Annotated in this window: 56 protein-coding genes and 1 pseudogene; 19 read left to right on the top strand and 38 right to left on the bottom strand. The window is 69.5% G+C overall.

Annotated elements, in window-relative coordinates; all coding sequences use genetic code 11:
• Positions 1–218 precede the first annotated feature (218 nt).
• From NX1_RS28670 to NX1_RS28660, 3 genes are all read left to right on the top strand, one after another.
• Positions 219–1,202, top strand: a complete 984-nt coding sequence (locus NX1_RS28670; protein ID WP_068066019.1) for a hypothetical protein — start codon at positions 219–221, stop codon at positions 1,200–1,202.
• Positions 1,203–1,295: 93 nt separating this feature from the next.
• Positions 1,296–1,646 (top strand): ArsR/SmtB family transcription factor, encoded by a 351-nt coding sequence (locus tag NX1_RS28665; RefSeq protein ID WP_068066016.1) that lies wholly within the window; start codon positions 1,296–1,298, stop codon positions 1,644–1,646.
• A 3-nt stretch (positions 1,647–1,649) separates the two neighbouring features.
• Positions 1,650–2,078, top strand: a complete 429-nt coding sequence (locus NX1_RS28660) for a Fur family transcriptional regulator (RefSeq protein WP_068066013.1) — start codon at positions 1,650–1,652, stop codon at positions 2,076–2,078.
• Between the two features lie 67 nt (positions 2,079–2,145).
• Here NX1_RS28660 and NX1_RS28655 read toward each other — a convergent pair whose 3' ends face one another.
• Positions 2,146–3,126 (bottom strand): hypothetical protein, encoded by a 981-nt coding sequence (locus NX1_RS28655; protein WP_068066009.1) that lies wholly within the window; start codon positions 3,124–3,126, stop codon positions 2,146–2,148.
• A 103-nt stretch (positions 3,127–3,229) separates the two neighbouring features.
• On the opposite strand from NX1_RS28655, the gene NX1_RS28650 reads away from it, so the two are divergent.
• Positions 3,230–3,838, top strand: a complete 609-nt coding sequence (locus NX1_RS28650) for a TetR/AcrR family transcriptional regulator (RefSeq protein WP_068066007.1) — start codon at positions 3,230–3,232, stop codon at positions 3,836–3,838.
• A gap of 28 nt (positions 3,839–3,866) precedes the next feature.
• Here NX1_RS28650 and NX1_RS28645 read toward each other — a convergent pair whose 3' ends face one another.
• The 5 genes from NX1_RS28645 to NX1_RS28625 form a co-directional block, all read right to left on the bottom strand.
• Positions 3,867–4,277 carry a hypothetical protein gene (locus NX1_RS28645; protein WP_068066056.1) on the bottom strand — a complete coding sequence of 137 codons (411 nt, stop codon included), beginning with the start codon at positions 4,275–4,277 and terminating at the stop codon, positions 3,867–3,869.
• A 14-nt stretch (positions 4,278–4,291) separates the two neighbouring features.
• Complete coding sequence (locus NX1_RS28640; RefSeq protein WP_174555536.1) at positions 4,292–5,113, bottom strand: isoprenyl transferase; 822 nt, start codon at positions 5,111–5,113, stop codon at positions 4,292–4,294.
• Between the two features lie 109 nt (positions 5,114–5,222).
• The gene (recO, locus tag NX1_RS28635; protein ID WP_068066004.1) at positions 5,223–5,984 is read right to left on the bottom strand and encodes a DNA repair protein RecO; all 762 of its coding nucleotides are present in this window, start codon (positions 5,982–5,984) and stop codon (positions 5,223–5,225) included.
• 112 nt (positions 5,985–6,096) lie between these two features.
• On the bottom strand, positions 6,097–6,696 hold the full coding sequence (locus tag NX1_RS28630; RefSeq protein ID WP_068065996.1) for a TetR/AcrR family transcriptional regulator: 600 nt from the start codon (positions 6,694–6,696) through the stop codon (positions 6,097–6,099).
• Complete coding sequence (locus NX1_RS28625) at positions 6,683–7,549, bottom strand: alpha/beta fold hydrolase (protein ID WP_068065992.1); 867 nt, start codon at positions 7,547–7,549, stop codon at positions 6,683–6,685. The genes NX1_RS28630 and NX1_RS28625 overlap by 14 nt, the downstream gene beginning before the upstream one ends.
• 216 nt (positions 7,550–7,765) lie before the next feature.
• On the opposite strand from NX1_RS28625, the gene NX1_RS28620 reads away from it, so the two are divergent.
• Positions 7,766–9,226, top strand: coding sequence for an amidase (locus tag NX1_RS28620; RefSeq protein ID WP_084501825.1), 1,461 nt, complete (start codon positions 7,766–7,768; stop codon positions 9,224–9,226).
• 1 nt (position 9,227) lies between these two features.
• Here the strand turns inward: NX1_RS28620 and NX1_RS28615 are convergent, their stop codons facing one another.
• The 7 genes from NX1_RS28615 to NX1_RS28585 form a co-directional block, all read right to left on the bottom strand.
• Positions 9,228–12,086, bottom strand: coding sequence for a type 1 periplasmic-binding domain-containing protein (locus NX1_RS28615; RefSeq protein ID WP_068065989.1), 2,859 nt, complete (start codon positions 12,084–12,086; stop codon positions 9,228–9,230).
• Between the two features lie 129 nt (positions 12,087–12,215).
• The gene (gene era / locus NX1_RS28610) at positions 12,216–13,133 is read right to left on the bottom strand and encodes a GTPase Era (RefSeq protein ID WP_068065987.1); all 918 of its coding nucleotides are present in this window, start codon (positions 13,131–13,133) and stop codon (positions 12,216–12,218) included.
• Positions 13,126–13,485 (bottom strand): cytidine deaminase-like protein, encoded by a 360-nt coding sequence (locus NX1_RS28605; RefSeq protein ID WP_068065985.1) that lies wholly within the window; start codon positions 13,483–13,485, stop codon positions 13,126–13,128. The genes era and NX1_RS28605 overlap by 8 nt, the downstream gene beginning before the upstream one ends.
• Positions 13,478–14,830 (bottom strand): hemolysin family protein, encoded by a 1,353-nt coding sequence (locus NX1_RS28600; protein ID WP_068065982.1) that lies wholly within the window; start codon positions 14,828–14,830, stop codon positions 13,478–13,480. Before NX1_RS28600 ends, NX1_RS28605 begins: the two co-directional genes overlap by 8 nt.
• The gene (gene ybeY, locus NX1_RS28595) at positions 14,827–15,381 is read right to left on the bottom strand and encodes an rRNA maturation RNase YbeY (RefSeq protein WP_068065979.1); all 555 of its coding nucleotides are present in this window, start codon (positions 15,379–15,381) and stop codon (positions 14,827–14,829) included. The genes NX1_RS28600 and ybeY overlap by 4 nt, the downstream gene beginning before the upstream one ends.
• Positions 15,382–15,542: 161 nt before the next feature.
• Complete coding sequence (locus NX1_RS28590) at positions 15,543–16,601, bottom strand: PhoH family protein (protein WP_068066041.1); 1,059 nt, start codon at positions 16,599–16,601, stop codon at positions 15,543–15,545.
• Between the two features lie 139 nt (positions 16,602–16,740).
• Positions 16,741–17,673: a LysR family transcriptional regulator gene (locus NX1_RS28585; RefSeq protein ID WP_068065977.1), complete on the bottom strand. Its 933-nt coding sequence runs from the start codon at positions 17,671–17,673 to the stop codon at positions 16,741–16,743.
• A gap of 99 nt (positions 17,674–17,772) precedes the next feature.
• Between NX1_RS28585 and NX1_RS28580 the strand changes: the two genes are divergently transcribed.
• Positions 17,773–19,056, top strand: a complete 1,284-nt coding sequence (locus NX1_RS28580) for an MFS transporter (protein ID WP_068065970.1) — start codon at positions 17,773–17,775, stop codon at positions 19,054–19,056.
• On the opposite strand, the gene NX1_RS28575 is transcribed toward NX1_RS28580, so the two are convergent.
• From NX1_RS28575 to NX1_RS28550, 6 genes are all read right to left on the bottom strand, one after another.
• Positions 18,999–19,487, bottom strand: a complete 489-nt coding sequence (locus NX1_RS28575) for a DUF6098 family protein (protein WP_245668718.1) — start codon at positions 19,485–19,487, stop codon at positions 18,999–19,001. The two genes, NX1_RS28580 and NX1_RS28575, sit on opposite strands and share 58 nt — an antisense overlap.
• Positions 19,488–19,527: 40 nt before the next feature.
• The gene (locus NX1_RS28570) at positions 19,528–19,908 is read right to left on the bottom strand and encodes a low affinity iron permease family protein (RefSeq protein WP_068065966.1); all 381 of its coding nucleotides are present in this window, start codon (positions 19,906–19,908) and stop codon (positions 19,528–19,530) included.
• A 144-nt stretch (positions 19,909–20,052) separates the two neighbouring features.
• Entirely contained in the window at positions 20,053–20,793 is a 741-nt protein-coding gene (locus NX1_RS28565) for a 16S rRNA (uracil(1498)-N(3))-methyltransferase (protein ID WP_068065965.1), read from the bottom strand.
• 4 nt (positions 20,794–20,797) lie between these two features.
• Positions 20,798–21,952 carry a molecular chaperone DnaJ gene (gene dnaJ, locus NX1_RS28560; RefSeq protein ID WP_068065964.1) on the bottom strand — a complete coding sequence of 385 codons (1,155 nt, stop codon included), beginning with the start codon at positions 21,950–21,952 and terminating at the stop codon, positions 20,798–20,800.
• Positions 21,953–22,092: 140 nt separating this feature from the next.
• Positions 22,093–23,124 (bottom strand): heat-inducible transcriptional repressor HrcA, encoded by a 1,032-nt coding sequence (gene hrcA / locus NX1_RS28555; protein ID WP_068065957.1) that lies wholly within the window; start codon positions 23,122–23,124, stop codon positions 22,093–22,095.
• Positions 23,125–23,464: 340 nt separating this feature from the next.
• The gene (locus tag NX1_RS28550; protein ID WP_068065954.1) at positions 23,465–23,680 is read right to left on the bottom strand and encodes a hypothetical protein; all 216 of its coding nucleotides are present in this window, start codon (positions 23,678–23,680) and stop codon (positions 23,465–23,467) included.
• 145 nt (positions 23,681–23,825) lie between these two features.
• On the opposite strand from NX1_RS28550, the gene NX1_RS28545 reads away from it, so the two are divergent.
• Positions 23,826–24,581, top strand: a complete 756-nt coding sequence (locus NX1_RS28545; RefSeq protein WP_068065951.1) for an SDR family oxidoreductase — start codon at positions 23,826–23,828, stop codon at positions 24,579–24,581.
• A gap of 116 nt (positions 24,582–24,697) precedes the next feature.
• On the opposite strand, the gene hemW is transcribed toward NX1_RS28545, so the two are convergent.
• Both hemW and NX1_RS28535 read right to left on the bottom strand, forming a co-directional pair.
• Positions 24,698–25,903 carry a radical SAM family heme chaperone HemW gene (hemW, locus tag NX1_RS28540; RefSeq protein ID WP_084501824.1) on the bottom strand — a complete coding sequence of 402 codons (1,206 nt, stop codon included), beginning with the start codon at positions 25,901–25,903 and terminating at the stop codon, positions 24,698–24,700.
• 201 nt (positions 25,904–26,104) lie between these two features.
• Entirely contained in the window at positions 26,105–26,512 is a 408-nt protein-coding gene (locus tag NX1_RS28535; protein WP_068065948.1) for an SgcJ/EcaC family oxidoreductase, read from the bottom strand.
• 214 nt (positions 26,513–26,726) lie between these two features.
• On the opposite strand from NX1_RS28535, the gene NX1_RS38750 reads away from it, so the two are divergent.
• From NX1_RS38750 to NX1_RS28510, 6 genes are all read left to right on the top strand, one after another.
• Positions 26,727–26,819, top strand: coding sequence for an Ms4527A family Cys-rich leader peptide (locus NX1_RS38750; RefSeq protein ID WP_355000761.1), 93 nt, complete (start codon positions 26,727–26,729; stop codon positions 26,817–26,819).
• A gap of 168 nt (positions 26,820–26,987) precedes the next feature.
• The gene (locus NX1_RS28530) at positions 26,988–28,784 is read left to right on the top strand and encodes a nitrite/sulfite reductase (protein ID WP_245668717.1); all 1,797 of its coding nucleotides are present in this window, start codon (positions 26,988–26,990) and stop codon (positions 28,782–28,784) included.
• 42 nt (positions 28,785–28,826) lie between these two features.
• A complete protein-coding gene (locus NX1_RS28525) occupies positions 28,827–29,546 on the top strand; it encodes a phosphoadenylyl-sulfate reductase (RefSeq protein ID WP_068065945.1) in 720 nt (239 codons plus the stop codon).
• A complete protein-coding gene (gene cysD / locus NX1_RS28520) occupies positions 29,543–30,475 on the top strand; it encodes a sulfate adenylyltransferase subunit CysD (RefSeq protein WP_068065943.1) in 933 nt (310 codons plus the stop codon). Before NX1_RS28525 ends, cysD begins: the two co-directional genes overlap by 4 nt.
• 1 nt (position 30,476) lies before the next feature.
• Positions 30,477–31,772 (top strand): sulfate adenylyltransferase subunit 1, encoded by a 1,296-nt coding sequence (locus NX1_RS28515; RefSeq protein WP_068065940.1) that lies wholly within the window; start codon positions 30,477–30,479, stop codon positions 31,770–31,772.
• A gap of 1 nt (position 31,773) precedes the next feature.
• On the top strand, positions 31,774–32,580 hold the full coding sequence (locus NX1_RS28510) for a sirohydrochlorin chelatase (RefSeq protein ID WP_084501823.1): 807 nt from the start codon (positions 31,774–31,776) through the stop codon (positions 32,578–32,580).
• Between the two features lie 211 nt (positions 32,581–32,791).
• Here the strand turns inward: NX1_RS28510 and NX1_RS28505 are convergent, their stop codons facing one another.
• The gene (locus tag NX1_RS28505; RefSeq protein WP_068065936.1) at positions 32,792–33,391 is read right to left on the bottom strand and encodes a TetR/AcrR family transcriptional regulator; all 600 of its coding nucleotides are present in this window, start codon (positions 33,389–33,391) and stop codon (positions 32,792–32,794) included.
• Positions 33,392–33,492: 101 nt separating this feature from the next.
• Between NX1_RS28505 and NX1_RS28500 the strand changes: the two genes are divergently transcribed.
• Both NX1_RS28500 and NX1_RS28495 read left to right on the top strand, forming a co-directional pair.
• Positions 33,493–34,914 (top strand): MFS transporter, encoded by a 1,422-nt coding sequence (locus tag NX1_RS28500; protein ID WP_068065934.1) that lies wholly within the window; start codon positions 33,493–33,495, stop codon positions 34,912–34,914.
• Between the two features lie 8 nt (positions 34,915–34,922).
• Entirely contained in the window at positions 34,923–35,615 is a 693-nt protein-coding gene (locus NX1_RS28495; RefSeq protein ID WP_068065932.1) for an SGNH/GDSL hydrolase family protein, read from the top strand.
• Between the two features lie 113 nt (positions 35,616–35,728).
• Here NX1_RS28495 and NX1_RS28490 read toward each other — a convergent pair whose 3' ends face one another.
• The 3 genes from NX1_RS28490 to NX1_RS28480 form a co-directional block, all read right to left on the bottom strand.
• A complete protein-coding gene (locus tag NX1_RS28490) occupies positions 35,729–36,163 on the bottom strand; it encodes a hypothetical protein (protein ID WP_068065928.1) in 435 nt (144 codons plus the stop codon).
• Positions 36,164–36,285: 122 nt separating this feature from the next.
• Positions 36,286–37,014 carry an MspA family porin gene (locus NX1_RS28485; RefSeq protein WP_068065925.1) on the bottom strand — a complete coding sequence of 243 codons (729 nt, stop codon included), beginning with the start codon at positions 37,012–37,014 and terminating at the stop codon, positions 36,286–36,288.
• Positions 37,015–37,283: 269 nt separating this feature from the next.
• Positions 37,284–38,231: a helix-turn-helix transcriptional regulator gene (locus NX1_RS28480; RefSeq protein WP_068065922.1), complete on the bottom strand. Its 948-nt coding sequence runs from the start codon at positions 38,229–38,231 to the stop codon at positions 37,284–37,286.
• 95 nt (positions 38,232–38,326) lie between these two features.
• On the opposite strand from NX1_RS28480, the gene NX1_RS28475 reads away from it, so the two are divergent.
• A complete protein-coding gene (locus NX1_RS28475; protein WP_068065919.1) occupies positions 38,327–38,740 on the top strand; it encodes a VOC family protein in 414 nt (137 codons plus the stop codon).
• Between the two features lies 1 nt (position 38,741).
• Here NX1_RS28475 and NX1_RS28470 read toward each other — a convergent pair whose 3' ends face one another.
• Positions 38,742–39,542 (bottom strand): HAD family hydrolase, encoded by an 801-nt coding sequence (locus tag NX1_RS28470; protein ID WP_068066032.1) that lies wholly within the window; start codon positions 39,540–39,542, stop codon positions 38,742–38,744.
• A gap of 40 nt (positions 39,543–39,582) precedes the next feature.
• Complete coding sequence (locus NX1_RS38470) at positions 39,583–41,700, bottom strand: Hsp70 family protein (protein WP_169812304.1); 2,118 nt, start codon at positions 41,698–41,700, stop codon at positions 39,583–39,585.
• A 543-nt stretch (positions 41,701–42,243) separates the two neighbouring features.
• Here NX1_RS38470 and NX1_RS28460 point away from each other — a divergent pair.
• Positions 42,244–43,005 (top strand): SDR family NAD(P)-dependent oxidoreductase, encoded by a 762-nt coding sequence (locus tag NX1_RS28460; protein ID WP_068065913.1) that lies wholly within the window; start codon positions 42,244–42,246, stop codon positions 43,003–43,005.
• Between the two features lie 101 nt (positions 43,006–43,106).
• Here the strand turns inward: NX1_RS28460 and NX1_RS28455 are convergent, their stop codons facing one another.
• From NX1_RS28455 to NX1_RS38745, 8 genes are all read right to left on the bottom strand, one after another.
• Positions 43,107–44,696 carry an FAD-dependent oxidoreductase gene (locus NX1_RS28455; protein ID WP_068065909.1) on the bottom strand — a complete coding sequence of 530 codons (1,590 nt, stop codon included), beginning with the start codon at positions 44,694–44,696 and terminating at the stop codon, positions 43,107–43,109.
• Positions 44,697–44,709: 13 nt separating this feature from the next.
• A complete protein-coding gene (locus tag NX1_RS28450; protein ID WP_373864925.1) occupies positions 44,710–45,723 on the bottom strand; it encodes an AurF N-oxygenase family protein in 1,014 nt (337 codons plus the stop codon).
• A 172-nt stretch (positions 45,724–45,895) separates the two neighbouring features.
• Entirely contained in the window at positions 45,896–46,027 is a 132-nt protein-coding gene (locus tag NX1_RS38465) for a hypothetical protein (RefSeq protein WP_281217240.1), read from the bottom strand.
• A 322-nt stretch (positions 46,028–46,349) separates the two neighbouring features.
• Positions 46,350–47,345 carry a sulfate/molybdate ABC transporter ATP-binding protein gene (locus tag NX1_RS28445; RefSeq protein ID WP_068065902.1) on the bottom strand — a complete coding sequence of 332 codons (996 nt, stop codon included), beginning with the start codon at positions 47,343–47,345 and terminating at the stop codon, positions 46,350–46,352.
• Positions 47,342–48,148, bottom strand: a complete 807-nt coding sequence (gene cysW / locus NX1_RS28440; protein ID WP_068065898.1) for a sulfate ABC transporter permease subunit CysW — start codon at positions 48,146–48,148, stop codon at positions 47,342–47,344. The genes NX1_RS28445 and cysW overlap by 4 nt, the downstream gene beginning before the upstream one ends.
• Positions 48,145–48,990 (bottom strand): sulfate ABC transporter permease subunit CysT, encoded by an 846-nt coding sequence (gene cysT / locus NX1_RS28435; protein ID WP_068066029.1) that lies wholly within the window; start codon positions 48,988–48,990, stop codon positions 48,145–48,147. Before cysT ends, cysW begins: the two co-directional genes overlap by 4 nt.
• Before the next feature lie 84 nt (positions 48,991–49,074).
• Complete coding sequence (locus tag NX1_RS28430; RefSeq protein WP_068065895.1) at positions 49,075–50,121, bottom strand: sulfate ABC transporter substrate-binding protein; 1,047 nt, start codon at positions 50,119–50,121, stop codon at positions 49,075–49,077.
• Positions 50,122–50,333: 212 nt separating this feature from the next.
• On the bottom strand, positions 50,334–50,423 hold the full coding sequence (locus tag NX1_RS38745; RefSeq protein WP_309546086.1) for an Ms4533A family Cys-rich leader peptide: 90 nt from the start codon (positions 50,421–50,423) through the stop codon (positions 50,334–50,336).
• Between the two features lie 71 nt (positions 50,424–50,494).
• Between NX1_RS38745 and NX1_RS28425 the strand changes: the two genes are divergently transcribed.
• The gene (locus tag NX1_RS28425; RefSeq protein ID WP_068065891.1) at positions 50,495–51,556 is read left to right on the top strand and encodes a M48 family metallopeptidase; all 1,062 of its coding nucleotides are present in this window, start codon (positions 50,495–50,497) and stop codon (positions 51,554–51,556) included.
• Between the two features lie 146 nt (positions 51,557–51,702).
• Here NX1_RS28425 and NX1_RS28420 read toward each other — a convergent pair whose 3' ends face one another.
• Positions 51,703–51,981 carry a hypothetical protein gene (locus NX1_RS28420; protein ID WP_084501826.1) on the bottom strand — a complete coding sequence of 93 codons (279 nt, stop codon included), beginning with the start codon at positions 51,979–51,981 and terminating at the stop codon, positions 51,703–51,705.
• Between the two features lie 83 nt (positions 51,982–52,064).
• Between NX1_RS28420 and NX1_RS28415 the strand changes: the two genes are divergently transcribed.
• A complete protein-coding gene (locus NX1_RS28415; protein WP_084501822.1) occupies positions 52,065–54,053 on the top strand; it encodes a glycoside hydrolase family 15 protein in 1,989 nt (662 codons plus the stop codon).
• 14 nt (positions 54,054–54,067) lie between these two features.
• On the opposite strand, the gene NX1_RS28410 is transcribed toward NX1_RS28415, so the two are convergent.
• Both NX1_RS28410 and NX1_RS37050 read right to left on the bottom strand, forming a co-directional pair.
• The gene (locus NX1_RS28410; protein ID WP_068065886.1) at positions 54,068–55,858 is read right to left on the bottom strand and encodes a dynamin family protein; all 1,791 of its coding nucleotides are present in this window, start codon (positions 55,856–55,858) and stop codon (positions 54,068–54,070) included.
• Between the two features lie 67 nt (positions 55,859–55,925).
• Positions 55,926–56,856: pseudogene (locus NX1_RS37050) on the bottom strand (hypothetical protein); the annotation flags it as partial.

Here is a 56,856-nt window from a genome sequence, read left to right as displayed (position 1 = left end):
CGCCAGCCACCTGTGTCGTATCGCGTGCGAGGCGCCCACTTGCCCCGGGCTTGCGCCACGGCGGCCACGGCCCCGGGACGCGCGCCCGTCGCGCGGGTGCGATCATGTTCCGACGGATTGCCGGGAATGCCCTGGCGCCAACGTTTTGCCGAGGACGGCCGGGGCGGGTCGGGCGCCGAGCCCCGAACGATTCGGCATGTAGCACTAGGGGTGGGCCCGTGGCCGATCTGCCACCGGATCTGTTCGATGCCGACTGGGCGCGCGAGGCCGAGCGCCGCGCGCTGCGCGATCATCGACGCGCGACCAGGGCGCGCAAGGCGCGCGAATCGACCCGGCCGAGCCGCGGCGCGCTGCTCTCGGCGCTCTCGTTCAGCGCCGCGGTGGCGCTGGTGCTGGCGGGCTTCACCCTCCTGGACGGGACCGCGCCGACCGTGAGCGCACCGGCGGCCAGTGCGACGAGTACCTCGACCGCGCCGCTGCGCACGCGCGCTGAGGTCGACCTGACCCGGCCGTTCGCCGACACGCCCGCCGCCATGTGGCGCGAGGGCGCGGGCGGCATCCAAGCGCCGCCCGCCCATCCCGTCGGCCCGTATTCCGCCGAACAGGTCGGGCAGTTCATGGAGCGCGTGCGCAGGCTGATCATCACCGCGCGATTGGATCGCACGGTGATCGAGACCCGCGATCCGCGCCCGGTGCTCGACCAGCTCGCGCCCGCGCTGGTCGCGAAACTCCGGCCGGATCTGGCGCCCGGCAAGGAGAAGGAGTCGTGGTACGTGGCCGAGCGGATCGCCGAGGGGGCTCGGCTGCTTCCGGTGCAACCGCGCGTCGCCGGGTGGATGACCCCGACCGTCGACGAGTACGGCGAGCTGGCGATCCGGACCAATTACCTGGTCGCCTACGCCTTCGACGTCCCCGATCCGAAGAAGATCGAGGGCCCGATGGACATCGTGGCGGTGGTGCGGCAGGAGATCGAGTACCGCTGGATCGATGATCCGAAGTACGCTGCCGACGCACGGGGCGTCTGGTTCGGCGAGGCGCGCGGTTTCAGCTACTCGGTCGACTGCGCGCAATCCGAACGGGGTTTCCTCGCGCCGGGCTACGACAACCCTCGGGAGACCGGCGCCACGGTCGCGCACACTCGCCGTAGCGAGGAGTACTTCGACCCGGCCATCCCGCTGCCGACCGAGGACGGTTGCCGGTGATCCACGTCCTGCCACGTGCCCGGCGCGCCGCGTTTGACATGCGCAACTATGCATATCAAAATGGGATCGCTTTCCATTAAGGAGTTGGTTCCGATGACCGCCGAGACGGCCGCCGCGCACTCGCATACCCCATATCACTCCCCCGGGCCCGCGCCGGTACCCCCGCGCACCGTCTTGGAGGACGCGGGTGAGCTGTTGCGCGCGCTCGCCGCACCCGTCCGCATCGCCATCGTGCTCCAGCTACGAGAATCGCCGCGCTGCGTGCACGAACTGGTGGACGCGCTCGGGGTGACCCAGCCGTTGGTGAGCCAGCATCTGCGCATCTTGAAGTCCGCGGGCGTCGTGCACGGCGAGCGGTCCGGCCGCGAGGTGCTCTACGAACTCGTCGACGACCACCTGGCGCACATCGTCGTCGACGCCGTCGCGCACGCCGAGGAAGGGTGATCCGTGCAGGAGAAGACGTTGGATCCACAGAAGCCGGTCGGAGTACGCAGCACGCGCCAGCGCAGTGCGATCGCCGCGCTGCTCGGTGATATCGACGAGTTCCGCTCCGCACAGGAACTGCACGACGAACTACGCAAGCGCGGTGAGGGCATCGGGCTCACCACGGTCTATCGCACCCTGCAGTCGCTGGCCGACGCGGGCTTCGTCGACGTGCTGCGCACCGACTCCGGCGAGTCGGTCTACCGGCAGTGCTCCACCGGCCACCATCACCATCTGGTCTGCAGGCGCTGCGGCAGCACCGTCGAGGTCGAAGGCCCGACGGTGGAGGCGTGGGCCGAGGCGATCGCGAGCGAACACGGCTTCACCGAGGTGAGCCACACCATCGAGGTCTTCGGCACCTGCCGGATTTGCGCCGAGACCCCCTGCGACTGACCGATTCACGACCGAAGGCCACCCGCCCCCGATCCCCGGGAAGCGGGTGGCCTTCGGTCGTGCCGGATCAGGCCGCAGGCACGGGTTCGGCCGTCGGCGCGGCCTCCCGCTCGGCGTCGGCGCCGCGCCCGCGCAGCGCGGCCACACCGAGCAGCGCGAGCGCCGCCGCGGCCCAGACCGCCAGTACCACAAGCGGTTTCGCGGCTCCGGCGCCGTCGAAGAAGGCAACCGAGCGGAGCAGCGATGCCGCCGCGCCTGGGGGCAGCAGCTGACCGATCGCGCCCCAAGGCTGCGGCAGCAGTTCCGGCGCGGAGGTGGCGGCCGAGAACGGATTGCCGACGAGCAGCATGGTCAGCGCCGCCACACCGATGCCTGCCGGACCGATGACCGCGGCCAGCCCGGCGACGGTGCCCGCGACCGTAAAGGACACCAGCCCGGCGACGGCGGCCAGGGTGAGGTAGCTGCCCGGCAGCACCGACAGCCAGCCTTGGACGATCGCCATGCTCAGCAGTCCGCCGAACAGACCGAAGCCGACGAGTCCGGCCACCTTCGCACCCGGCGTCGGAACCAGCAGGGAGAGCAGGACGCCCGCCGCGATGCCCGCCATCACCAGCGGCAGCACCATCGCGCCGAAGGCGGCCCCGCGCGGGTCGTCCGGATCGGCTGCGACCACGTCTTCGACCGCCGCAGCGGGCGCGCCGGACAGCTGCTGGGCGATGCCGGTGAGCTGCTGGGCCACCGCCGGGCTCGCGCCGGAGGCGACGAGCACGGTCGGCGCTCCCCCTCCGGTGACGATCGCGCCGTAGACCTCGCGGTTCTCGATGGCGGCACGCGCGGCCGCGGCGTCGGACGCGGTGGTGATCTCGAAGGCGTCGGGGTCGTGCCGGCCAAGCCGTTCGGCGACGACGGCGGCTTGCGGCCCGGCGACGGCGATGGGCAGGTCACGCGGGGCGATATTGGCCGCGGGCCATGCGAAGGCGATCAGCATCAACGCCTGGAGGAGAGCCGCGCCGAGGCCGAGGGCGACCGCTCGCTGCATGGGTTTCATGACGTTCTCCCAATAAATCGAATGCTCGTTCTCTTTCGATGTCACCACCGTCGCACGGGCGGATCAGGTTGTCAAGAACGGATATTCGTTTTACTTTGGGCTCATGCCACGAGTCAGCGAAGAACACCTGGAACGCCGCAGACAGCAGATCCTCGACGCCGCGCGGCTGTGCTTCGCTCGCAAGGGTTTCTTCGAGACTTCGATGCAGGACGTGTTCACCGAATCGGGGCTCTCGGCCGGTGCGGTCTACCGCTACTTCAAGAGCAAGAACGAGATCATCGCGGCGCTGGCCACCCAGACCACCGTCGACCTGCGCAGGGCGATGGCCGAGGCGGTGCGCTCCGACCCGCTGCCGACGCCCGCGGAGTTGGTGCGCGGCATCGCCGAAGAAGTCGTGCGCCGCAGCGGGCCCGACGGCCCGGTCCGTTTGGCGCCGCAGGCGTGGGCGCTGGCGCTGGTGCACGATGGAGCGGCCCAGCCGGTGCGGGAAACCATGTACGCGATGCGCGACCTCTGGCGCGACTATGCCGTGCGCATGCGCGAGAAGGGCTGGCTACCGCCCGACGCCGACACCGACGCCGTGGCCAAGGCGATCATCGGCTTCCTGCCCGGGTTCATCCTGCAGCACCTGATCCTGGGCGACCTCGACCCCGAGACCCTGGCCCGCGGCGTCGACCTGCTCATCCCGACGAGCAAGCCCGCCGCCCGCTGAGGCGAACGTCCGCGCTCGCCGGGACCGATCAGGGCAGCAAGCCCTGACGCGCCCGGCCCGCGCCGGAGAGGACGAGCAGCAGCATCGTGGTGAGCGCCTGGTCGTCAAGCCCCGCGGCCGGGAAGGTGTAGCGCATGATGACGTCGGCGAGCTTGCCGTGACCGATCACGGTGAGCAAGCCGAACTGTAAGTTGTTGTTGCGCTCCGCGACTCGCTTGTGCAGCTGCGGTTTCAGCGGGCGGTCCCATGCCAGCACGCAGGTCATGGACACCACGTCGAGGCCGGGCGCGAGATTCACCGCGCGCAACGAGCACAGCGCGCCCTCGTACTCGAAGCCGAGCGAACCATCCGAGTCGACGCGCACGTCGACGTCGTACTGGGAAAGGCAGGCACCCGCCCGCGCTTGGAGCTCCTGGTCGGGGGTGACCGCTGCGTCCATCTTCGTGCCGCCGTTCACTTCGTGCCGCCGAAGCGGCGGTCACGCGAAGCGTACTGGAGGCAGGCCTCCCACAGGTTGCGCCTGTCGAAATCGGGAAACAGGGTGTCCTGGTAGACGTATTCGGCGTAGGCCGACTGCCAGATGAGGAAGTTCGAGCTGCGGAATTCGCCCGACGGACGCAGGAACAGATCGACGTCGGGCATGTCCGGCTCGTCGAGGAACCGCGCGACGGTCGCCTCGGTGACCTTCTCGGGATCGATCTCGCCCGCCGCCACCCGCCGCGCGATTTCCCGTGCCGCGTCGGCGATTTCGGCGCGACCGCCGTAGTTGACGCACATGGTCAGCGTCATCACGGTGTTGTCCTCGGTCAGCTTCTCGGCGATCTCCAGTTCGTTGATCACGCTGCGCCACAGGCGCGGTCGCCGTCCGGCCCAGCGCACCCGCACACCCATCTCGTGCATCTCGTCACGGCGGCGGCGGATCACGTCGCGGTTGAAGCCCATCAGGAAGCGCACCTCGTCCGGGCTGCGCCGCCAGTTCTCGGTGGAGAACGCGTAGGCCGAGAGCCACTTCACGCCGATCTCGATGCAGCCTTCGACGGTGTCCATCAGCACCGCCTCGCCGCGCTCGTGCCCCGCGGTGCGCGGCAGCCCGCGCTCCTGGGCCCACCGGCCGTTGCCGTCCATGACCAGCGCCACGTGGTTGGGCACCAGTTCCGGCGGCAGCTGCGGCGGCCGCGCGCCCGAGGGATGCGGCGACGGCGGGCGGACGGTGCGGCCCGCGCCGCTCGACCTGGTCGCGGTGGAGGAGTCTCGACGGAGGATCACGGCCTCCATCCTGCCTGATCGGGCTCGCGGGGTGAGACGACCTCCGCGGATCGCCCCGGCGAACAGGCGGTCAGGCCGTCGGCGTGACCGCGATCAGGCCCCCGACCGGCGCGAAGTCTCAGCCGGCGTGGCCCGCGGGCGCCGGCGTCCTGGTGCGCTCGACCAGGGGCAACGTCCGCAGCTGACGTTCCAGATGCCATTGCAGGTGGGCGGCGACCAGTCCGCTGGCCTGGCGGCGGACCGAATCGGGCACCGTCTCGATGTAGTCCCACTCCCCCTTCAGCAGGGCGACGAGCAGATCCAGGACGCCCGGCGCCGGGGTGGCCGAGCCCGGCGGACGGCAGTGCACGCACACCGCGCCACCCGCCGCCACGTGGAAGGCGCGGTGCGGGCCGGGGGTCGCGCACTTGGCGCATTCGTCCAGCGCGGGCGCCCACCCCGCGAAACCCATGGCGCGCAACAGGAATGCGTCCAGGATCAGTTCGTGCGGGCGCTGCTTGGCCGCGATGGCTCGCAGCGCGCTCGCGGTCAGCGAGTGCAGCCGCGGCGCGGGCGCGCGCTCCTCGCCCGCGAGGCGTTCGGCGGTCTCCAGCACCGCGCATGCGGTGGTGTAGCGGCCGTAGTCGTCGATGATGTCGGCGGCGAAGGATTCGACGGTGTGCACCTGGGTGACGGTGTCCAGCGTGCGGCCGGGGTGCAGTTGCACGTCGATGTAGGAGAACGGCTCCAACCGGGCGCCGAACCGGGACTTCGTCCGCCGCACCCCCTTGGCCACCGCCCTGACCAGCCCGTTCCTGCGCGTCAGCAGCGTGACGATACGGTCCGCCTCACCCAGCTTGTGCTGGCGCACCACGACCGCCTCATCCCGATACAAACGCACACGGTCATCCTCCCACGAACCGGCGACAGGCCGCGGTCGCCTCGCGCGTGCGAGGTATCCGCCCTGGCTCCGGCAATGCGCCGTCTACCGGCGGACTCAACCGGCTGTGCGCCTACGTACGCAGCAGGCCCGCGACCATCAGCAGCAGCGATTGCTCCGCCTGCGCTCGCGCGGCGTCCCCGTCGGCGGCGTGCGCGACGATCAGCCCCGCCTCGGCCACGGCGCTGAGCAGCAGCCGGGCCAGGATCTCGACGGGCGCGTCGGCGATCAGCTCGGCGGCGCGTGCGCGTTCGAGTTCGGTGATGATCAAGCCGAGCCCGTGCCTGGCCTCGAAGGCGCGCCATTCCTCCCAGCCGAGCACGGCCGGCGCGTCGTAGAGCGCGATTCGGATCATCTCCGGGCGCTGGCAGATGTCGAGGAAGGCGTTCAGGCCGACAGCCATCGAGGCGAGGATGTCGCCGGGATCGACGGCGGCGATGGCCGTTCGGATCTCCGCGGTGATGTCCGACTCGAGCTGTTCCAGCACCGCGAGGAACAGCCCGCGCTTGTCGCCGTAGTGGTGGTGCAGAGCGCCGCGGGTGACGCCCGCCTCGGTCACCAGCTGCTCGGCGGAGGTGCCCGCGAAGCCGCGCTCGGCGAACAGGCGCCGCCCCGCGTCTTCCAGGGCGGCCCTTGTCGTACGGGAACGGTCCTCCTGGCTACGGCGTGGCATGCAGCCGAGTGAACTCCAGAATCCGCTGCGCGAGCAACTCGGGCTGGTCCTCGGGCAGGAAGGTGTAGGCGTCGTCGATCAGCTCCAGCGTCGCGTCGGGAAACTCGCGAGCGAGCCGCTCGGCGTAGGCGACGGGGAACAGCTTGTCCTCGCGCGCCCAGACCACGAGCACCGGGAGGCGGACCGTGCCGAACCGGGTCGCGGCGTCCAGCGTGTAGCGGCGGTGCGCGGATTTCAGGAAGCGCCGCAAGTCTTTTCGGATGGCGCCGGACCGGCGGCTCGGCAGCAGGTACGAGTCGACGTACTCGTCGGGCACCGGCCGCTTGCTCACCCAGCCGAACGCCAGCGGCAGCCGGTGCAACGCGCGCAGGCGCAGCGTCTCGGCGAGTGGGCGGATCGATCCCGGTACGCGAGCGAGCAACGGCAGCAGCGTGAACGGCTGCGGCAGGAATTTCTCGTGGCTGTCGACCGAGGCGAGCACAACGCGGCCGATGCGGTCGGTGTTGCGCGCCAGCAGAACCTGGGTGATCGCGCCGCCGGTGTCGTTGGCGACCAGGGTGACGTCGGTCAGGTCGAGTCGCTCCAGGAAGGCGGCGATCAGGTCCGCGACCCCGGTCGGCGTCAGGTCCGCGTCCGGCACCGGGATCGAGTGCGAGCCGAGCGGCCAGTCCGGCGTCAGGCAGCGGTACCCCGCGGCGGCGATGGCGGGCACCACCGCGCGCCAGAGATCGGCGTTGACGAGCAGGCCGTGCACGAAGACGACCGGGGCGCCGGTCCCCGTCTCGTGGTAGCGGATGCGGCCGCCGGGCAGGGCTATCTCGTGCGCGGGACCGAGTGCGGGGCTGATTCCCATGGCTTCCTCCAGATGTCGGGCGTCCTGGTCATCTTTACATACATACCGTATGTATGTCTAGAGTCCGGGGCGTAGTTCGGCCGCTCAGGCATAACGAACGGTCGTCGGAAAACCTGGTGTCGATGCACTTCGGCGCAGTTTGGCCATAACCCATGTGGACGGTCGTCCAGGACAGCGCTACCGTTCACACCGGACGATCCAAGAGAGGGAGATCACATGACCGTGCCGAACCCGGCGCTCAGGCCGGCGGCCGAACCGGACCCCGCGGACGGCGCGCTGCCCGCGGGCGATCACGGCCTCGCCGGGCTGGCCGACGCGCTCGCGGCGGGCACGATCAGCTCCACCGCGGCGGTCACGGCGGCGCTCGACCGGATCGAGGCGAGCCAGCCGACGCTCAACGCCTTCCGTGTGGTCCGCAGGGACCGGGCGCTGACCGAAGCCGCCGAGGCCGACCGGCGACTGGCCGCGGGCGAGCGCCTGCCGCTGCTCGGCGTGCCGATCGCCGTCAAGGACGACACCGACATCGCGGGCGAGCCGACGGCCTTCGGCTGCGGCGGCGACTTCGCGCCGAAAACCGAAGACGCCGAGTCGGTTCGGCGGCTCCGCGCGGCAGGCGCGGTGATCGTCGGCAAGACCAACACCTGCGAGCTCGGACAGCTGCCGTTCACCAGCGGCGCTGCCTTCGGTCACACCCGCAATCCGTGGCACCGTGAGCACACCCCTGGCGGCTCCTCCGGCGGCTCCTCGGCCGCCGTGGCCGCCGGATTGGTACCCGCCGCATTGGGTTCCGACGGTGCGGGCTCGGTCCGGATCCCGGCCGCGTGGACCAATCTCGTCGGCATCAAGCCGCAGCGCGGACGCATCTCCACCTGGCCGGAAGCCGAAGCGTTCCAAGGCCTCACGGTGAACGGGCCGCTGGCTCGCACCGTCGCGGACGCGGCGCTGCTGCTGGACGCGGCGGCCGGCCCGCACCCCGGCGACCGGCACACTCCCGAGCCGATCCGCGTCTCAGATGCCGTCGGGCGCGACCCGGGCCGCCTGAAGATCGCGCTCTCCCTGCGTATTCCGTTCACCGCGACCAAGACGACGCTGCACCCCGAGGTCAGGGCAGCGGTACGCGGGATCGCCTCGACGCTGCGCAAGCTCGGGCACTCGGTGACCGTCGCCGACCTGCACTACGGATTGCTCATGGGCGCCTCGTTCCTGCCGCGGTCCATGGCGGGCATCCGCGCCGTGCACGACCGGATGCCCGGCGCCGAGGTCGACCCGCGCACCCGCGCCAACGTTCGCTTCGGCCGGGTGCTCGGCGGACCCGCGCTCTTCGCCGCGCGCCAGGCGGAACCGTTGTTGCACAAGCGCATCGGCACCTTCTTCAACGATTACGACTTGGTGCTCGCGCCCACCACCGCCACTCCCCCGCCGCGCGCCGAGGAGATCGACGGCATCGGCGTGAACGCCACCAACAACCTCATCACCGCCGCCTGCCCGTACACCTGGCCGTGGAACGTGCTCGGCTGGCCGAGCGTGAACGTCCCCGCCGGTTTCACCGACGCGGGCCTGCCGGTCGGCGCCCAGCTTATGGGCGCCGCTTCGTCCGAATCGCTGCTGGTTTCCGTTGCGGCGCAACTGGAATCCGAGCTGCACTGGGAGCGGCACCGCCCGCGACCGTGGTGGTGAGTCAGCGCCGCGGCGGCGACCAGTCCTCCACCGCGCTCTTCGTGCCCGAGGGACAGCCGTCCCCGTCGCCGGCGCGCGGCGACATCACCAGGCACTGCTGCGGGCCCGGCTGACCGACGCCCGCGGTGACCAGCACCGCGATCGACGAGCCGTCGGCGACCCGGCTGGTCGAGAAGCCCAGTGTGCCGGTGACGCCCCGGTAGTTGGACTCGCGCAGCTGGATCGCGATGGCGGTGCGGTTCAGCGAGCCGTCGGTCTGCTGCGGCCTGGTTCGCACCGCGTCCAGGAACAGCCCGACCACGTCGTAGGCCAGTCCGGTCCGGTCGCCGGGCCAGGAGGGCTGGTAGTCGGCCATCTGCGGATAGGCGCGCAAGTCCCCGATCAGGGCCGCCAGTTCGGCGCACAGCTGCTGGTAGTCCAAGGAGACCTGCTCGTCGCCGAGTTCGCCGTTGCCGCGGACGCATTCGGCGCCGCCGAGCATCACCGGCGCCGCCTTGGCGACATAGCGCACCGACAGATTGGCTGGCAGCGCCGCCATCGCCTTCTGATCGGTGATCAGCCGGGTCACCGTGTCGTTGCCGAGGATGGCGGGCGCCTCCCCGGTCAGGCAGCCGCGGCTGACCGATTTGGCGAAGGTCGCGAAATCGTCGTTGCGGCCCGCGAAGAACAGCAACGTGCCGCGGTCGAAACCCGGTGTCTCGCACGGGGCGGGAAAGCGATTCAGCTCGTGCTGCGCGGCCCATTCCATGCGGCGGTACGGCACGCCGCGACCGTCGAGTTCGGCGCGCAGATCCGCGACCAGGGTCTCGACGTAGATGTCGTTGTCGGTCTTCGGGTGGTAGATGGTGACCTGGTTGTAGCGCGGCTGCCCCGCCCGCGGCGAGCCCGCTGGATAGCGAGCGCCCTGCACGTAGTCCGCGACCAGCTCGGCCTGCGTCCGGTTGCTCGGCGCCGCTTGGAAGTAGAGCGGCGACGCCTTCTCCAAGCCGTCGGCCGAGAGCGTCGTCGCGACGACCGGCACGCCGAGTTCGCCGAGTCGTCCTATGGCGCTGCGTGTTTCGGCGTTGCTGCGATCCATGCCGACCACGCCGAGAATGCTCGGCTCGTCGGCGAGCAGACCGCGCAGCTGGTGTTCCACCACCCAGGTCGCGTGCCGCATATCGGAGCCGCCGTTGGCGACGACGACGCGCAGCAGCGGTTCCGACTCGTCGGAGGCCAGCAGCGCGCGGCGCTGCTGCACCGCGAGTCCGGCGAGCTCTTCGACCTGCGCGTGCGGGTATCGCGTATTGGTGTCGACGTAGCTGAGCCCGGAGAAGTAGATCAGCGTGACGACCGGGCGGCGCGGGTTGCCGCGGCGCGCGTCGGCGGCGGCGACGTTGAGCCGGAATACTTCTCGCTGCATCGCCGACAGCTCGGGATCGTCGGTGAAGACCTGATCGGCGTTGTCGCTGTAACCGACGCACTCGCCGTCGCGCTGCTGCACCGAGATGCCCGCGGTCCACGGCCAGTGCGCGCACGCTGCGCCGCGCAGCGGCGGAATGTAGACCAGCGCGACGGCCACCAGCAGCGCGACCGGAATCAGCACGCATATCGCGACGAACCACTTGCGGGCGGCCAGCGGCGGCGCGGGCGGCACCGCGAGGTGCGCCAGGCTCGGGTCGCGGACGCGGCCGTTCAGCGGATCGGGCAGCCGCACCCGCAACGGCAGGACCCACGCGTCGCGCGCCCGATTGGTGCGCATGTTGTCGATATCGCGCAGCCAGCGTTGCAGCGGGTCCGGCTGCTGCCCCGAATACGGGCGGTCGACCAGGCTTTCGAGGGTGGCGAGATGCTGGAGGTCGCCGATCCCGGCCAGCTCGTCCGTCGAGGATTCGGCGGCTTCGCCGTTCAGGCCGGGGTCGTAGTCGAGGCAGGCGAGCACCACGAGGGGATCGAAATGTCCTGTCTCGTTGCGGATGTCGTTGATCCAGCCGATCAGGCGCTTCGCGGCGCCGTCGCGCTCGACAGCGCCGAGCAACGCCACGGGGTACGCGGTGCGCCGCCAGCTCGACGGCCGCCACAGTCGTTGGCGATAGGCGTCGCGCAGGTCCTCGAGGAAGGCGTGCACCAGCAGCTTGGCGACCTGCTCCTCGTTCTCGTCGCCGCGCCGCGACGCGGTCAGCCGGGTCGCGAAACCCAGGAAACTGTCGGAGTATTCGGGCGCCAGGTAGCGCTGGTGCATGAACCAGCGGGTGACCTTGGACATGCCGGGGATGCGTCCGCTGATCCACAGCCACAGCCGCAGCACCGGCCACAATGCGAGCACACCGAACACCAGCCGGGAGATGGTGTCGCCGCTGACGCCCTCCGCCGTGTCGGAGCGGTCGGCGGGGGAACCGCTGCGCAGCAGGCGCGGCAGCCGCGACCGCAGCTCCACCGTGGCCTCGGTCTCGTCGCTCGTGACGCGCTGACGCGTCAGCCAATCGGCGGTGCGGTAGCGCGGGAACTTGATCGGTCCCATCGCCGTGTCGTCGGTGGAGAAGCCCTCGACCAGCCGCTGCACGATGGGCAGGCAGTGGCCCTGGATCTCCTCGCCCGTCGCGTTCGGATCGGGCGTCAGCGCGTCGGGCGGCAGGTCGGCCGCCTGCAGATCAACCCGCGCCCGCGGCGTCGCCCGCCTGCCACCGGATTCGCCGAGCCAGCGGTAGATCTCGACGAGTAACGCACCGCCCGCGCCCGCGCCGACCAGACCGACGATCGGGCGCGGCAACGGACGCCTGCGCCGCAGCAGCGTGCGGAATACGCGCGGCTTCGCGTCGGGCACCTCCAGCGCGCGGAGCAGCTCCAGCAGTTTGGGGACATCGTTGGCGGTATCGGGCAATTCGACGGCCTCCCCCGTGCGAAGCGTGGCTGCGACGCACAGCCGGGCGTCATCGGGGACTGTACCGGTACAAATCCGGCTCAGACGCCTTGTTCGCTCGAGTTCGCGGCCCGCGAACGGGCCGATCGATCAAAAGCCCAGCTTGCCAAGCTGTTTCGGATCGCGCTGCCAATCCTTGGCGACCTTGACGTGCAAATGCAGATAGATCCGCACACCGAGAATGTGCTCGATCTGCTTGCGCGCGTTGGTGCCGACCTCCTTGAGGCGGCTGCCGGCCCTGCCGATGACGATGGCCTTCTGACTGGGGCGTTCGACGTAGAGCAGCGCGTGCACGTCGAGCATCTCCTCGTTCTCCTCGCGCGGGAGAACCTCCTCGATCACCACGGCCAGCGAGTGCGGCAGCTCGTCGCGCACGCCCTCCAGCGCGGCCTCGCGGATGAGCTCGGCCATGAGGGTTTCCTCTGGCTCGTCGGTGAGCTCGCCGTCGGGGTAGAAGGCCGGGCCCTCAGGCATTTTCGAGGCGATGACATCGACGAGCACCTCGACCTGCTCACCCTTGACCGCCGACACCGGCACCACCTCGGCCTCGGGGCCGAGCAGTTCGGAGACGGCGAGCAGCTGCGCGGCGATCTGCTCGCGGCTCACCTTGTCGATCTTGGTGACCACGCCGAGCACGGTGGTCTTCGGCGCCATCTGCTTGACCTGCTGCACGATCCAGCGATCGCCCGGGCCGATCTTCTCGTCGGCCGGAATGCAGATCGCGATGACGTCGACCTCCGAATACGTGTCGCGCACCAGATCGTTGAGGCGCTGTCCGAGCAGGGTCCGCGGGCGGTGCAGGCCCGGCGTGTCGACCAGGATCAGCTGCGCGTGGTCGCGGTGCACGATGCCGCGGATGGTGTGGCGGGTGGTCTGCGGCCGCGAGGAGGTGATGGCGATCTTCGCGCCGACCAGCGCGTTGGTCAGCGTCGACTTACCGGTGTTCGGCCTGCCGACGAAACAGACGAAACCGGAGCGGAATTCGGCGGAACCGGAGTTGTCAGCCACCCTGCACCTCGGTGCCCGCCGCGTCGTCGACGATGTCGAAAACCGCGCCCGCGCGGTCGGTGAAGATGATCCGCGCCGCGCCCGCCACCTCGCGCACCGCGGCGACCCCGGCGTCGGAGAACCGGCCGCCGACCACCACGGCTGCCTCGAAACCCTCCGCGCCGCTGGAGATCGCGGCCGCGACGGCGGCCTGCAACGCGGTGAGCCGCAGCGCCTGCAAGTCCACCTCACCCGCCGCGTAGGTGCGGCCGTCGGTGTCGCGGATCGCCGCGCCTGCCGCCCCGCCGGTGCGGCCCATCGCGCCGCGCGCCAGGGTCAGCAGCTTGGTGTCCTCGGCGTCCAGTTCAGTCATCGATTGCTCCGTCCTCGTCCTCGTTGTCTTTGCGCTTGCCGCCGTTGGATTTTGCGCCGTCGGCAAGCACGGCGCCCGCTTTCCCGGATTTCTCCGGCGCCTTGCGCACCAAGACCGTGTTGATCCGCATCCGGCCGCGCTGATCCGGACCGCCCTCGGCGCGCAGCACCAGCCCGTGCACCACGATCTTCGATCCGGGCAAAGGCACCCTGCCGAGCTCGTGGGCGAGCAGACCGCCGACCGTGTCCACGTCCTCGTCCTCGATGTCCATGCCGTACAGCTCGCCGAGATCCTCCACCGACAGCCGGGCCGATACCCGGAAGCGGCCCTCGCCGAGCTCCTCCACCGGCGGGGTCTCGCCGATGTCGTATTCGTCGGCGATCTCGCCGACGATTTCCTCGAGCACGTCCTCGATGGTCACCAGGCCCGCGATGCCGCCGTATTCGTCGACGAGCAGCGCCATGTGATTGCGGCGGCGCTGCATCTCGTCGAGCAGCTTGTCCAGCGGCTTGGAGTCGGGCATGAACACGGCAGGACGCATCACGTCGTGCACCCGCACCTTGCGGCTCCGATCGGCGTACGGGACCAGATCTTTCAGGTAGACGACGCCGAGAATGTCATCGACGTTCTCGCCGACCACCGGAATGCGCGAATGGCCGCTGCGCACCGCGAGCGACATGGCCTGCGCGGCCGACTTGTCCGCCTCGATCCACACCATCTCGGTGCGCGGCACCATCACCGCGCGTGCCGCGGTGTCGCCGAGCTCGAACACCGACTGGATCATGCGGCGCTCGTCATCGGCCACCACGCCGCGCTCGCCCGCCATCTCGACCACCTCGCGCAGCTCGATCTCCGAGGCGAAGGGACCGTTGCGGAACCCCCTACCCGGGGTGATGGCGTTACCGATGAGAATGAGCAGCCTGCTCACGGGGCCGAGCAGCGCGCCGATGAACTGCAACGGCAGCGCGGCGGCCAAGGCGAGCGAGTAGGCGTGCTGGCGGCCGAGGGTGCGCGGGCCGACACCGATCACCACGTAGTCGACGAGCACCATCACCGCGGCGGTGAGCAGCAGCGCCCAGTTGTCGTCCCAGATCTCGATGAGCGCCGCGGCAAGCAGCACCGTCGCGCCGATCTCGCACAGCACGCGCAGCAGCACCATCAGGTTCACGTAGCGTGCGCGGTCGGCGACGATGCGGCTCAATCGCGCCGCGCCGGGGCGATCGGCACGCACCATGTCGCCGAGACGCGCCGGGGAGATCGTGTTCAGCGCGGCGTCCACACCGGCGAACAGGCCACCCGCGGGCACGAGCAGGACGGCCAGCAGGATCAGGGTCAACGAGCTCACGCCGGGCCCAGCGCGTCACCGGGTCCGGTGAAGCCCGCTTTGCCGAGCAGGCGGGCGTCGCGCTCGGCGAGTTCGGCGCGTCGCCTGGCCTCGCGCAGGCTCTCGTACCACTCCTCGAGCAGCCGGGCCTGCAGGGCGAACATCTCCTTCTCCTCCTCCGGCTCCGCGTGGTCGTAGCCGAGCAGGTGCAGCACGCCGTGCACGGTGAGCAACGCGAGCTCGTGCTCCAGCGAATGCCCCGCCTTGCGCGCCTGCGCCGCCGCGAACTCCGGGCACAGCACGATGTCGCCGAGCATGGAGGGACCCGGCTCGGGGCTGTCCGGCCTGCCGCCCGGCTCGAGCTCGTCCATCGGGAAGGACATCACGTCGGTGGGGCCGGGCAGGTCCATCCAGCGCATGTGCAGGTCGGCCATGGTGTCGAGATCGACGAGCACCATCGACAGCTCGGCCGCCGGATGCACATCCATCCGGCCGATCACGAACCGCGCAACACTGACCAGGTCTTCTTCGGGTACGTCGATACCCGACTCGTTGGCGATCTCGATGCTCACTCTGAACAGCGTATTAGACGCAGTCGGACGCCGTCCGCCCGCAGCCCCGCGCCGGGCCGAGCGAAAGCGAGGCAACCGTATTCCGGACAGACCACCGGCCGCCGACGAGACGTCGGCGGCCGGTGGATTCGCCGCGGGTGGCGCGGTCCGAGCGGGTACGTCTAGCGCCGGTCGCGGCCTGCGGCGCGGCGCTGGGCGCGGTTGCCCGGGTAGTGCGGAGGACCGACCTGGGGCCGGGTTGCTTCCCAGCGGTCGTAGGCGTCGACGATGTCCGAGACCAGCCGGTGGCGGACGACGTCGCTACTGGTGAGCTCCGCGAAGTGGATGTCCTCGATCTCGGTGAGGATCTCCGCCGCGGCGCGCAGGCCGGAGCGAGCGCCGGTGGGCAGGTCGACCTGGGTGATGTCGCCGGTGACCACGATCTTGGAGCCGAAGCCGAGACGCGTCAGGAACATCTTCATCTGCTCGGCCGTGGTGTTCTGCGCCTCGTCGAGAATGATGAAGGAGTCGTTGAGCGTCCGGCCGCGCATGTACGCCAGCGGCGCGACCTCGATGACGCCCGCGGCCATCAGCTTCGGGATCGCCTCCGGGTCCATCATGTCGTGTAGCGCGTCGTACAGCGGACGCAGATACGGGTCGATCTTCTCGTTGAGCGTGCCGGGCAGGAAGCCGAGCCGCTCGCCCGCCTCGACGGCGGGACGGGTGAGGATGATCCGGTTGACCTGCTTGGTCTGCAGCGCCTGCACGGCCTTGGCCATGGCCAGGTAGGTCTTGCCGGTGCCCGCGGGTCCGATGCCGAACACGATGGTGTTGGCGTCGATCGCGTCGACGTAGCGCTTCTGGTTCAGCGTCTTGGGACGGATGGTCTTGCCGCGCCGGGACAGGATGTCCAGGCTCAACACTTCCGCCGGGGAGTCGGAGGAGCCTTCGGTCAGCATCGACACCGTGTGCCGCACCGCCTCCGGCGTCACCACCCTGTTGCGGCCGGTCAGCGCGATGAGCTGTTCGATGACCCGCTCGGCGAGGGCGACGTCGGCCGCCTTGCCGGTGAGGGTCACGGAATTGCCGCGGACGTGAATGTCCGCGTCGAGCAGTTGCTCGAGCTCACGCAGATTCTGGTCGGCCGAACCGAGGAAGGGGAACACGGATTCGGGAGCGAGTTCGATGCTGGAGCGCACGGTGCGTGCCGCGGGGCCCGAGCCGTTGTCGCGGGTGCCAATGCCTGCTGTGGGGTTGGTCGGGTCGCCGATCTCGCCTTGTGTTCGCAAAAGTGGTTACAGCCTGCTTTCCGGTCTCGACAGCCGTGGTGAATGACAAAAGTTTAACGCGCGCCACCGACACCGCACAGTGAATAAACGGCTACCGGTGCGGCGGCCATTCCCGCCGTGTGCTGGATATTCCCCTGTGCCGGTCGGACCAATCCTCGGCGAAGTCACGGAACCGTTTCACCGCGTCCGACGGCGCGGCGGCGGCCGACCAGATCAGTCCCACCTCCCGCGACGCGCCGTCGTCGGCCAGCGGCACCAGCACCGGCCCTGAGCGCGCGGCGGCCGGGGCCGGATCCTGCAGCGGGAGCACCGCGACCCCGAGTCCCGCGGCTACCAACCCGGTGCTGGTGACCAGGTCGGTGGCCTCGAAGGCGACGTGCGGGCGGATGTCGGCCGCCGCGCAGAGTTCGTCGAAGATCCGCCGCATGCCGAACCCAGGCGGCATGGAGACGAACTCGTCGCCGCTCAGCTCGGCCATGCGCACCTGCCTGCGCCCGGCCAGCCGGTGCTCCGCGGGCACGGCGAGCACCAGCGGCTGGCGCAGCAGGCCGCGCCACCCGACGCCGGGCGCGGTGGGGCGCGGGGAGACGACGGCGAGGTCGGACGCGCCGTCGAGCACGTGCCCGGTGATCTTCTCGGCGCCGCCCTGGCGCAACGTCACGGTGACCCGGCCCGCGTTGCGCCGGAAACCGGCGATCAGCTGCGGCACCAGCCAGCCGCCGAAAGAATGCAGGAACGACAGCCGCACCACTCCGCGCGCGGGATTGGCGAGATCGGCGACGGCTTGTCCCGCCGCGTCGAGTTCGGCCTGCGCGCGGCGCGCGTGTTCGTAATAGACGCGGCCGAATTCGTTGAGCGCGATGCGCTTTCCCTTCCGGTCGAACAATTCCGCGCCGAGCTTGCGTTCCAATCGCGCGAGCATCCGCGAGAGCGTCGGCTGCGCGATGTGCAGGCGTTCGGCGGCCGCGCTCATCCGCTCCAGTTCGGCGAGTGTCGTGAACCACTGGAGATCTTCACCCAGCATCTCGCCACCTCCCTATATGTCATAGAGGCATCAACTCGGTCATTATTATTCATTTCCTTTCGGAACGCGCGGCGACAATCCTGAAATCAGGAGGTAGCCATGACCAGCACAACGGCGCAACCGTCGACGAACGCCATCGCGCAGAGCCAGTCCGCCGATGTGGCGCACAACCGCAGGATCACCCTCGCGCTGTTCGCGGCGGGCCTCACCACCTTCGCGTCCATGTACAACGCGCAGGCGCTGCTACCGAGCCTGTCCGAGGCGTTCGGCGCGACGCCCGCCCGCGCGGCACTGGCGGTCTCGCTGACCACCGGCTGCCTCGCGCTGGCCATCGTGCCGGTGAGCGCGCTGTCCAGCCGGGTCGGCCGCACCAAGGTGATGATCGGATCGGCGGTGGCCGCCGCGGTCATCGGTCTGCTGCTGCCATTCAGTCCCTCGCTCGAAGTGCTGCTCGCGGGCCGGGCGGTGCAAGGCATCGCGCTGGCGGGCGTGCCCGCGGTGGCGATGGCGTATCTGGCGGAGGAGATCGGCACCGAGGGTCTCGGCGCGGCGATGGGCGTCTACGTCGCGGGCACCACGATCGGCGGGCTCGCGGGACGGCTGATTCCCTCGTTCACCCTCGATGTGGCGTCCTGGCGCTGGGCAGCGGCGGCGGTCGGCGTGGCCGTGGCGGCTTGCACGGTGTGGTTCGTCCGGCTGCTGCCGCCCTCGCGGGGGTTCGTGGCCAGGCCCGCCGGGTTGCGCACGGTCCTCGGCGATCTCGGTACGCAGCTGCGCCACCGTCAGCTGCTCGCGTTGTTCGGCCTGGCCTTCGTCTTGATGGGCGGTTTCGTCTCGGTCTACAACTTCCTCGGCTACCGGCTCACCCAGCGTCCCTTCGAGTTGCCCGCGGCGGTGGCGGGTTCGGTGTTCCTGCTGTATCTGGCGGGCACCGTGGCGTCGGCCTGGGGCGGCAGGCTCGCCGACCGCGTCGGCAGGCACCGGATGCTCACCGCGTCGATGGCGCTGATGGGCCTCGGGCTGGCGCTGAGCCTGCCGGATCGGCTGGGCTGCGTCGCCGTCGGCGTCCTGCTCTACACCGCGGGCTTCTTCGCCGCGCACACCGTCGCGAGCGCCTGGGTCGGCACGCTCGCCCGCGGCAATCGCGGGGCGGCCTCCTCGCTGTATCTGTTCTTCTACTACCTCGGCAGCGCGGTGGTCGGCGGTCTGTCCGGCCTGGCCTTCGCGCACGCCGGCTGGCTCGGGCTGACCGGCACCGTCGCCGCGCTGCTCGCCGTGGGAGCGATCCTGTTCGCCGTCGCGATGATCCGTTCCCGCAACGGCATTCAATCCTCCGCGGGTTCGCCGGTGGAGTCGCGGCCCATGGCGAAGCTCTCCCGGTAGACTCGAAGTCCTTCTTCGACAACGGATTTGGCGATCCTGGCGATGGGGACGAAGTCGGTGATCAGCGGTTCGTGATCGGGACCGCGCCCCACCACGAGCCCGGTGAGCAGCCACGGGAAGCGGCTGTCGTCCTGCGCGCCCAGGTCGGCGTACTTGCACAGGCGGCGCGCCACCCATTCCCGAGTCGGACGCGGCCACCACTCCTCCGGCGCGACGGTGGTGACCGACCATCCCGGCAGCGCGACGTCGGCCTCGAAATCCCGGCTCGGCCCCGAGCCGCGATCTCGCTCGGGGCCGTGGGAGTACCTCAGGTATATGGTGTCTCGACCCTGGACGAGCTCGGCGAGTTCGTCGAGACTGTAGATCGTCCGCATCTCCGCGGCATCGGGCGGCTCGATATCCGCAGGGGAAGAACTCTTTTCGCCTGCCACGGTGCGTCCTTCCGTCCGACCTCTCGTCGCGACCAGATCGTCAGGTCGACTCCCGATTCTCCAGCCCAACGGCATCGGCCAATTCGGCGCGATGGCGGCGCAATTCGGGGTGTTCGGCGCTGAGCTCGCCCATCACGTCGGCCAGCGCGTCGGCGATGGCGTTGAGTTTCTGTTGCAGTGCCTCGTCCGAACGCGACTCGGTGTTCTGCAACAGCGCCACCATCAGGAAGGTGATGATCGTGGTGGCGGTGTTGATCACCAGTTGCCAGGTGTCGATGGAGGGCAGCACCAGAAATGTCGGCGCCCACAGCACCACGAGCAGTACGCAGAACATGAAGAATCCGGCCCGCGACGCGACGCTGCTCGCGGCCGTCGCGAACTTGTCGAACACCGAAAGGCGGCCGACCACATCCGAGGGCATCTCGCCCCGCTCGCCCTTTGCCCGCACTTGCTCAACCACGCTGGCAACCACCTTCCCGCGGCCCGTCACCTTTGAGATAACCGCGACGAGCCCGGTCAAACGGCTGGAGCTAGGGGTGAGACCGCCGGGCAGGCGCGGTGGGCGTCACCAGCGCGGGGTCAACGCGCCCAACGCACCGAGCGCGACAGCGCCCGCCGTGGACGTGCGAAGCACGGTCGGCCCGAGCAGCACGACGTCCGCTCCGGCCGCGGCGAGGTCGATGAGCTCGGCCTCGTCCAGCCCGCCTTCGGGACCGACGATCAGCACCACCTCGGGCGCCTGCGCGAACGGCAGCTCGGTGAAACGGCCACGGCCGGATTCGTGCAACGCGGCCACGATCGCGCCCTCGGCCTTGGCCTTTCGGACCAGCTCGAGCAGATCGCGGGTGCGATGCAGGTCGGCGACCTCGGGGATGTAGGCGCGCCGGGATTGGCGGGCGGCCGAGCGCGCCGCGGCCCGCCACTTGTCCACGGCCTTGGCGGCCTTGCCCTCCCAGTTGGCGACGCAGCGCGCCGCCTGCCACGGCACGATCGTGTCGGCGCCCGCCTCGGTCATCAGCTCGACGGCCAGCTCCGAACGGTCCGATTTCGGCAACGCCTGCACCACCGTGACGCGCGGCGAAACCGGCTGCGCCACGGTCTTGTCGAGCACCTTCAGGTCGAGCCGGTCGCGCTGGGCTGCGACGACCTCCGATTCGGCGAGCACACCGCGTCCGTCGGACAGGGTGATCGGCTCGCCGACTCGGATGCGCCGCACGGTCGCGGCATGCCGCCCCTCGGGACCGTCGAGCACGGCGACCGCGCCGGGCTCGGGAATGTCGTCGAGATAGAAGACCGTGGCGGCCAACGGCTCAGCGTCCGCTGAACGAGGCGCGCAGCCGGGCGAACAGACCGCTGTTGTGCTCCGACTGCGCCGACATCACCTCGGCGCGGTCGCGCTCGCGCAGGCCCTTGTACTTGCGCAGCAGATCGGTCTGCTTGCTGTCCAGCTTGCTCGGCACCACGATGTCCAGGTGCGCGATCAGGTCGCCACGCGCGCCGGAGCGCAGCTTGGGCATGCCGTGACCGCGCAGCACCGACACCTCGTTGGGCTGGGTGCCCGGCGCGATGGTCAGTTCGGTCGGCCCGTCCAGGATCGTGTCGATGACGACGGTGGTGCCGAGCGCGGCGTCCACCATCGGGACCCGGATGGTGCAGTGCAGGTCGTCGCCGTCGCGGACGAACACGTCGTGCGGCTGCTCGACGATCTCCACGTACAGATCGCCCGCGTGGCCGCCGCCGTGACCGACCTCACCCTGGGCGGCCAGCCGGACGCGCATGCCGTTGGCGACGCCCGCCGGAATGGGCGCGGCGATCTCGCGACGGGCGCGGACGCGGCCGTCGCCGCCGCACTTGTGGCAGGGATCGGGGATGGTCTCGCCCGCGCCACGGCAGGTCGGGCACGGCCGCGAGGTGAGCACCTGGCCGAGGAAGGACCGCTGCACGGACTGGATTTCGCCTGCGCCGCCGCAGGTCTCGCAGCGCACGGGCTTGGAGTTGCCGTTGGTGCCCGCGCCGTGGCAGCTGTCGCAGAGGATGGCGGTGTCGACGGTCAGGTGCTTGGTGACGCCGACCGCGCATTCGGCGAGGCTGAGGCGGGTGCGCAGCAGCGAGTCGGCGCCCGGCTGCACCCGGCCGCGCGGCTTGCGCTGACCGCCGCCCGCGCCGCTCATGCCGCCGAAGAACGCCTCGAACACGTCGCCGAGACCGCCGAAGCCCGCGCCGGAGAAGCCTGCGCCGCCCGCGCCGGACTCGAGCGGGTCGCCGCCCATGTCGACGATCCGGCGCTTCTCCGGATCGGAGAGCACCTCGTAGGCCGCCGACACGTCCTTGAACTTGGCCTGGGCGGCCTCGTCGGGGTTGACGTCCGGGTGGAGTTCGCGGGCCAGCTTGCGGTAGGCGCGCTTGATCTCCTGGTCGGTCGCGTTCTTCGCGACGCCGAGCAGTCCGTAGTAGTCCCGTGCCACTTGAGTTCTCTAGTCCTTGGTCGCTGTGACTCGCCTGTGCAGCTCCAACCGAATGCCGACCTCCTCGGCATTAGTCGGATGCACTCAACTTTATCCGGCCAGAGGTTCGAGGGTAGCAGCGCCGTGGGCACGGTTCGGCGTCAGCGCTCGGCCAGCACCTCGCCGATATAGCGCGCGACGGCCGCGACCGAGGCGATAGTGCCCGGATAATCCATCCGGGTGGGGCCGAGCACGCCCATGCCGCCGAGCACCGCGCCCTCGACGCCGTAGCCCGTCGACACCACCGACGCGCTGCGCATCTGCTCGACCTGAGTCTCCTCGCCGATGCGCACCGTCACCGTGCCGGGATGCTGCGCGGCGGCGAGCAGCTTGAGCACGATCACCTGCTCCTCGAGCGCCTCCAGCACCTGACGCAGCGAACCCGGCAGGCCGAAATCGCCCGCGTTGCGGGTGAGGTTCGCGGTGCCGCCGAGCACCAGCCGCTCCTCCGGATGTTCGACCAGGGTCTCCACCAGCACCGTCGACACCCGGATCAGCACGTCGCGCAGCTGACGCGGGGCGCGCTCGGGGAGTTCGGCGACCGCGGCCGAGGCGGAGGCCAGGCGCTTGCCGTCCATCGCGCCGCCGAGCATGGCGCGCAGCGCGGCCAGATCCTCGTCGTCGATCACCGCGCCGAGTTCCACGAGACGCTGATCGACCCGGCCGGTGTCGGTGATCACCACGAGCAACAGGCGCGCCGGATTCAACGCGACCACCTCGATGTGGCGCACCGTCGACGCCGAGACGGTCGGGTACTGGACCACCGCGACCTGCCTGGTCAGCTGGGCCAGCAGCCGCACGCCGCGGCGCAGCACGTCATCGAGATCGACGCCGGATTCCAGGAACTCCATGATCGCGCGCCTTTCGGCGGGCGAGAGCGGCTTGACCTCGGAGATCCGGTCGACGAACTGCCGGTAGCCCTTGTCGGTGGGGATGCGGCCGGAGCTGGTGTGCGGCTGGGTGATGTAGCCCTCGGCCTCCAGCACCGCCATGTCGTTGCGGACCGTCGCGCTGGAAACACCCAGATTGTGCCGCTCCACCAGGGTTTTCGACCCGATGGGCTCCTTGGTGCTGACATAGTCCGCGACGATCGCGCGCAGGACCTCGAAGCGCCGATCCTCGGTGCTCGACATCGGCCCCACCTCCTCGCTTTCTCGATACGCCGCAGGCCCGCCGACGCATGCGGGGAGCGCGCGAAACACGGCGGCCTCCCGGTCGTCTGAGTATCCAGTTTAGTTGCCGACCTGCCAATCGCCCGGTCGCGCACAGCACGTGACCGGGCAACCGTGGCATTGTCGGCGACGAGATCGCGAACCGCAATGGGGGTTACCAAGCTTGCCGACCACCAACGGCGCGATCGGCGCGGAACCGCTGCGCGGCCCGGTCTGGTTCTCCGTCACTTGGGCGGTACTCGGAACCATGCTCGCCCGCGCGATGGTGACCAGGACCATGCCGCTGTTCGGGCGCCGGCTCTCAGCGGCTGTCGAAACCCTTGGCGTGCTTGCCCGCTTGGGCGTCGAGGCCGAGCATGGCGAGCAAGGATTGGCAGTCGGCGGCATCGTGGGCGTAGCCGGCGACCGTCCTGGCCGCGATCGCGCTCTTGCGCGCGTGTTCCGCCTTCTCGGCAGCCCTGGCCTCGGCGAATTCGCCGGTGCTCGGGAAGAGATCGATGGGTTGGTCCTGGGGCATGGGACTCCTCCGTGTCGAGCCGGAGCCTACGCGGGATCCCCCGCCTGCGATAGAGCTCACACCAGGACGTTCGCGGACACTTGTCACACCTCGGGCCGCCGCATCGTCCTCCCGGTGTAGGTATCGACTCTTGGAGGAGCATCGCATGCGAATCGCAGTGCTGGGCGCCAGCGGACGGATCGGCCGCGAAGTGATCGACGTGCTGAAGAACCAGGGCCACGACATCGTGGCGATCACCCGGGCCGCCGGCGTGGACGTCTACACTGGCGCGGGACTGGCGGGCGCGCTGGCCGGGGTGGAGGTCGTGGTGGACGCGGTCAACACGACGACCAGGGAAACCGCGGCGGTGAAGGACTATTTCGGCACCGTCGCGCGCACCGTCCAGCGGGAAGCCGCCGCGGCAGGCGTACGGCGCATCGCGGTCGTCTCGATCATCGGCATCGATCCGTTCACCACGGGGCACTACGCGGGCAAGCTCGCGCACGAGGCGGGCTACCGCGAGGGCCCGGTGCCGGTCCGGGTGCTGCGGGCGGCCCAATTCCACGAGTTCACCGAGATGATGCTCGAATGGACGACCCGCGACGACACGGCCTACGTGCCGACCTTCCCGACGCAACTTGTCGCCGCCCGCACCACCGCCGAAGAACTGGCCGCCCTCGCCCTCGCCGACAGCGCGCCCGACATGGTCGAGATCGCGGGTCCGGAGCAGCTCGACCTCGCCGCCGCCGTCACGAAACTCGCTGCGCGCCGCGGTGATCCGGCCCACGTCGAGTCGGTCGTCGACACCACCGACCCCGAGTACCCGCTGCGCGCCGCGGGCACGCTCCTGCCCGGACCGGACGCCATCCTCGCGGGGCCGACGTTCGACGAATGGCTGGACCGGAAGTACCCCGCGCGGTAGTCGCCGCGAAAGGCATTGAGCCATGCGGGTTCAGCCTTGCAGCGGACGACGCCGAGGAAGCACAGCCCATCGACGCCGATGTGAACGGCGCGCCAAACCGATGGGGCCGTATCGGATCAGGTCAGCAGAGTGCGGACGACGCCGTCGGCGAGTAGGCGGCCTCGGTCGGTGAGGACGAGGTGGGTGTCGGAGCGGGTTGCCAAGCCGTCGGCGATGATTCGGTTCACGGCTGGGGTGGCGGTGGGGGCCAGGGCGGTGAGGGGGAGGCCGGTGCGGAGGCGGACGGTCAGCATGACACGTTCGAGGTAGCGCTCGTCGTCGGTGAGCGATTCCCAGCCCGCGGCGGGCAGACCGCCGCGGGCGACGCGCTCGGCGTATCGGGCCGGATGCTTGACATTCCACCAGCGCACGCCGCCGAGGTGGCTGTGCGCGCCGGGGCCCGCGCCGAGCCAGTCGCCGCCGTCCCAGTAGCCGAGGTTGTGTCTGCACCGGGCGGAATCGTTTGCCGCCCAATTGGATACCTCGTACCAGGTGAGCCCGGCGGCGGCGAGGCGGGTGTCGATGCGTTCGTAGCGGGCGGCGAGCACGTCGTCGTCGGGGGCGGGCAGTTCGCCGCGACGCACCTTGCGCGCCAACGCGGTTCCGTCCTCGACGATGAGCGAATACGCGGAGACGTGGTCCACGCCCGCGTCGAGCACCGCGTCCAGACTGGCGTCGAGATCGGCGTCGCGTTCGCCCGGCGTGCCGTAGATCAGGTCCAGATTCACGTGCTCGAATCCCGCGGCCCGCGCTTCGCGGGCGGCGGCGACCGCGCGGCCCGGGGTGTGCGTGCGGTCGAGCACCGCGAGAACGTGCCGGGCAGCCGACTGCATGCCGAGCGAGACGCGGGTGTATCCCGCCGCCCTGATGCGGTCGAAGAACTCCGGTGAGGTGGATTCCGGATTCGACTCGGTGGTCACCTCGGCATCCGGCGCGAGGACGAACGCCGACCGGACGGCGTCGAGCACTTCGGCGAGACCGTCGCCGCCGAGCAGCGACGGCGTGCCACCGCCGACGAAGACGGTCGAGACCTCCGGCGTGGCCGACGGCAGGCCCGCGAACCGATCGGCGGCCGCGGCCAGTTCACCGCGCAGTGCGGCGAGCCACGACTGCGGCGACGCCGAACTGCCGAGCTCGCCCGCGGTGTAGGTGTTGAAGTCGCAGTACCCGCAGCGCGTCGCGCAGAAGGGCACGTGCACGTACACGCCGAACGGGCCGCCGCCGAAGTCGCGCAGCACGGGCGCGTCGGCGTCGATCTCCGAGAGGGGTACGGCGGAACTCACCTGTCCAGTGTGCCCGCCGAACCGCTACGCCTTCCGGCCGGGGACCGCCCCGCCACCGGTCGTGTGCCAACCGTCACCTCGCTCGCGAACCCCGCCTCGCCGCGAGCCGCTGTCGAGATCCTGGTCGCTATCGGCGCGGGCCAAGGCGAGCAGACCGATCCTCGCCCGGCCGAGCGCTGGCTGCCCGCCGACGCACCGAACTCAGTCCGCGACGACCGGCGTGTTCTGGTTCGCGGTGAGCAGCCAGCGGCCGTCCTCCTTGGCCAGCACGTACATCGGGGTGCCCTCGCCCTCCAGCACCCCTTCGTTGCTGAAGTACCGCTGGCGCACCTTCACCGCGGCCACGTCGGGGCGGATGAACAGCACGTGTTCGAGTTCGTAGGTCGCCTTGCCGTTGGCGGTGGCGCCAGGCAGCACGGCGGCGGTGAACTCGGCGATGGCGTCGCGGCCGAACAGGCGCTTGCCGTGGCCTGTGGTCCAGATGGCGTCGGCGCGGAACAGCGCGACGAATTCGTCGACGAGCTCGTGCTGCTGCGCGTGCTCGACGGCGGCGACGATCTGGCGGATGGCTTCGATTTCGACCTCGGTGTCGACGGGTGCGGTACTCATGGGATACACACTCGTACCTCGACATAACTCGAGGTCAATGCAGGGTGCCGCGGTTCACATCGGACACTTCGGGCGAATCACCGGCCGCATTCGCACCGGGAAATATGACGACCATCACAAATAGACCTCCCAGTCCAGGGAATTTCCCCCTATTTCGGGGGAAATACCGGCATGACGGTCGGAACGCCCAGCCTGACATGGCACAATAGGCCCCATGCGCGCATCGGGAGTACGACTTGTGGCACGTCGCCACGTCGACTACAAGCGCGTCTGTAGCGCCTGCTGTCTGCCCGGTTCTCACCGGTAGCTCAGCGGCGCCCTCTTCCGGGTTTCCCGGCGACTCCCGTCGCATCGGTCCGCTGACACCGCGGACGCGAGATCAGCCCAGCCCCTACCCGCCCCGCCAGCTTCGCCGGCTGCCATCCCCGATGCGCCCTCAGCGCGGATGTACCACCCACCCAGCAGGAGCGACCTCATGACGTCGAGCACCGACGCCGGTCCCAGCGATCAGCCGACCCCCCGGCAGGCGCGTCCCGAACGCCCGGCCTCCGAGCGCCGCGTGCGGCCGGACCGCCCCCGTCCCGAGGCGTCGACGGCGCCGCGCACCCGCACCGGCAAGCCCGTGCGCCGCAAGTCCGAGGGCCAGTGGGCGCTCGGCTACCGGGAACCGCTCAACCCGAACGAGCAGAGCAAGAAGGACGACAACCCGCTCAACGTCCGCGCCCGCATCGAGAACATCTACGCCAAGGGTGGGTTCGACAGCATCGACAAGGCCGATCTGCGCGGCCGGTTCCGCTGGTGGGGTCTCTACACCCAGCGCGAGCAGGGCTACGACGGCACCTGGACCGGTGACGAGAACATCGACATTCTCGAGGCCAAGTACTTCATGATGCGGGTGCGCTGCGACGGCGGCGCGCTGAACGTCGCGCAGCTGCGCACGCTCGGCCAGATCTCCACCGAGTTCGGCCGCGACACCGCGGACCTGTCCGACCGCGAGAACGTCCAGTACCACTGGATCGAGATCGAGAACGTGCCGGAGATCTGGCGGCGACTCGAGGAGGTCGGCCTGCAGACCACCGAGGCGTGCGGCGACTGCCCCCGCGTCGTGCTCGGCTCGCCGCTGGCCGGTGAATCCCTGGACGAGATCATCGACACCACCCCGGCGATCCAGGAGATCGTGCGCCGCTACATCGGCGACAAGAAGTACTCGAACCTGCCGCGCAAGTTCAAGACCGCGATCTCGGGTCAGCAGGACGTGGTGCACGAGATCAACGACGTCGCGTTCATCGGCGTGGAGCACCCCGAACACGGCCCCGGTCTGGACCTGTGGGTCGGCGGCGGCCTGTCCACCAACCCGATGCTCGCGCAGCGCGTCGGCGCCTGGGTCCCGCTGGACGAGGTGCCCGACGTGTGGGAGGCCGTGGTCTCCCTCTACCGCGACTACGGCTACCGCCGCCTGCGCACCAAGGCGCGGCTGAAGTTCCTGATCAAGGACTGGGGCGTCGAGAAGTTCCGCGAGGTGCTCGAGGAGAAGTACCTGAAGCGCAAGCTGATCGACGGCCCCGCGCCCGAGCAGCCCGCCAAGCCGATCGATCACGTCGGCGTGCAGCGACTGCGCAACGGACTCAACGCCGTCGGCTTCTCCCCCATCGCGGGCCGCGTCTCGGGCACCGTCCTCACCAAGGTGGCCGACGCGGTCGAGAAGATCGGCGCCGACCGGATCCGCTTCACCCCTTACCAGAAGCTGATCGTGCTCGACGTCGCCGACGACAAGATCGAGCAGCTCATCACCGAACTGGAACCGCTCGGGCTACAGGCCCGTCCGTCGATCTGGCGGCGTAATCTGCTGGCCTGCAGTGGAATCGAGTTCTGCAAACTGTCCTTCGTCGAGACCCGCAAGCGCTCCCAGGTGCTCGCGCCCGAGCTCGAGCAGCGCCTCGCCGACGTCAACGCCCAGCTCGACGTGCCGATCACGGTGAACATCAACGGCTGCCCGAATTCCTGCGGCCGGTCCCAGATCGCCGACATCGGCTTCAAGGGCCAGCTGGTGGACGACGGCGAAGGGAATCAAGTCGAGGGCTTCCAGGTTCACCTCGGTGGCAGCCTCGGACTCGACAGCGGCTTCGGCCGAAAGCTGCGCCAGCACAAGGTGACCAGCGCCGAGCTCGGCGACTACATCGAGCGCGTGGTGCGCAACTTCGTCAAGAACCGGAACGCGGACGAGCGGTTCGCCCAGTGGGCGGTCCGCGCCGACGAGGCCGACCTGCGATGAGCACGCTGCCCGAATCGTGACTCGGCTGACGGGAGATCAACTGTGACAACGAAATTCGCCGACAAGCTCGCCGAAGACGAGCTGCGGGCGATCGCCGAGCGCGGCGCGGCCGAACTCGGCCCCGACGCCTCGGCGCTCGACCTGCTGCGCTGGACCGAGGAGACGTTCGGTTCCGGCTACATCGTCGCCTCCAACATGCAGGACGGCGTGCTGGTGCATCTCGCGGCGCAGGTTCGCTCCGGTGTCGACGTGCTGTTCCTGGACACCGGCTATCACTTCGCCGAGACCATCGGCACCCGCGACGCGGTCGAGGCCGTGTACGGGGTCAACGTGATCAACGTGCGCCCGGAGCAGACCGTCGCCGAACAGGACGAACTGCTCGGCAAGGACCTGTTCGCGCGCGACGCGGGCGAGTGCTGCAGGCTGCGCAAGGTCGTGCCGCTGAAGAAGTCGCTCACCGGCTACAACGCCTGGGTCACCGGTATCCGCCGGGTGGAGGCCCCCACCCGCGCCAACGCGCCGCTGATCTCCTACGACGAAGCCTTCGGCCTGGTGAAGATCAATCCGATCGCACCGTGGTCCGACGACGAGATGCATGCCTACATCGAAAAGCACGGCATCCTCGTCAATCCCCTGGTGGAGGAGGGATATCCGTCCATCGGCTGCGCTCCGTGCACACGGAAGCCGGAGCCGGGATCCGATCCGCGAAGCGGCCGTTGGGCCGGCCTCGCCAAGACCGAATGCGGGTTGCATCAATCATGACCGAGACCATCAGAAGTGAACGCTCCCTTGGCATCACCGACTTCGACACCCTCGCGGCGTTGGAGTCGGAGGCCATCCACATCTTCCGCGAGGTGGCGGGCGAGTTCGAGCGGCCGGTGATCCTGTTCTCCGGCGGCAAGGACTCCACCGTGCTGCTGCACCTGGCGCTCAAGGCCTTCTGGCCCGCGCCGCTGCCCTTCGCGCTGCTGCACGTGGACACCGGCCACAACCTGCCCGAGGTGCTGGAGTTCCGCGACAAGGTGGTCGAGAAGTACGGGCTGCGACTGCATGTCGCCAGCGTCGAGGACTACCTGGCCGACGGCAGGCTCACCGAGCGCCCGGACGGCATCCGCAACCCGCTGCAGACCGTGCCGCTGCTCGACGCCATCTCCGAGAACCGCTTCGACGCGGTGTTCGGCGGCGGCCGTCGCGACGAGGAGCGCTCGCGCGCCAAGGAGCGCATCTTCTCGCTGCGCAACGCCTTCGGCCAGTGGGACCCGAAGCGGCAGCGCCCCGAGCTGTGGAACCTGTACAACGGGCGGCACGCGCCGGGCGAGCACGTGCGCGTGTTCCCGCTGAGCAACTGGACCGAGCTCGACATCTGGCGCTACATCGCCAGGGAGAACGTCGAACTCGCGACCATCTACTACGCGCACGAGCGCCCGGTGTACCAGCGCGACGGCATGTGGATGACGCCGGGCGTGTGGGGCGGACCGCGCGATGGCGAGGTGCTGGAGACCCGCTCGGTGCGGTACCGCACCGTCGGCGACGGATCCACCACCGGCGCCATCATTTCCGACGCGGCCGACAACGAGGCGATCCTCGCCGAGGTGGCCGCGTCCCGACTGACCGAACGTGGTGCGACTCGCGGCGACGACCGAGTCTCGGAAGCCGCGATGGAAGACCGCAAGCGAGAGGGTTATTTCTGACATGTCCGACCTATTGAGGCTGGCCACCGCCGGTTCTGTCGACGACGGTAAGTCCACCCTGGTCGGACGGCTGCTCTACGACACGAAATCCGTACTGGCCGACCAGATCGACGCCGTCACCCGCGCGTCGGTGGACAAGGGTCTGGCCACCCCGGATCTCTCGCTGCTCGTGGACGGGCTGCGCGCGGAGCGGGAACAGGGCATCACCATCGATGTCGCCTACCGCTACTTCGCAACGCCCAAGCGGTCTTTCGTGCTCGCGGACACTCCCGGGCACGTGCAGTACACCCGCAACACCGTTTCCGGCGCGTCCACCGCGCAGCTGGTGATCCTGCTGGTCGACGCGCGCAAGGGCGTGATCGAGCAGACCCGCAGGCACGCGGCGGTGCTCGCGCTGCTCGGCGTGCCGAAGCTGGTGCTCGCCGTGAACAAGATCGACCTCGTCGACGACGCCGCCACGGTGTTCGCCGAGATCTCGGCCGAGTTCACCAAGCTCACCGGCACCCTCGGCTGGGCGCCGGAGGACGTGCTGGAGATCCCGGTCTCGGCGCTGCACGGCGACAACATCGCCAGCCGGTCCGCGAACACTCCGTACTACGACGGCCCGTCGCTCATCGAGCACCTGGAGTCGGTGCCGGTCGACGCCGACAACACCGGCGCGCACTCGCTGGGTCTGCGCTTCCCCGTCCAGTACGTGATCCGCCCGCGCACCGCCGAATACCCGGACTACCGCGGCTACGCGGGTCAGATCGCGGCCGGTTCGGTGGCGCCCGGCGACGAGATCGTGGTGCTGCCCTCCGGCGTGCGCACGACCGTGGAGCGGATCGACACACCGGACGGCGAGCTCGCCGTCGCGCAGGCCGGGCGCAGCGTGACGCTGATCCTGACCGACGAGGTCGACATCTCGCGCGGCGACATCATCGCCGCGGTGTCCGACGCGCCGGAACCGATCGACAGCTTCGACGCGACGGTCTGCTGGCTGGGCGACAAGCCGCTGCGCCCCGGCGCACGGCTGCTGCTCAAGCACGGCACCCGCACCACCCAGGCGATCGTCGGCGCGCTCATCGAGCGCTTCGACGAGCAGCGGCTCGCCGCGCAGCCGAACCCGGACGCGCTGGAGCTCAACGACATCGGGCGTATCTCGGTGCGCGTCGCCGAGCCGATCGCGGCCGACGACTATCGGGCCAACCGGCACACCGGCAGCTTCCTGCTGATCGACCCCGCGGGCGGCAACACGCTCGGCGCGGGCCTGGTCGGCGATGTGCTGACCGCGGTCGAGGTCGGCACCGAGGCCTGAGATGACCGACGTGTTCGCCCCGCGCGGCATCGGCAGGCCGGTGCCGCGGCGCGGCGACCGTCGATTCGCCGCGCCCGCGCTGATCGCGGTCGCGCACGGCAGCCGCGATCCGCGGTCGGCGGCCACCATGTCGGCGGTGGTCGCCGAGATCGCCGCCGCCCGGCCCGATCTCGACGTCCGCCTCGCCTTCCTCGACCTGAGCGCGCCCTCGGTCGAGCAAGTCGTGGAAGCCGTTGCGGACCAAGGTCATACGCATGCCATCGTGGCGCCCCTTTTGCTGGGCAGCGCCTTTCACGCCCGCGTCGACCTGCCGGGGCTGCTGGACGCATGCCGCGCCCGGCACCCGCGTCTGCGGCTCACCCAAGCGGACGTGCTCGGTCCCGACCCGCGCCTGATCGACGCGCTACGGGACCGCGTGCTCGACGCCATCGGGACTTCGACGACAGTCTCCGCGGACCGCGTCGGCGTCGCGGTGGCCGCCGTCGGCTCGTCGTCTTCCACGGCGAACGCCCGCACCGCCGCGGTGGCTCGCCGCTTGGCCACGATCACCGGCTGGCACACCGAGATCTGCTTCGCCACCACGGAACCCACGGTGCACGAGGCGGTTGCCCGCCTGCGCGCACGCGGCGCCGACCACATCCTCGTCGCCCCCTGGTTCCTCGCCCCCGGCCTGCTCACCGACCGCTTGGCGACCGCCGCCCCTGACCTCACCCACGCCGATGTCCTCGGCGTGCACCGTGCCATGGCCGAAATCGTCTGGGATCGCTACGACGCCGCGCGGGCGGCCGTGCTACCGCTGTCCGCCTGAGCCTCCGCACGGCACGCACAGCGCCACCGTGGTCTTCGACCGCCCGCTGATCACGGTGCCGTCCCCCTGAAGATCTTCACTCAACTGGTCGACTTCACTCCGGCGTTCTGGAGAAGCTTGCTGGATGCGGTCGAGCGGGCCGTGGCGGGCTTGCTCAGCAGCCGACGTCCGTTCGTTCGATTACGCCGAAGGCTCACGCTTCGAGGGCGTTTCACGTCAGCAGCCCGTCGACGATGCGCCGTGCGGTGTGCACCTTGGTCTCGTCGCCGAGTTGGCGCGCTGTGTTGACCGCGCTGAGGAGCGCGTCCAATTCGAAGGCGAGGGCGTCGGCGTCGTGGGCGACCAGGTCGCCCTGAGCCTGGGCTTCGCGAATCTCTTTGGTCAGGAAGCCGAGCCAGTTCTCGCGGTCGGCGACGATCGCGTCGTGTACCGGGCCCGGTCTGCTATCGAATTCGACGAGGGTGGCGGTGCGAAAGCAGCCGCCGGGAAAGACCGGTTCGGTTATGTGGGCGAACCACCGATCGATCAGCGCGCGCAGTCGCGGTAGACCGCGCGGCACACCCAGGGTCGGCTCGATCACCTGCCCCACGAACACTTCCCTCGCCGTCTCCACCGCCGCGAGCTGGAGGGATTCCTTCGAACCGAAGAGCGTGGCGATCCCGCTCTTGCTGATCCCGAGGTCGGCGGCCAATCGCCCGATGCTCACGCCGTTCAGCCCTTCGACCGACGCCACATCGGCGGCGTGCCGGGCGATCGATGCGCGGGAGCGGGCGCCCTTGACCAGGCGCTGATCGGTTGTCGTCTCGGCCATGGCCCCATTCTTCCACCGAGCGCTTGCGAATACGAACGATCGGTCGTATTTTATTGCACGAACGGTCGTACTTTTTGTTATCGCTTCCCGAAGGATCGCCCATGACCGAGGTGTCCGCGCGGACCACCGCCAGTCCTCCCGCGATGAGCGCCACCGCCACGCTTCTGATCGCGTGCGGCGCGGCGTTCATCGCCTTCCTCGACCTCTCCGTGGTCAACATCGCCTTCCCGGCGATCTCCCGCGACTACTCCGATACCGCCGTGACCACGTTGACCTGGCTGGTCAGCGGCTACGCCGTCGCGTTCGCCGCGCTGCTCACGCCCGGCGGCCGGTTCGCCGACGCGCTCGGGCGGCGCAGGTTGTTCCTCTCCGCGCTGGCCGGTTTCGCGCTCACGTCATTGCTGTGCGGGCTCGCGCCGACCGCGACCTGGCTCATCGCGGGCCGGATGCTCCAAGGCGCGACGGCCGCGCTCATGGTCCCCGCGGCGCTGGGCCTGGTGCTCAGCGTCACCCCGCGGGAAAAGATCGGCGCCGCCATCGGCGCCTGGTCGGCCTCCGGCGGATTCGCCGCGGTGGTCGGACCGGCGATCGGCGGCGGCTTGGTGGAGGCGTTCGGCTGGCGGGCGGTCTTCGTGATCAACGTGCCGGTGGCGCTCGGTCTCATCCTGCCCGCCTTGCGGATTCCGGTGTCCGACCCGCGGCCCGTCGGCAACACGCTGCCGGATCCGCTGGGCACGGCGGCCGTCGCGCTCGGCTTCGGCGGAGTGGTCGCCGGGGTCACCGAGGGGCAGCGATGGGGCTGGACCTCACCGGGCACCCTGGCCGCCCTCGGCGTCGGCGCCGCACTGTTGGTCACGGCGCTGGCGCGTTCGGCGCGGCACCACAATCCGGCCATCGCCGTGGAATTGTGGCGAAGCAGGCCGTACGCGCTGGCCAATGCCACCTCGTTCGTCTTCGGCGCTGCGATGTTCGCCTGGCTGCTGTCCGGACCGTTGTTCCTGGACGCGATCTGGGGCTATTCGGTACTCGGCTCGGCCGCCGCGCTCACCGTCGGCGCGGTGGTGTCGATGGTGACCGCCACCCTGGCGGGACGCGCGACCTCGCCGGTCGCCCGCCGCTGGATGGGGGTGCTCGGCGCGCTGATGTTCACCGCGAGCCTCGTCTGGATGAGCACCGACGCGTTGGGGCCGACGCAGGCGCTGTGGTCGGTCTGGATCCCCGCGGGCGTGCTCGGCGGCGGCGGTGTCGGCATCGTGGTGACGGTGCTCGGCACCGCGGCCGCGAGTTCGCTTCCACCACAACAGTTCGCGGCGGGCATCGGGATGAACCTCACGGCGCGGCAGGTCGGCGGTGCGCTCGGCGTCGCCGTGCTGGCCGCGGTGTTCGCCGCCCACCCCGGTGACGCGCTCGCCGGGTTCCACACCCTGTTCGCGGTGTGCGCGGGCATCGCCGTCGTGGCGGCCTGCCTGTGCGCCGTACCGACGCGGCAGCTCGCCCCGGCCGCGGCCACCGTCACCGAGTAGGAGTAACCATGACGCACAATGACATTCACACCGAAGCCGACGACCCGATGCTGCTGGCGCCCGACACGGCACGGGAGTTGCTGGCGGACGCGCCGTGGCGGCGTTTCGCCGTCCTCGGCGACTCCATCGCCCGTGGCGTCGGCGATCCGAGCCCCGGATACGAGACGACCGGATGGGCCGATCGCCTCGCCGCCCTGCTGACCTCGGTGCGGCCCGGTCTGGCCTATCTGAACACCGGACGCGTCGGTGCGACGACCGCGCAGGTCCGCGACGAACAACTCCAGCAGGTGCTGGAGTTCGAGCCCGACCTGGTGCACGTGAGTTGCGGCGGCAACGATCTGTTTCTGCCCGGCGCCGACGTCGACCGGGTACGCGCCAACCTCGACGGACTGTTCGCCGCGGTGAGCCGCGGTGGCGCACAGGTCATGACGTTCACGGTGGCCGATGTCTGGGAGGCCGAGCGCATGGCGCCGATGCGGCCGATGCGCGAACGCATGGCGGTGCTCAACGACATCGTCCGCGACCTGGCCCACCGCTACGACGCGGTGCTCGTCGATTTCTGGGACCACCCGCTGCGGCTGCGGCCGCAGGTCATGAGCGCCGATCTCCTTCACTTCACGACCAGCGGTCACGCGGTGGTGGCCACTGAGATGGTGCGGGCGCTGAGCGCGCGAATCCTCGCCGACACCGCCGCAGGCTGAATTCGGAGACCGTCGCAGACGAGATGGGCCGTGTCCCAGTACCTTTCGTCCGGGGCACGGCTCAGTGACGCATGGTTCCGCACCGCCCTCGCGAGACCGCGATCAGCCCTCGATCAGGGCAGCGTCTGCGGCACCAGATCGGGCGCGAAAGCGCCGACGAGCAGGCCTACGAGCGCACCGACCACCGCACCGTTGATCGCGCCGATGATGCCGCACGGCACCGCCAAGACGAGGAAGCCGGCCATGCACGACACCGCGCTCATCGCACCCGAACCCGTCGCGCCGACCACCGCCCCTGCGGCCGCGCCGTTGGCCAGCGGATCGGAGTTCGTCGCCGCCGGATCCGTCGCGATCCACTCGAGCGGAAGGCCAGAGCCGGCCGCGCCGATCTGCACCGGCTCGGCGACCTGCCGAACGATCGGCGCGGGCGCCTGCGCGGGAGCCGCCTGCGCGGGGGCGGCGATCCCGACGAACGCCGCGGCGACCGCCAACGGCAGCGCACCCGCGATCAGCTTGCGACATGCGCTCTCGAAGGTCCTACGAATCATGATGGTTCTCGCCTCTCACCGATTGTCGAATCTGCGTGCGGTACGTGCCCCTCCCCTGTTTTCACGCCGAAAGGTCGGCCAGTCATCGCCTTCGCGCCCGATTCACGATCGGGCGTCGCGGCTCAGAACACGAATTGCTGCCCATAACCCGTCGTCTGCGCGATGCCGTTGCGGGCGTCGGCGCGAACGGTGATGAACGGCATGGCCGATGCCGGGGTCAGGCATCCGTTGACGTTCAGCGCGGTGTTGGAGTGCCCGAAGGTGAAGGGGAACGACGAATCCTCGTCCAGCTCCGACTCGGCGATCACCGCCGCGGTCACGCTGCCAGGGTTGATGGATACGGTGATCTCGCCACCGATTTCGCCGTTGACGCCGAAGTTGACCTCTCCTCCGCCGATAGCGATGCCGAGATCCCCGCCGAAATTGACGTCGACCTGATCGCTGACATTGACGCCGAACGGAACACTCAGACTCAGCCCGAAAGTTCCGGGCGTGACATCGACATGGCCGCCGACGGCGGCCGCGACACTGATGTCGATGCCATCGGAGATGTCCACCGCGCAGCCGACCAGATATCCGGCGATGAGCTTCCCCCTGCGCAGCGTCGAGGCTCCATCGAGGGAGACCGAGAAGTTCCCGGATACTTTGGCCGAGTGCGAGAACGGGACTCCCAATGCGAGATCACCGGTGGACTTGACAAAGTTGGCATCTACCGATGCGACCAGGTGCATCCCGCCGGAGTCGACCTCTCCCGGCTCGGCGCGGGCCGCGCTCTGAACACCGACAGCGCCTGCGACGACCACCACCACTGCGATGATCGCGGCCAGGACAGGTGAATGCTTGCGGTTCATCACGCTCCAGTCGAATCTGATCGAAACGGAACTTTCACAAACGAACTCGCACGCCTACCGTCGTCGCAGATCCTCTTCGGCGGGTGCGGACGGGCATTCCATCGAGCGCTGTAGCCCAGCGTTGGTAACCGTACAGCAACGGCGAGTCACCGACGAAACCGGCACGCGGTCGCAGCAAGGAAATGGTGGAGGCGCCGAGCGCGCGGGCCTCGCCGACACAGTAGCGAACTCGAGCAAACCGGGAAACGCGGTCGCAGGATCGTTTTCGCCTATTCGGTGGTCCCGTACCGTCGCACCAGTTCCGCGCCCAGCCGCGCGAGGTGCTCGCACACCTCCGGCGGTCCGAGCACCTCGATCTCCGCGCCCCACCCGGCCAGCTGCTGGGCGATCATCCGCGGCGTCGGAGCGGTGATCCGGACCTGGACCCGGCCGTCGGCGACCGGGCCGTCCACCTCACAGTGCCTACCTTGCTGATCGCGCAGCACCGGAAGCAACGCGGGGGCGATCAGGGCGGTTGCCGACGTGGCCGCGCGGCGCCGCTCCATCGCGCCGACCACCTCGTCCCAGGCCGCCGACAGTGCGAAATCGTCTGGACGGCGGAAGGTTTCGTCGGTCAGCTGGGCATCGACGATCCGGTCCACCCGGAAGGTCCTGCTCCCCTTCTCGGTGCCCGCGATGAGATACCAGATGGCGTCCTTGTCGACCAGCCCCCACGGGTCGGCCACGCGCGTCGTCCGGTCGTCAGCCCGCTCGTACTCCAGCCGCACCCGTCGCCGCTGCACGACCGCCCGCTGCAACAGGTCGACGACGCCGGGCCGGTTCCGGTCGCGCTGACCCCAGCGCGCCGGATCGATGATCACCGCGTCGGCGGCCGCCTCGGCGTCGGCGCGGAAAGTCTGCGGCAGCGCCCGAACCAGTTTGCGCAGCGCGGATTTCACCTCCGGATTCGCGCTCGCCGACGCGCCGGCCAACAGGAACAGCGCCCTGGCTTCGGGTTCGGACAAACCGCTCAAATCCGTGCGCGCTCCGCCCACCAGCGTCCAGCCACCGCCGCGGCCCTGCTGCGGATACACCGGAATGCCCGCCGCGGAGAGCGCCTCCAAATCGCGCCGCGCCGTCGCCACGGAGACCTCCAGTTCCGCGGCGACCTCCGCGGCGGTCACCCTGCCTCGGGCCTGCATCAGCAACAACGTCGCTACCAGACGATCCGCTCGCATGCCGGAAATTCTGCCCCACAAAGTGCTCAATTGGTGAGCACTTTACGCGCGACGATGGTTCCACCAACGCGAACCGATCATCAAGGAGCACCGACATGCTGCGCGGAATGGCCACCGTCACCTACTACGCCGACGATCTCGAGGCCGCCAAGGACTGGTACGCCGAATTCCTCGGCGTCGCGCCCTACTACCAGGTGCCGAACGGGTACTACGAGTTCCGCATCGGTGACTACCAGCACGAGCTCGGCATCGTGAACCGCGCCTACGCGCCGCGCGGCGCGCGCAACGAGCCGGGCGGGGGCGGCGTCATGTTCTGGCACGTCGACGACCTCGCGGACACCTTTCAGCGGCTGCTCGATCTCGGCGCCACCGAGTACGAACCGATCACCCCGCGCGGCAACGGCGAAGGTTTCGTCACCGCCGCGGTGGTCGACCCGTTCGGCAATGTCCTCGGGATCATGTCCAACCCGCACTACCTGGAGGTCGTCGGCAAGACCGGCGGCGTGTAGGTCAGCGGCCGAACCAGCGCTCCAGCACCGTGGCGACACCGTCCGCGTAGACGTCGCCGGTCACCTCGTCGGCCAAACCGCGGACGTCGTCGGGCGCGTTGGCCATGGCCACCGAATAGCCTGCCCAGCGCAGCATTTCGCGGTCGTTGTAACCGTCGCCGATGGCCAGGGTCGCGGCGCGGGGAACGCCGAGCGACTGACGCAGACGCTCCAGCGCCCAGCCCTTGGTTACTCCGCGGCGCGACACCGTCAGCCACGGGCCGAATTCGCCGTGCACCCAGCTGGCGCCCGGCACGGCGAAGGTCCGCAACAGCGTGAGCATCTCGTTCAGCGAGCCGTCCGGCCACCAGCCGTTGAGGCGCGGCGTCGGCTCGCTGCTCAGCGCTCCGTGATCGACGAGAAGGTAGTCGCCGATGGAGAATTCGCCGGGGCTGTCGCCCGTCGCCCAGGTGCCGACGCCGACCTTCTCCACCGCGAAGATCATCTCCGGGAAGAGGGCGCGCAGCGCGGCGACCGCGGGCGCCGGGTCGAACGCCTGCACCGCCACGGGCACGCCCCTGGCCACGTCGATGTGCACAGCGCCGTTGGAACACAGCGCGTGTCCCTCGACGAGCCCGAGTTCCGCGAGCACCGGACGCGTCGTCAGCAGCGTTCGCCCGGTCGTCACCACTACGTGCGCCCCGGCCGCGACGGCCGCCGCCACCGCGGCGGCGACCCGCGCACTGATCGGCGATCCCGTCTCGAGCAGCGTGCCGTCCACATCCAAAGCGATCAGCCGCGGCCCTCCCCCAAGCGCTTTCACCAATTCATTGTGCCCCGCGGCTCGATGACTCGTCTTCGATTCAGCGCCGGGCGCCACCCATTCCGCCGCCACCCCCACCGACCTTGCCGGCACCGCCCATACCTCCACCGCCCATGCCGCCGGAGCCGCCCGCGCCACCGCCACCGCCGAACTTCGAGTCCGACCTGCCGCCGCCGGAAGTCGCACCGCCGGGGGAGGTTCCGCCGGATCGGCCGGGCGAGGATGCTCCGCCGCCGGTGGACGCGCCCCCACCTGAAGAGGCTCCACCGCCGGTGGACGCACCACCGGACGACGCACCGCCGCCGGAAGACGTTCCACCATCGGAGGATTCGCCACCGGACGAAGCACCCCCATGCGAGGATGTACCGCCGCCGGAGGAATCGCCACCGCCCGAGGACCCGCCACCACCGGAGGACGCACCACCGCCCGACGTGCCACCCGACGACGCACCACCACCGGAAGACGCACCACCCCCCGACGCGGCACCACCGCCTGTCGAACCACCGTCCGTGCCTGGCGCGGACGCGTCGGAGCCATGCCCGCCCGCCCCTCCGGAACTCGTTCCCCCCGAAGACGTCCCACCGGCGCCGCCCGCAGCGCCCCCGCCCGCCGGATCTTCGGTCGTACCGCCAGAAGCAGCGCCGCCGTTGGACGTGTCGGTAGTTCCTCCTGGCGTGGCCGCTCCCCCGGAGTTCGAACCATCGGGAGCCGGTGATCCAGGAGAAGTCGGACTGCCCGGATCGGGTTGGGTGGTGCCGGGAGCCGAGGGATCCGGGGCAGGTTGAGTCTTGGGCCATGCAGGCAAGCCGGCGCCCGGGATCGCCGGGCGCTCCCACCCAGGCAGAGTCACCCGCGGCGTACGCTGGCTGAAAGGCAGAGGATTGACGAAGTGGGCCGGATTGGCGTATTGCGGTCCCGCGTATCGGCCATTGCCGCAGCAGACTCGCGGATCACTGTGCGGCCCCGGGCGGGCCCCGCCGACCGATGGACCGAACGTGATGCTGCGCGCGGTGGACGAGACGACGCGGTTGTAGCCGTTCCCGTCGGAGAAGGCGTACTGCGCCGCCGTCGCGGGGATGCCCTGGCGGACGGCGCGGTCGAAGACGGTGTCGCCGTTGGGTTCGTACAGCAGCGTGTCGGCGGGGACCGGTGCGGCGGCGGCCGGGAATCGGTCGGGCACCGGGAGCGATCCCGATCCGTCGGAGCCGCCGAAGACCGTGGCGGCCGACATCGCCAGCGCCGAAGCGACTGCGGCACTGGAGAACACGGCGACGCGCGGGGCGTGCCGCTCCCCGGTGCTCGCGGGCGCGAAGGTCCTGGCCGCGAACCGCGCCGCGCCCACGGCCACGATGTGACCGGGATCGGCCGAAACCACCACCGGACGGCCGAGTTCGGCCAGCGCGCCCGACACTTCGGCGGGCCGGGAGGCGCCGCCGACGAGCAGGACACGACCGATGTCGCCGAAGCTGAGCCCGGTGGAGCGCAGGCAGCCGCGCACCACGTCGAAGGAGTCCCTGATGTGCTCGGCGCGCAGGCCGTCGACGTCGACGATGAAGGTCATCGACATGGTGGCCCCTGGCGCGCCGGGTCGCGCGTAGCGCGCGATCATGTCGCCGAGCGGACGACCGCCGAAATCGTAGGAGCGCTGCGGCTTTCCGACGATCGGATGGTCCTCCCAGTCCGGCCCGACGCGCACGACGGACACGTCGAGGCTGGCGGCGCCGAGGTCGTAGACGAGGACGAAGCCGGTTTCCAGCGGACCGTGTTCGTAGTCCAGCCATTCGGCGGCCGCTACCGGTTCTGGCACCAGCATGACGTGCCGCGCGCCGTTCAGGTCGAGCGCCTGGCGTAGTAGGGCGAGCTGTTTGTCGGTGTAAATCGCTGGATAGGTCGCCACCGCCCCCGCGCTCGGCTCGGCCGCCTCCAGCAAGCCGGTGACCATCGCGGCGACGAGGTTGGCCGGCGAGTACAACCGCCCACCTACCACCACCGATTCCGCGTCACGCGCCAGATCGGCGAAATCCGTGATGGCCGAGTTGAATTGGGGAATGCCGCCGATGCGGGCCACGCCCGCGGAGTCGAAGCTGAGAGCCGTGCGCTTGGTGCGCACCGTGGGTCGAATCAGACCATCGGTCACCGAAGCCGCTATGGAGTTCACTGAACCGATGCTGAAACCCAGACATGTAGTCATTCGCTATCCCGTCAACGCACCGTGACCACGTCCAGCACACAGTCGAGCCATGTGGCCGCGGTCGTCTTCCAAACAGCCCCCACAGGTTAGCTGTCCGCGAACTCCCCGGATGCCGAATTGATATGAAACGTTTGACTTCCGGCAATGATCTATCGAATGCCCAGGTAAACGATGCCGCACCAAAGGTTCAGCCCCCTCGACACACCGTAGAACAGCTGTCGCGGGCAGATTCCGCTATCACGCAGCGATCACACGTCGTAATCGCCTACGGCCGAAACGGATTGTCGTTCGCCCCCCGAAAAGCCGAACGGCACACACCGACCGGTCGGTAACCGATACTTAGCCGGTAATAGTCCTTCGACCACTCGGGCGTGTCGGCAGCCGATAGATGACACATCAAATGCCGAGTCCGATTACCGCCAGCGATGCCGTCCCGCGCTCGGTTGACTGATTACGGCGGCACCGACCGCCGCAACGAAAGAGCAAGCACGGGAAGGAAAGTGGACTCGAATGTCGACACGGTTCGCGGAACAGGTCGCGGTCATCACCGGCGCCACGTCGGGCATCGGCAAGGCGGTGGCGCTGCGACTGGCCGCCGAGGGCGCGGCGGTGGTGCTCGGCGCGCGCGGCAAGGACGCCGGTGATCAGGTCGCCGAGGAGATTCGCGCGGCGGGTGGCCGAGCGCTGTTCGTCCCGACAGATGTGACGGTGGAGGCCGATGTGGCCCGGCTGACCGAGACCGCGGTCAGCGAATTCGGCCGTCTGGACGTGGCGTTCAACAACGCGGGCGCGGTACGGGCGTTCGGACCGGTGGCCGAGATCGACGAGGCGGGCTGGCGCGCAGATCTCGAACTCAACCTCACGGCCGTGTTCTACGGCCTGCGTCACCAGGTGCCCGCGATGGTCGCGACGGGCGGCGGCGCGATCCTGAACAACGCGTCGAACCTGGGCGTGGTCGGCATGGGCTCGGTCGCACCGTATGTGGCCGCCAAGCATGGCGTCGTCGGGCTGACCAAGGCCGTCGCGCTGGAATCCGCCGATCAGGGCGTGCGGGTCAACGCGCTGGTGTCGGGCGCGGTGGACACGCCCGCGTTCCGCGACTCGATGGGCGCGACGCCCGAGGGCGAGGCGGCCATCGCGGCGCTGCATCCGCTCGGCCGGATCGCCGCGCCGGACGAGATCGCCTCGTTCTGCGCCTATCTGCTGAGCCGCGAGGCGAGCTTCGTCACCGGCGCGGCCCTCGCGATCGACGGCGGATTCACCGCGCGCTGACCGTCCAGCGCCGAACGCCACGAGGATCCGGATCGTCGTGGCGTTCGGCGGTCGGTGGCTCGGCAGACCTCATCGCGACCGAGCCCTCGGGTGCGCCCGCTTCAGACCCGGGCGAGCAGCCTGCGCAGCGGCTTCACCAACGGCGCCGCCGCCGCGCCGCCCGCGACGACCTCGGGCCTGCGGCCGTGCACCAGACGATCGAAATCGGCCGCGCCGCACGCGGGTTCGGGCAAACGGCCCGCGTTGTAGTCGTCGGCCAGCTGTCGCACTGTCTCCTGCGCGCAGGACTTGTTGGTGCCGATGAAGCCGGTCGGGCCCCGCTTGATCCAGCCGGTGACGTAGACGCCGGGCAGCACGGCGCCGCCCGCTTCACCGAGCACCCTGCCATCCGCGTTCGGGATGACGCCCGCCTGCTCGTCGAAGGGCAGACCCCGCAGCGGCACACCGCGATAGCCGACCGAGGTGAGCACGAGCCCGGCCTCGATCCGCTCGGTCTCGCCGGTGGCGACGGCCTTGGTGCGTCCGTCGGACTCGGAGACGAGCTCGTTGCGGGCGATCTCGAGGCCGGTCACGCGGTCGTCGCCGAGCACGGCGGTCGGCGCGGCCAGGTAGCGGAAGACGATCCGCTTGCGCTCGCCGGACGGGCGCTCGGCGACCCGGTGCAGCAGGCGCAGCTTCTGCTCGATCCGGTACGGCAGGTCGGCGGTGATCTCGGGCAGCTCGCCCTCGACCGCGATGTCCACGTCGGAGCCGAGCAGACCCACGAATTCGGGCACGGTGAAGGCGGATTCGGCCGGACCGCGACGGCCGAGCACGACCACCTCTTCGATCTTGCTCTCGCGCAACGCCTTCAGCGCGTACGGCGCGATGTCGGTGCCGGCGAGGGTGGCCGGATCGCTCGCCAGGATGCGCGCCACGTCCAGCGCGACATTGCCGTTGCCGATGATCACCGCCCGCCGCTGCGACAGATCGAACTGCGCGTCCGCGTGGTCGGGATGCCCGTTGTACCAGGCCACGAAGTCGGTGGCCGAGACATTGCCCGGCAGACCCTCACCGGGGATGCCGAGCTTGCGGTCCGAGGACGCGCCGACGGCGTAGATCACCGCGTGGAAGTGGTCCAGCAGCTCCTCGTGCGAAACATGCGAGCCGACCTCGACGTTCAGGTACGAACCGAAGCCGGGCTGCGCCGATATCACGTCGAACAGCTCGCTGACCTGCCTGGTCTTGGCGTGGTCCGGCGCGACGCCGTGCCTGGCGAGACCGTAGGGCACCGGCAGCCGGTCGAACACGGTGACCGAGACGTTCGGCTGGGTCAGCAGCTCGTCGGCGGCGTACATCGCCGACGGACCGGAGCCGACGATCGCCACCCGCAGCGGCGCCCGCTCGGCGCGAATCTCCGCCGCTGGCACCGGCCGGGCCAGCAGCGGACGCGGCCGGGACCGACGGTAGAAGTCGGCGTTGATCTCGATGAAGGGCTTCTGCTCCTCGGTCAGCCGCTTCGACGAAGTGATGGCGTCGACGGGGCAGGCCGTGGCGCACGCGCCGCAGTCGACGCAGGCCTTCGGATCGACGTACAGCATCTCCGCCGTGCGGAAGTCCGGCTCGTCCGGCGTGGGATGGATGCAGTTGACCGGGCAGGCGTACACGCAAGAGGCGTCGCTGCAACAGGATTGGGTGACGACGTAGGGCATGGTCGACCGCCGCTCAGCTCGCGTGCACGACGCGCAGCGGCTCCGAGCGGTAGCGGCTCATCGGGCCGTCGATGCCGAGCAGCTTCCACACCCGCTTGGAGACCGGATTGATCAGGCCGAGTTCCTTGGCGAGAGCCCGCACGTCGACGAAGTAGTCGGCGAAGACCTGCTTGGCCTCCTTGGAGCCGTAGAACAGCTCCTTGCGCACCTTCGCCGGGATGCCGAACTCCTGGAAGAACTTCTTCGGCGGGGTCGCGATGGAACGGCCGAGGATCCACATGACGATCGGCATCGCGATGGACAGCACGAACCGGTTGGCGGCGCTCTGCTCGGGCACGTGGTTCTTCAGGAACTCGTGCGCGAAGGAGATGTGGCGGGCCTCCTCGGCGACGTGGATCGCCATGACGCCGAGCATGATCGGGTGGACCTCTTCGCCGGAGCGCAGGATGTCCTTCTGGATGTGGTCGATCGGTTCCTCGCCCGCGAGCACGGCCATGAAGAACAGGTTCGGGAACTTGGCGGCGACCGGCGCGGCCAGGTACTTGAACTTGCTCACCAGCGGACCCATGCCTGGCACGTCGAGGCCGATCCGGTTCACCATCTCCTGGAACATCAGGGTGTGGTTGTGCTCCTCGATCATCTCGTGGGAGCAGTAGCGGAACTCGGGCGAGCCGTTGGGCAGGCCGAAGTTGTGAATCACCATGCCGCTGATGAGGATCGACTCGAACTGCAGGCCGACCTTGGCGACGTTGGCCTGGCGGTACTTGCCGAGCGCAATCTGCTTGTCCTTGGGCAGGGCCAGGTACCAGGGGTGGCGGCCGAGCGGGTCGGCCGACTGCGGCAGGATCCAGCGCTCCTCGCCCGCGTCGGCGGCGTAGTCCGGGTTGTCCCAGTCGATGTCCTCGAACGGGTCGAAGTGCTTGTTCACCGAACCTTCGGACAGCAGCAGCAGCTTGGCGGCGTATTTCTGCGCCTGCTCGAGATCGGGATCGATAGCGTGCTTCTCGGCTGTCGACATCGTCGTCACTGCCTTCCTCGGGGGCCGTCTTATCTGTACCCCATAGTTACACTTACGCTCGGTGACGTCAACTCGCCAACGCGGCGGCGACGGTCCGAGCTCGTGCCGCGCACGCAAGCGCCCGCAAACGAGTCGGCGGCGGCCGGGCGTATTCACCCGACCGCCGCCGTTGTGACCAGGGTCAGAACAGTCCGAACTGTGTCGATCCCGCGACCGCGCCGTCTGCGGTCAGCGCGAAAGCGAGCACGACACCGCACGTGGACGCGGCCGATGTCGCCCTGGTCAGCTTGCGCCGCACCATCCACGCAACCACTCGGCGACCACCGTGCCAACCACCGGACAGCCGGTTGTCCGCACCCCGCCGCTCACCGTGCCACTGCCGATTCGATCACCGGCGCGGCCTGCGACCTGCTCGATCGCCCCTGAGACACGCGAGTACGTACGCGGCACCGCACGGCGTGTCGGGGGCTGACGATCGCCGGTCCGTGTTTGCCGGCGAGAAGGGGGCTGACGAAAGCTGACGGCGCCACACCTGCCGCTGGCCGTGTCAGCAATGCTCCAGCAGCCCATTCGACCACACGCTCCGCAGCAACTACAGCCGCTGTGAACCGTGTGAAACCTCTGCGAGGGCCGACTCAGCTCGCGGGGAGCTCCGGGATCCGGGTCGCGCGGACGTACACCGTCTCGCCTTCGGAGAGCCGCAGCGCCTCGGCGTCACCGCGGGTGACCTGGGCGGCGAAGTGGTCGCCGGTGGCGGCGTTGCGCAGTTCCACGCGCACCTCGAAGCCGAGATGCACGACCCGCTCCACCGTGGCGCGGGTGACGCCCGCCGATTCCGCGGTGCCCTCGTCGGCGGCGAGCGCCATGCTCGCATCGCGGCCGACGCGAATGTCGTGCGGGCGCACCAGATGTCCGTTCAGCCGCGCGACATCGCCGAGGAAGGACATGACGAATTCGTTGGACGGCCGGTCGTAGACGTCCTCGGGGGTGCCGATCTGTTCGATCCGCCCCTTGTTCATCACCGCGATGCGGTCGGCGACGTCGAGCGCCTCCTCCTGGTCGTGGGTCACCAGCACGGTGGTCACGTGGACCTCCTCGTGCAGGCGGCGCAGCCAGGTGCGCAGATCGGCACGGACCTTGGCGTCCAGCGCGCCGAACGGCTCGTCGAGCAGCAGCACCTGCGGATCCACCGCGAGCGCGCGGGCCAGTGCCATGCGCTGGCGCTGGCCACCGGACAGCTGGGCCGGGTAGCGGTGCTGGAAGCCGTCCAAGCCGACGATGCCGAGCAGCTCGTCGACCCGCTTCGCGATCTCGTTCTTGGGCCGCTTGCGGATCTTCAGGCCGAAGGCCACGTTGTCACGCACGGTCATGTGCTTGAACGCGGCGTAGTGCTGGAACACGAAGCCGATGTCGCGCTTCTGCGGCGGCACGCTCGTCACGTCGTTGCCCGCGATGGTGACGACGCCGGAGTCCAGCGACTCCAGCCCGGCGATCGACCGCAGCAGCGTCGACTTGCCGGAACCGGAGGGACCGAGCAACGCGGTCAGCTCGCCGGACGGGATGTCGATGGTGACATCGTCGAGCGCGGCGAAGGTGCCGTAGTTCTTCCTTGCGTTGGTCACGGTGATCATTTGGCGCCCCGCTTGCGTTCGAGAAGAGTCATGAGAAGGAGAGTCACGAGGGCGATGCCCATCAGCAGGGTCGCGGCACAGTAGGCGCCGAAGCTGTTGTGGTCGTTGATGTAGCGGCCGTGCACCAGCAGCGTCAGCGTGAGCGACCGACCTGGCAGCGCCGAGGACACCATGATCACCGCGCCGAACTCGCCGAGCGCACGCGCGACGGTGAGCACGACGCCGTAGGTCAGGCCCCAGCGGATCGCGGGCAGGGTGATCTGCCAGAACGTCTGCCACCGCGACGCGCCGAGGGTGGCCGCGGCCTGCTCCTGGTCGTCGCCGATCTCGTGCAGCACCGGCTCCACCTCGCGGACCACGAACGGCAGCGTGACGAAAATGGTGGCGATCACCATGCCGGGCAGGTTGAAGATCACCTTCACGCCCGCGTTCTCCAGACCGCCGAACCAGCCGCCCGCGCCCCAGAGCAGGATCAGCGACACACCGACGACCACCGGCGAGACAGCGAACGGCAGATCGACGATGCCCTGCACCAGATTGCGGCCGGGGAAGCGGCCGCGCACCAGCGCGATGGCCGTCACCACGCCGAAGACGACGTTCACCGGCACCACGATCGCCACGATGAGCAGCGACAGCTGGAACGCCGAGATGGCCGCGGGCGTGGTGATCGAGTCGATGAACGCGCCGATGCCGTTCTCGAACGTGCGCCACAGGATGATGATCAGCGGAAGAAGCAACAGCACGAAAAGGTAGCCAAGTGCCACCGTCCGCAGCGAAATGCGGGTCAGGGCGGACGGTTTCATCGGCTCGCCTGCTCCTTACGCGCGCTGCGGTCCGCGAGCAGACGCAGCACGAGCAGCGTCACGAACGAGATCGCCAGCAGCGCCACCGATACGGCCGCCGCGTTGACCGGCCGATCGATCTCGATCTGTTTCTGGATGTATTGCGAGGCCATCTCCGTTTTGCGCGGGATGGCGCCGCCGATCAGCACGACCGAACCGTATTCGCCGATCGCGCGGGCGAAGGCGAGACCACCGCCGCTGATGATCGCGGGCGCCAGCGTCGGCAGCACGATCCGGCGGAAGGTGGTCCAGTTGTCCGCGCCCAGTGAGAGCGCGGCCTGCTCGACCTCGCGGTCGGCCTCGATGAGCACCGGCTGCACCGAGCGCACCACGAACGGCAGCGTGACGAAGGCCAGTGCCACCACCAGACCGGGCTGGGTGGCGTTGAGATGGATGTCGATCGGACTCTGCGGGCCGTAGAGCGACAGCAGCACGATGCTGGCGACGATGGTGGGTAGCGCGAACGGCAGGTCGATCAGCGCGTTGACGATCCCCTTGCCGGGGAACTCGTCGCGTACCAGCACCCAGGCGATGAGGGTGCCCATCACCACATTGACCAGCGCGACGATCACCGAAACGAAGACCGTGATGCGCAGCGAGTCGAGCGCGGCCGGTGCGGTGATCGCCTCCCAGAAGCCGGACCAGCCGTCGTCGAAGGAGGTCACGGTCAGCGCGGCCAGCGGCAGCAGCACGATGATGCTCAGCCACAGCACCGTGGTCGCGATGCCGAGCGGGCCCACCGAGCCACTGACCCGCAGCCACGCCCACGGCGAGCGCCGCGGGCGCGCTGTTTCCTTGGTCACGCCGAGACCGGGGGCGGCCCCGGTCTCGGCGGTACTGCTGTCAGTCACAATCGTCCAGTATCTCGTGTGCTGTGGGTCACCCGGCTACTTGGTGGCGTTGTCGTAGATGACGGCGACGCTGCCGGTGTTCGGGGCGAACAACTCCTTGTCCACGACCTTCCAGCCGCCGAGGTCGGTGATCGTCCACAGCTTCTGCGGGGTCGGGAAGTCCTTGGCGAAGTCGGTGGCGACCTTCGGGTCGACCGGACGGAAACCGGCCTCGGCCCAGGCCTTCTGACCGGCCGGGGTGAACAGGAAGTCGCGGAAGGCGACGGCCTTCTCCGGGTTCTTGCTGTTCTTCAGCACCGCGACCGGGTTCTCGATCTTGAAGGTGGTCGGCGGGATGATGTGCTCGATCGGGTCGCCCTTGCGTTCGGAGAAGATGGCCTCGTTCTCGTAGCTCAGCAGCACGTCACCGGTGCCCTGCAGGAAGGTCTCGGTGGCTTCGCGGCCCGACTTGGGCTGCACCTTGATGTGCTCCTTGGAAACCAGCTGGCTCAGGTAGTCCAGGCCCGCCTGCGGGTTCTTGCCGCCGTCGGACTTCGCCGCGTACGGGGCGAGCAGGTTCCACTTGGCCGAGCCGGAGCTGAACGGGTTGGGCGTGACCACCTCGACGCCCGGCTTCAGCAGGTCGTCCCAGTCCTTGATGCCCTTGGGGTTACCCTTGCGGACCACGATCGCGACGACCGAGCCGAACGGAATTCCCTTGTTGGCGTCGGCATTCCAGTTCGCGTCGACCAGGCCCGCGTCGACCAGGCGGGTGATGTCGGGCTCCACGGAGAAGTTCACGACGTCGGCCTCGGCGCCGTCCTTGACCTTGCGGGACTGGTCACCGGAGGCGCCGTAGGACGGCTGGATCTGCACGCCCTTGCCGGTCTCGGTCTTGTTGAACTCGGGAACGACCTTGTCGAATCCGGGCTTGGGAACAGCGTAGGCGTACAGGTTCAGGGTGCCGCCGCTGCCGTCGGCCCCACCTCCGCCCACGGTGTCGCTGGCTCCGCCGCCGCAGGCGGTGAGCACGACCGCCGCTACCGCGGTGAGCGCGGCGGCGGCATAGCGTCGGCGCGAGGCGAGCCAAGTGTTGCGAGACATCGTCGGGTGGGACCTTTCCTGCGGACCATCACACGGCTCGAAATCGACCGTGGCGGTGTGGTATTCGTGTCGATCGGGTAGACCTGCCGCCGAATGACGCGGCAGTGGCGCGACTACCGGCCGAAAACGGCCAACGCGGGGGTCGGGGACGTCTGCGAAAAAGTGCACGCCAGTCTACGGGGCAAGGACGCGCAGACGTGCCCGGTCACCGATCAACGACAGAGAATGTCCGCGACCGCGAGGTTGCCGACAGCGATCAACGCCAATTCATGGCGGACCTGCGGGACGGCACTCGAAGACACGGGCAGACTGTAGCAGAGCACGGCTCACGAGTTCGAATCGAAGAGTTCCTGAACAAGGGGGGTTTCATCCCATGACGATCAGTCCGGATCGGGTCCGCACGCGTTTGCCCGGCATCAGCACTCGCGCGTGGGAACATCCCGCCGACCGCACCGCCCTGGTGGCGCTGCGCTCGCTGACCGGATTCGACACGGTGTTGCGCACGCTCTCCGGTTTGCTGCAAGAACGCCAGCACCGGCTGCTCTACCTGGCGACAGCCGTCCGCGTCGACGAACGCCAGTTCCGCACGCTGCACGACTTGCGCGCGGACTGCGTCGACATCCTCGACGCGCCGATCACCCCGGAGATGTTCGTGCTGCAGAGCCCGCACGTTAACGCCTTCACCATCGGCATGGACCGGCCGTTCATCGTGCTGACCACCGCACTGGTCGACCTGATGGACACCGAGGAGCTGCGGTTCGTGGTCGGCCACGAGCTCGGGCACGCGCTGTCCGGGCACGCGGTCTACCGCACGATGCTCATGCATCTGCTGCGGCTCACGGCGAGCGTCGGCTGGATGCCGGTCGGCGGCTGGGCGCTGCGCGCCATCGTGGCCGCGCTGATGGAGTGGAGCCGCAAGTCCGAGCTGTCGGGCGACCGGGCGGGACTGCTCTGCGGCCAGGACGTGGAGGCGTCGGTGCGGGTGCACATGAAGACCGCAGGCGGCGCGTGCGTGCACGAGATGAACCACGGCGCGTTCCTGGCCCAGGCGGACGACTACCAGCGCGCGGGCGATCTGCGCGACGGCGTCCTCAAGCTGCTGAATCTGGAGTTGCAGTCGCACCCGTTCTCGGTGTTGCGCGCCGCCGAACTGCGGCGCTGGATCGAGAGCGGCGACTACAACCGGGTGCTCGCGGGCGACTATCCGCGCCGCGCGCACGACAAGAACACCAGCATCGGCGAGGAGATCAAGGAGGCGGCGCGCACCTACCGGCAGAACTTCGACCAGTCGGAGGACCCGCTGGTCCGCACCGTGCGCAACCTCGGCCGCGACGTGGGCGCGACGATCGGCACCGTCGGCCAAGAGGTCGGCGAGACCATCTCCACGCTCGGCAAGCGGCTCTCCGACTGGCGCAACGGCGACGGAGCTAACTGAGCCCGCATACCGTGCACGCCTCGCGGGTCTCGGAGGACCTGCGAGGCGTCGCAAGCCCGCGCCGGCGGTTCAGCGGGTGAGGAACCAGGCGATGACGACGAGGACGAGCAGGGCGAGCAGGGCCAGCTGGACCCGGGAGCGTGGCATCAACGTGCTCCGGTCTGAACGGGGCTGCGGCCTGCCGTGCGGTCCTCGATCAGGACCGGGGACGGCTCGGCGAGGATCGCGGCGTCGGCGACGGTGAGTTCGGCGGCGCGGTCGCGGCCGAGCAGCTGCAGCGCGGAACGCAGCGCGCGGTCGAGCAGGTACGCGATGGCGAAGCTCACCGGAACCATGCCGACGAGCACAACGAGGAACTGCGGGATGAACGGCAACCCCGCGACCCACAGCTCGAAACCGTCCCACCAACCTGCAACGCGATGCACGTACACCAGCCTACTGGCCCAACCTGAGCAACCGACCGGCGCATTCGGTGGACGGCGGGCATGGACGGCACACATTATGGGGTATGGCGTCAACGGATGATCTGACAATTCGACAGCCCGACGATCTGCCCGTGCTCAGCGCGCTAACCCAATCGAGGCATCGCGGCGCCCATCCCCCCATCGACGACTACGCCTTCCTGTCCGACTGCGAGACCAGCTGCCTGATCTCGAGCCACGGCGCTGTCGAGTGGATGTGTGTGCCGCGGCCGGACTCCCCCAGCGTTTTCGGCGCGATGCTGGATCGCAGCGCCGGGCATTTCCGGATCGGCCCGTACGGCGTCAACGTGCCCGCCGCGCGCCGCTACCTGCCCGGCGGCATGATCCTGGAGACCACCTGGCAGACCGACACCGGCTGGCTCATCGTGCGCGACGCGCTGGTGCTCGGGCCGTGGCACAACAACGTCCAGCGCAGCAAGACCCATCGGCGCACCCCGATGGACTGGGACGCCGAGCACATGCTGTTGCGCACCGTGAAATGCGTGAACGGCACGGTAGAGCTGGAGATGAGCTGCGAACCGGCCTTCGACTACCACCGCTCCACCGCGCGCTGGGAGTACACGGGCAAGGTCTACGAGGAGGCCACCGCGGTGTGCAGCACCGATCCCAGCGCGGGCCCGACCCTGGTACTCACCACCGATCTGCGCCTCGGGCTCGAAGGGCGCGAGGCCAGGGCGCGCACCAGGATGCGCGAGGGCGACCAGATCTTCGTCGCGCTCACCTGGTCGGATCTGCCCGCGCCCAAGACATTCGAGGACGCCGCGGAGAAGATGTGGATGACCACCGAGTGCTGGCGGCAGTGGATCACCCTCGGCAAGTTCCCGGATCACCCGTGGCGCAACTACTTACAGCGCAGCGCGTTGACGCTCAAGGGCCTGACCTATGCGCCGACCGGCGCGCTGATGGCGGCGGCCACCACATCGCTGCCGGAAACACCTGGTGGCGAACGCAATTGGGACTACCGCTTCAGCTGGGTGCGCGACTCCAGTTTCGCCCTGTGGGGCCTGTACACCCTGGGACTCGACCGCGAGGCCGACGACTTCTTCTGCTTCCTCAACGACGCGACCACCGGCGACAACGGCGAACCCGTTCCGCTGCAAGTGCTCTACGGCATAGGCGGAGAACGCGATCTGGTCGAGAGCGAGCTGGAGCACCTGAAGGGCTACGACGGCGCCCAGCCCGTGCGCATCGGCAACGGCGCCTACAACCAGAACCAGCACGACATCTGGGGCACCATGCTCGACGCGGTGTACTTGCACGTGAAGTCGCGCCAGCAGGTTCCCGAGACGCTCTGGCCGCTGCTGGAGCGGCAGGTGAACGCCGCCATCACGCACTGGCGCGAGCCAGACCGCGGCATCTGGGAGGTGCGCGGCGAACCGCAGCACTTCACCTCGTCGAAGGTGATGTGCTGGGTCGCGCTGGATCGCGGCGCCAAACTGGCCGAACTGCACGGCCAGTTCCAGCGCGCCTCCGAGTGGTACACGATCGCCGAGGAGATCAGGGACGACGTCCTCGACAACGGGGTGTCCAGCGAGGGCGTCTTCACCCAGGTCTACGGCGGGGACACCCTGGACGCCTCGCTGCTGCTAGTGGTGCTGACCCGTTTCCTGCCGCCCGACGACCACCGGGTGCGCGCCACCGTGCTCGCCATCGCCGACCGGCTCACCGAGAACGGGCTCGTCCTTCGCTACCGCACCGAGACCACCGACGATGGACTCACCGGTGAGGAGGGCACCTTCACCATCTGCTCGTTCTGGCTGGTCTCCGCGCTGGTCGAGATCGGCGAACTCCAGCGGGCGAGGCACCTATGCGAGCGCCTGCTCGGCTTCGCCAGCCCGCTGCGGCTCTACGCGGAGGAAATCGACCCGCGCAGCGGACGGCATTTGGGCAACTACCCGCAGGCGTTCACCCATCTGGCGCTGATCAACGCGGTCACCCACGTGATCAGGGCCGAGGCGCAGCGCGAGGCCGGTCAGTTCCAGCCCGCGCACTCCCCGCCGATCAGTCCTGTCTGAGGCATCCCCGCCGGTTACGCGGCGAGTGAGTCGGCGTGGTCGCGGACGGCCCGCAGCTTGCCCAGGTTGGCGTCGAGTTCGGCGATGCGGTCCTCGCGCCGGTCGCCGTACTTGCCGTAGGCGTCCTCCGCGACGCGCAGCGCCTCGTCGGTGGTGCGTAGCGCGTCGGTGGCGATGTCGGTGAAGTGATCCCGCAGCGTCCGCTGCATGGCGCGCAACCGGTTTCGAGATTCCTTGCTCACCTGGAAGATCACGTCGTCCATCAGCCTGGCCACCGCCACCTTGGCCTCGGCGCGCCGGCGCAGCTGCCGGTTCTTGCGGTCGTCCCAGATCGCGTTGACGCCGAGCAACACGCCCGCGCCCGCCGAATACCAGTTGACCAGCGACATGCCGAGCAGGCTGGTGGCGAGACCGACCATCAGGATGCCGCCGTAAGAACCCCGGAGACCCGACAGAACCTGTTGGGTCACACTGGCTTTCGCGCTCTCCAGCGACTCCATCGGCGCCACCGCCTCCAGCACCTCGCCCGGATTGCTCAGCCGCAGATCGGGCAGCGGCGGAGTCCGGTTGTCGGCGGGGAACTTCGCGGCCACCTGGTCGCACAGCTCGACCGCGCGGTAGTGCGCCATGACGAAGTTCTCCTCGACGGCTTCGCAGATGCGGGCGTCCAGGTCGGCGCCGAAGTCCTTCCAGCCGCGCGCCGGATCGGTCTGGGCGATCTCCGCCTCGGCGTCGCGCACCAGGCTGCGCAGCCGGTGGCGCAGGTCGTGCTCGATATCGGCCATCAGTTCGGCCGCGCCGTCGGCCAGGGTGACCTGCCAGTTGGCAGTGCGCTGACGGAGCTGATCGGCCTCCTCGCGGGCCGCGAGCAGCTGCTGGGTGATCTGGGCGCGGCGGCGCGGATCGCGCAGCGCCTCGGCCTCGGTGTACAGGGTGACCGCGAGATGGTCGGCCACCAAACGGATGTCGCGCAGGGCCGCGTCGCGGGCCACCGCGTCGGCGCGCGCCACCACGTAGTCGCGCAGGTGATCGACCAGCTGCGGCACCCCGGACTCGATATCGCGCTGGTAGTTGCCCGCCTGCCGGTGCAGCAGCGCCGAGACCGGCGCCACCGCGAACCCGAGACCGGCCGCGTCCAGCAGATCGCGGTTGCGCTGCTGCACGTGCGACCAGTGCGGATAGATGTCGATCTTGTTGAGCACGCAGACGACCGTCGGACAGAGCTGCTGCACCCGTTGTAGGTACTCCAACTGGGCGGGGGTCAGCTCGGCCGAGGCCTCGGCCACGTAGAGCACCGCGTCGGCGGCGGCGATCATCGACCACCGGGTGTGCTCGTCGCCCGCGCCCGGCGCGTCCATCAAGACGATGCCGTCGGCGAGCAGCGAGCTCGGCTCGGTGAACTCGGCGCGGATCACGCCGTGCGCGGCAAGGGCCGGACCCGGATTCAGCGGATCCACCGGCTGGCGCTCGGTGCGACCGGGGCCGGTCGACTTGACCAGCGTGGCGCTCGACTCCGGGCCGTACTCCACGATGACCGGTGCGCTCAGCGCGGAGTCGGTGGCGCTCACCTGCGCTCCGACCAGGCTGTTCACCAGCGTGCTCATGCCGTTCTTCGGGTCGCCGACGACGACCAGACGGACCCTGGGATCACCGACCCTGGCACGGACCATGCTCAGCCGACCGCCGAGATCGTCGCGGCCCGCGGATCTGGCCATCTCCCGCAGTTCGTCCAGTACCCGGATGAGCGGCGCCATCGCGTCCGGATGTTTCACCGTCGCGGCCTCCAGCCCGGCTGCGGCAGACAAGCCTCCTCCTAACTTCTCGTGTTCGCGCTCGACCGTGCGACGGGCGTGCTCCCCCGGTCGATCCGGGTCAGACCAGCGTCATATCCGGTCCGGCGACAGCATGGTGCGTCTCGGTCATGAGGGTGGCCCCCGGCAGCAGCCCCGCGTCCAGTCCGACGTGGTCGATCGGCATCGCCGCGACCGTGTGGTGGTAGCTCCCGTGATCCAGCTCGTCGCTGATCGGGCGGGTCTTCGGCGGTTCGACCACGACCGGCGGCTTGGCCGGTACGACCGGGGTCGGCACGACCGGAGCGACGGTCGGTACCGATGCGGTCGGCACGTCGATGTCGACCGAAGGCACAGTAGGCGCCTGCGTCGGGATGTCGTGCGTCGGGGGTTGGCTCGGCACCGAGACCGTGGGGACCTCGGGCGTCGTCTGGCCGCCGGTCGGGTACGTGGTGTCGACGCCGGAACCGGGGCGCGTGGTGCCGCCGGTGTCGGTTCCGGTGTGGCCGCCCGTGGTTCCCGTGCTGCCGCCCGTGGTTCCGGTGGTGCCGCCCGTGGTTCCGGTGGTGCCGCCGCCCGGGATGGTGACGTCGTCGTCCGGGGTGGACGGCCGCGGCGTGACGGTCACGCCGGGCGTCTTGGTGGTCACGTCCGTGCCAGCGCCGGGCGTAGGCACGACCGGCGGCTTGGTGACGCCCGGTTCCAAAGTCGGCAGCGTGCCGGTGTCCGGCTTGGTCGGCGTCGGAACATTCGGGGTCGGCACCGTTTTGGTGATCGTGGTCGGCACGCCGGGCGCGGTGGTCCCGGGGTAGATGTCGGTGGGCTTCGGGGTGTCGGTCACCGACGTCGGGCCGGGGGTCGGCCGCGCGGGCGGGTCGAACAGCGCGGGAGCCACGGCCGCGGGAGCCGTCAGCGGGGACGGGCCCGTCGGCGTGCCGATGACGTTCGCGATGGGCGTGGTCGCGGCCTCCGGCTGGATGGTGGTCTGCAACGGGGTGGCCACCACCGGCGCC

Origin of the sequence: Nocardia xishanensis NBRC 101358 (genome assembly GCF_001613365.1) — a bacterium.
Lineage (GTDB): Bacteria > Actinomycetota > Actinomycetes > Mycobacteriales > Mycobacteriaceae > Nocardia > Nocardia xishanensis.
Note: the sequence above shows the minus strand (reverse complement) of the source record. Positions and strands in the feature narration are given on the sequence as shown.

Coding starts and splice junctions, on each gene's coding strand:
- NX1_RS28665 (WP_068066016.1), top strand. CDS start 1,296: ATGACCGCCGAGACGGCCGCCGCGCACTCGCATACCCCATATCACTCC.
- NX1_RS28480 (WP_068065922.1), bottom strand. CDS start 38,231: ATGCGAGCGGATCGTCTGGTAGCGACGTTGTTGCTGATGCAGGCCCGA.
- hrcA (WP_068065957.1), bottom strand. CDS start 23,124: ATGTCGAGCACCGAGGATCGGCGCTTCGAGGTCCTGCGCGCGATCGTC.
- NX1_RS28625 (WP_068065992.1), bottom strand. CDS start 7,549: ATGGGAATCAGCCCCGCACTCGGTCCCGCGCACGAGATAGCCCTGCCC.
- NX1_RS28535 (WP_068065948.1), bottom strand. CDS start 26,512: ATGAGTACCGCACCCGTCGACACCGAGGTCGAAATCGAAGCCATCCGC.
- NX1_RS28500 (WP_068065934.1), top strand. CDS start 33,493: ATGACCGAGGTGTCCGCGCGGACCACCGCCAGTCCTCCCGCGATGAGC.
- NX1_RS28585 (WP_068065977.1), bottom strand. CDS start 17,673: ATGCTGGGTGAAGATCTCCAGTGGTTCACGACACTCGCCGAACTGGAG.
- NX1_RS28515 (WP_068065940.1), top strand. CDS start 30,477: ATGTCCGACCTATTGAGGCTGGCCACCGCCGGTTCTGTCGACGACGGT.
- NX1_RS28650 (WP_068066007.1), top strand. CDS start 3,230: ATGCCACGAGTCAGCGAAGAACACCTGGAACGCCGCAGACAGCAGATC.
- NX1_RS28645 (WP_068066056.1), bottom strand. CDS start 4,277: ATGGACGCAGCGGTCACCCCCGACCAGGAGCTCCAAGCGCGGGCGGGT.
- NX1_RS28505 (WP_068065936.1), bottom strand. CDS start 33,391: ATGGCCGAGACGACAACCGATCAGCGCCTGGTCAAGGGCGCCCGCTCC.
- NX1_RS28495 (WP_068065932.1), top strand. CDS start 34,923: ATGACGCACAATGACATTCACACCGAAGCCGACGACCCGATGCTGCTG.
- NX1_RS28415 (WP_084501822.1), top strand. CDS start 52,065: ATGGCGTCAACGGATGATCTGACAATTCGACAGCCCGACGATCTGCCC.
- NX1_RS28475 (WP_068065919.1), top strand. CDS start 38,327: ATGCTGCGCGGAATGGCCACCGTCACCTACTACGCCGACGATCTCGAG.
- NX1_RS28550 (WP_068065954.1), bottom strand. CDS start 23,680: ATGCCCCAGGACCAACCCATCGATCTCTTCCCGAGCACCGGCGAATTC.
- NX1_RS28655 (WP_068066009.1), bottom strand. CDS start 3,126: ATGAAACCCATGCAGCGAGCGGTCGCCCTCGGCCTCGGCGCGGCTCTC.
- NX1_RS28490 (WP_068065928.1), bottom strand. CDS start 36,163: ATGATTCGTAGGACCTTCGAGAGCGCATGTCGCAAGCTGATCGCGGGT.
- NX1_RS28510 (WP_084501823.1), top strand. CDS start 31,774: ATGACCGACGTGTTCGCCCCGCGCGGCATCGGCAGGCCGGTGCCGCGG.
- cysD (WP_068065943.1), top strand. CDS start 29,543: ATGACCGAGACCATCAGAAGTGAACGCTCCCTTGGCATCACCGACTTC.
- NX1_RS28570 (WP_068065966.1), bottom strand. CDS start 19,908: ATGCCCTCGGATGTGGTCGGCCGCCTTTCGGTGTTCGACAAGTTCGCG.
- NX1_RS28430 (WP_068065895.1), bottom strand. CDS start 50,121: ATGTCTCGCAACACTTGGCTCGCCTCGCGCCGACGCTATGCCGCCGCC.
- NX1_RS28640 (WP_174555536.1), bottom strand. CDS start 5,113: ATGGAGGCCGTGATCCTCCGTCGAGACTCCTCCACCGCGACCAGGTCG.
- NX1_RS28580 (WP_068065970.1), top strand. CDS start 17,773: ATGACCAGCACAACGGCGCAACCGTCGACGAACGCCATCGCGCAGAGC.
- NX1_RS38750 (WP_355000761.1), top strand. CDS start 26,727: ATGCGCGCATCGGGAGTACGACTTGTGGCACGTCGCCACGTCGACTAC.
- NX1_RS28425 (WP_068065891.1), top strand. CDS start 50,495: ATGACGATCAGTCCGGATCGGGTCCGCACGCGTTTGCCCGGCATCAGC.
- NX1_RS28605 (WP_068065985.1), bottom strand. CDS start 13,485: ATGACTGAACTGGACGCCGAGGACACCAAGCTGCTGACCCTGGCGCGC.
- cysW (WP_068065898.1), bottom strand. CDS start 48,148: ATGAAACCGTCCGCCCTGACCCGCATTTCGCTGCGGACGGTGGCACTT.
- NX1_RS28455 (WP_068065909.1), bottom strand. CDS start 44,696: ATGCCCTACGTCGTCACCCAATCCTGTTGCAGCGACGCCTCTTGCGTG.
- NX1_RS28545 (WP_068065951.1), top strand. CDS start 23,826: ATGCGAATCGCAGTGCTGGGCGCCAGCGGACGGATCGGCCGCGAAGTG.
- NX1_RS28630 (WP_068065996.1), bottom strand. CDS start 6,696: ATGCCACGCCGTAGCCAGGAGGACCGTTCCCGTACGACAAGGGCCGCC.
- NX1_RS28530 (WP_245668717.1), top strand. CDS start 26,988: ATGACGTCGAGCACCGACGCCGGTCCCAGCGATCAGCCGACCCCCCGG.
- NX1_RS28485 (WP_068065925.1), bottom strand. CDS start 37,014: ATGAACCGCAAGCATTCACCTGTCCTGGCCGCGATCATCGCAGTGGTG.
- NX1_RS28460 (WP_068065913.1), top strand. CDS start 42,244: ATGTCGACACGGTTCGCGGAACAGGTCGCGGTCATCACCGGCGCCACG.
- NX1_RS28445 (WP_068065902.1), bottom strand. CDS start 47,345: ATGATCACCGTGACCAACGCAAGGAAGAACTACGGCACCTTCGCCGCG.
- NX1_RS28620 (WP_084501825.1), top strand. CDS start 7,766: ATGACCGTGCCGAACCCGGCGCTCAGGCCGGCGGCCGAACCGGACCCC.